This window comes from Tolypothrix campylonemoides VB511288_2 (assembly GCF_045999855.1).
GTDB lineage: Bacteria > Cyanobacteriota > Cyanobacteriia > Cyanobacteriales > Nostocaceae > Scytonema > Scytonema bouteillei_A.
The window spans coordinates 692,058-749,728 of record NZ_JBFPMW010000004.1 but is presented as its reverse complement, the minus strand read 5'-3'; the positions used below and the strand labels follow the sequence as shown (position 1 = coordinate 749,728).

The 57,671-nt window shown below is 42.6% G+C and carries 43 protein-coding genes and 2 pseudogenes (2 of these 45 cut by a window edge); 19 read left to right on the top strand and 26 right to left on the bottom strand.

Translation table 11 applies throughout. The annotated features are described in order from the left end of the window. On the top strand, positions 1-1,178 hold the 3' portion of the coding sequence (locus AB0756_RS15860; protein WP_038075812.1) for an NAD(P)H-quinone oxidoreductase subunit H. Its footprint begins 7 nt before the window's first position; only the last 1,178 of its 1,185 coding nucleotides appear in the window; the start codon falls outside the window, past its left edge; the stop codon is at positions 1,176-1,178. 55 nt (positions 1,179-1,233) lie between these two features. On the opposite strand, the gene AB0756_RS15855 is transcribed toward AB0756_RS15860, so the two are convergent. From AB0756_RS15855 to AB0756_RS15840, 4 genes are all read right to left on the bottom strand, one after another. Beyond that, the gene (locus AB0756_RS15855; protein WP_038075809.1) at positions 1,234-1,695 is read right to left on the bottom strand and encodes a hypothetical protein; all 462 of its coding nucleotides are present in this window, start codon (positions 1,693-1,695) and stop codon (positions 1,234-1,236) included. A 108-nt stretch (positions 1,696-1,803) separates the two neighbouring features. Further along, entirely contained in the window at positions 1,804-2,100 is a 297-nt protein-coding gene (locus AB0756_RS15850) for a hypothetical protein (protein WP_038075803.1), read from the bottom strand. After that, positions 2,097-2,396, bottom strand: coding sequence for a type II toxin-antitoxin system RelE/ParE family toxin (locus AB0756_RS15845; RefSeq protein WP_038075801.1), 300 nt, complete (start codon positions 2,394-2,396; stop codon positions 2,097-2,099). The genes AB0756_RS15850 and AB0756_RS15845 overlap by 4 nt, the downstream gene beginning before the upstream one ends. A gap of 318 nt (positions 2,397-2,714) precedes the next feature. Continuing rightward, complete coding sequence (locus AB0756_RS15840) at positions 2,715-3,140, bottom strand: EamA family transporter (protein WP_038075799.1); 426 nt, start codon at positions 3,138-3,140, stop codon at positions 2,715-2,717. 74 nt (positions 3,141-3,214) lie between these two features. Here AB0756_RS15840 and AB0756_RS15835 point away from each other — a divergent pair, with 74 nt between their 5' ends. Then, on the top strand, positions 3,215-4,420 hold the full coding sequence (locus tag AB0756_RS15835) for a class I SAM-dependent methyltransferase (protein WP_050046175.1): 1,206 nt from the start codon (positions 3,215-3,217) through the stop codon (positions 4,418-4,420). Between the two features lie 281 nt (positions 4,421-4,701). Further along, on the top strand, positions 4,702-5,565 hold the full coding sequence (locus AB0756_RS15830; protein WP_038075793.1) for an NAD(P)-dependent oxidoreductase: 864 nt from the start codon (positions 4,702-4,704) through the stop codon (positions 5,563-5,565). Between the two features lie 3 nt (positions 5,566-5,568). On the opposite strand, the gene AB0756_RS15825 is transcribed toward AB0756_RS15830, so the two are convergent. The 6 genes from AB0756_RS15825 to AB0756_RS15800 all read right to left on the bottom strand — a co-directional run bounded on the left by AB0756_RS15825 (position 5,569) and on the right by AB0756_RS15800 (position 11,582). Beyond that, positions 5,569-5,793, bottom strand: a complete 225-nt coding sequence (locus tag AB0756_RS15825; protein ID WP_137986437.1) for a hypothetical protein — start codon at positions 5,791-5,793, stop codon at positions 5,569-5,571. A 41-nt stretch (positions 5,794-5,834) separates the two neighbouring features. Next, on the bottom strand, positions 5,835-7,985 hold the full coding sequence (locus AB0756_RS15820; protein WP_038076084.1) for a tetratricopeptide repeat protein: 2,151 nt from the start codon (positions 7,983-7,985) through the stop codon (positions 5,835-5,837). A gap of 346 nt (positions 7,986-8,331) precedes the next feature. After that, on the bottom strand, positions 8,332-8,511 hold the full coding sequence (psb34, locus tag AB0756_RS15815; protein WP_038075790.1) for a photosystem II assembly protein Psb34: 180 nt from the start codon (positions 8,509-8,511) through the stop codon (positions 8,332-8,334). 142 nt (positions 8,512-8,653) lie between these two features. Beyond that, positions 8,654-10,630, bottom strand: a complete 1,977-nt coding sequence (gene thiO / locus AB0756_RS15810) for a glycine oxidase ThiO (protein ID WP_038075789.1) — start codon at positions 10,628-10,630, stop codon at positions 8,654-8,656. Positions 10,631-10,813: 183 nt separating this feature from the next. Then, positions 10,814-11,227 (bottom strand): hypothetical protein, encoded by a 414-nt coding sequence (locus tag AB0756_RS15805; RefSeq protein ID WP_038075785.1) that lies wholly within the window; start codon positions 11,225-11,227, stop codon positions 10,814-10,816. 16 nt (positions 11,228-11,243) lie between these two features. After that, the gene (locus AB0756_RS15800) at positions 11,244-11,582 is read right to left on the bottom strand and encodes a 2Fe-2S iron-sulfur cluster-binding protein (RefSeq protein ID WP_038075783.1); all 339 of its coding nucleotides are present in this window, start codon (positions 11,580-11,582) and stop codon (positions 11,244-11,246) included. A 420-nt stretch (positions 11,583-12,002) separates the two neighbouring features. On the opposite strand from AB0756_RS15800, the gene cimA reads away from it, so the two are divergent. Continuing rightward, complete coding sequence (gene cimA / locus AB0756_RS15795) at positions 12,003-13,637, top strand: citramalate synthase (RefSeq protein WP_050046176.1); 1,635 nt, start codon at positions 12,003-12,005, stop codon at positions 13,635-13,637. A gap of 201 nt (positions 13,638-13,838) precedes the next feature. Here cimA and AB0756_RS15790 read toward each other — a convergent pair whose 3' ends face one another. Continuing rightward, complete coding sequence (locus tag AB0756_RS15790; protein ID WP_038110857.1) at positions 13,839-14,084, bottom strand: hypothetical protein; 246 nt, start codon at positions 14,082-14,084, stop codon at positions 13,839-13,841. A 158-nt stretch (positions 14,085-14,242) separates the two neighbouring features. Between AB0756_RS15790 and AB0756_RS15785 the strand changes: the two genes are divergently transcribed. Further along, positions 14,243-16,363 (top strand): NAD(P)/FAD-dependent oxidoreductase, encoded by a 2,121-nt coding sequence (locus AB0756_RS15785; protein WP_038110858.1) that lies wholly within the window; start codon positions 14,243-14,245, stop codon positions 16,361-16,363. 272 nt (positions 16,364-16,635) lie between these two features. Here AB0756_RS15785 and AB0756_RS15780 read toward each other — a convergent pair whose 3' ends face one another. Next, on the bottom strand, positions 16,636-18,069 hold the full coding sequence (locus AB0756_RS15780) for a hypothetical protein (RefSeq protein ID WP_050046177.1): 1,434 nt from the start codon (positions 18,067-18,069) through the stop codon (positions 16,636-16,638). 598 nt (positions 18,070-18,667) lie between these two features. Continuing rightward, complete coding sequence (locus tag AB0756_RS15775) at positions 18,668-20,011, bottom strand: hypothetical protein (protein WP_202048601.1); 1,344 nt, start codon at positions 20,009-20,011, stop codon at positions 18,668-18,670. Positions 20,012-20,436: 425 nt separating this feature from the next. On the opposite strand from AB0756_RS15775, the gene AB0756_RS15770 reads away from it, so the two are divergent. Both AB0756_RS15770 and fmt read left to right on the top strand, forming a co-directional pair. Then, positions 20,437-20,688 (top strand): hypothetical protein, encoded by a 252-nt coding sequence (locus AB0756_RS15770; RefSeq protein ID WP_137986438.1) that lies wholly within the window; start codon positions 20,437-20,439, stop codon positions 20,686-20,688. Between the two features lie 398 nt (positions 20,689-21,086). Next, positions 21,087-22,082, top strand: a complete 996-nt coding sequence (gene fmt / locus AB0756_RS15765; RefSeq protein WP_038077189.1) for a methionyl-tRNA formyltransferase — start codon at positions 21,087-21,089, stop codon at positions 22,080-22,082. Between the two features lie 59 nt (positions 22,083-22,141). Here fmt and AB0756_RS15760 read toward each other — a convergent pair whose 3' ends face one another. Beyond that, a complete protein-coding gene (locus tag AB0756_RS15760; RefSeq protein WP_038077229.1) occupies positions 22,142-22,507 on the bottom strand; it encodes a DUF6464 family protein in 366 nt (121 codons plus the stop codon). 568 nt (positions 22,508-23,075) lie between these two features. Here AB0756_RS15760 and AB0756_RS15755 point away from each other — a divergent pair. The 3 genes from AB0756_RS15755 to glmS all read left to right on the top strand — a co-directional run bounded on the left by AB0756_RS15755 (position 23,076) and on the right by glmS (position 26,703). Continuing rightward, complete coding sequence (locus AB0756_RS15755) at positions 23,076-23,876, top strand: transmembrane domain-containing protein (protein ID WP_050046178.1); 801 nt, start codon at positions 23,076-23,078, stop codon at positions 23,874-23,876. A 476-nt stretch (positions 23,877-24,352) separates the two neighbouring features. Continuing rightward, a complete protein-coding gene (gene psaC, locus AB0756_RS15750; protein ID WP_012411495.1) occupies positions 24,353-24,598 on the top strand; it encodes a photosystem I iron-sulfur center protein PsaC in 246 nt (81 codons plus the stop codon). A gap of 206 nt (positions 24,599-24,804) precedes the next feature. Then, on the top strand, positions 24,805-26,703 hold the full coding sequence (glmS, locus tag AB0756_RS15745; protein ID WP_038077185.1) for a glutamine--fructose-6-phosphate transaminase (isomerizing): 1,899 nt from the start codon (positions 24,805-24,807) through the stop codon (positions 26,701-26,703). Between the two features lie 193 nt (positions 26,704-26,896). Here glmS and AB0756_RS15740 read toward each other — a convergent pair whose 3' ends face one another. After that, positions 26,897-27,103 (bottom strand): type II toxin-antitoxin system HicB family antitoxin, encoded by a 207-nt coding sequence (locus AB0756_RS15740; RefSeq protein ID WP_038077182.1) that lies wholly within the window; start codon positions 27,101-27,103, stop codon positions 26,897-26,899. Continuing rightward, positions 27,103-27,273 (bottom strand): annotated as a pseudogene (locus AB0756_RS15735) (type II toxin-antitoxin system HicA family toxin); the annotation flags it as partial. The gene AB0756_RS15740 and the pseudogene AB0756_RS15735, both read right to left, overlap by 1 nt. A gap of 358 nt (positions 27,274-27,631) precedes the next feature. Between AB0756_RS15735 and AB0756_RS15730 the strand changes: the two are divergent. Beyond that, the gene (locus tag AB0756_RS15730) at positions 27,632-28,051 is read left to right on the top strand and encodes a hypothetical protein (protein WP_038077180.1); all 420 of its coding nucleotides are present in this window, start codon (positions 27,632-27,634) and stop codon (positions 28,049-28,051) included. 2 nt (positions 28,052-28,053) lie between these two features. Beyond that, entirely contained in the window at positions 28,054-28,473 is a 420-nt protein-coding gene (locus tag AB0756_RS15725) for an HNH endonuclease (RefSeq protein ID WP_072040783.1), read from the top strand. Between the two features lie 246 nt (positions 28,474-28,719). Here AB0756_RS15725 and AB0756_RS15720 read toward each other — a convergent pair whose 3' ends face one another. The 3 genes and pseudogenes from AB0756_RS15720 to AB0756_RS15710 form a co-directional block, all read right to left on the bottom strand. Further along, on the bottom strand, positions 28,720-29,058 hold the full coding sequence (locus tag AB0756_RS15720; RefSeq protein WP_038077178.1) for a XisI protein: 339 nt from the start codon (positions 29,056-29,058) through the stop codon (positions 28,720-28,722). Continuing rightward, positions 29,046-29,240, bottom strand: a complete 195-nt coding sequence (locus AB0756_RS15715; protein WP_072040784.1) for an element excision factor XisH family protein — start codon at positions 29,238-29,240, stop codon at positions 29,046-29,048. The genes AB0756_RS15720 and AB0756_RS15715 overlap by 13 nt, the downstream gene beginning before the upstream one ends. Positions 29,241-29,245: 5 nt before the next feature. Next, positions 29,246-29,833 (bottom strand): annotated as a pseudogene (locus tag AB0756_RS15710) (Uma2 family endonuclease). Positions 29,834-30,699: 866 nt separating this feature from the next. On the opposite strand from AB0756_RS15710, the gene AB0756_RS15705 reads away from it, so the two are divergent. The 4 genes from AB0756_RS15705 to AB0756_RS15690 all read left to right on the top strand — a co-directional run bounded on the left by AB0756_RS15705 (position 30,700) and on the right by AB0756_RS15690 (position 40,981). Next, positions 30,700-35,466: a PAS domain S-box protein gene (locus AB0756_RS15705; RefSeq protein ID WP_050046179.1), complete on the top strand. Its 4,767-nt coding sequence runs from the start codon at positions 30,700-30,702 to the stop codon at positions 35,464-35,466. Between the two features lie 5 nt (positions 35,467-35,471). Beyond that, positions 35,472-35,618 (top strand): PIN domain-containing protein, encoded by a 147-nt coding sequence (locus AB0756_RS15700; RefSeq protein WP_408019886.1) that lies wholly within the window; start codon positions 35,472-35,474, stop codon positions 35,616-35,618. A 569-nt stretch (positions 35,619-36,187) separates the two neighbouring features. Next, a complete protein-coding gene (locus AB0756_RS15695; protein ID WP_082051827.1) occupies positions 36,188-38,545 on the top strand; it encodes a GAF domain-containing hybrid sensor histidine kinase/response regulator in 2,358 nt (785 codons plus the stop codon). Positions 38,546-38,563: 18 nt separating this feature from the next. After that, positions 38,564-40,981, top strand: coding sequence for a hybrid sensor histidine kinase/response regulator (locus AB0756_RS15690; RefSeq protein WP_038077174.1), 2,418 nt, complete (start codon positions 38,564-38,566; stop codon positions 40,979-40,981). A 303-nt stretch (positions 40,982-41,284) separates the two neighbouring features. Here the strand turns inward: AB0756_RS15690 and AB0756_RS15685 are convergent, their stop codons facing one another. Next, positions 41,285-42,235, bottom strand: coding sequence for a cyclase family protein (locus AB0756_RS15685; protein ID WP_038077173.1), 951 nt, complete (start codon positions 42,233-42,235; stop codon positions 41,285-41,287). A 101-nt stretch (positions 42,236-42,336) separates the two neighbouring features. Between AB0756_RS15685 and AB0756_RS15680 the strand changes: the two genes are divergently transcribed. Beyond that, positions 42,337-42,534, top strand: coding sequence for a hypothetical protein (locus AB0756_RS15680; protein WP_050046181.1), 198 nt, complete (start codon positions 42,337-42,339; stop codon positions 42,532-42,534). A gap of 424 nt (positions 42,535-42,958) precedes the next feature. On the opposite strand, the gene AB0756_RS15675 is transcribed toward AB0756_RS15680, so the two are convergent. The 5 genes from AB0756_RS15675 to AB0756_RS15655 form a co-directional block, all read right to left on the bottom strand. Further along, the gene (locus tag AB0756_RS15675; RefSeq protein WP_038077171.1) at positions 42,959-44,089 is read right to left on the bottom strand and encodes a hybrid sensor histidine kinase/response regulator; all 1,131 of its coding nucleotides are present in this window, start codon (positions 44,087-44,089) and stop codon (positions 42,959-42,961) included. Between the two features lie 110 nt (positions 44,090-44,199). Then, positions 44,200-47,883: a PAS domain S-box protein gene (locus tag AB0756_RS15670; protein ID WP_050046182.1), complete on the bottom strand. Its 3,684-nt coding sequence runs from the start codon at positions 47,881-47,883 to the stop codon at positions 44,200-44,202. Between the two features lie 9 nt (positions 47,884-47,892). Then, positions 47,893-48,378: a response regulator gene (locus AB0756_RS15665; protein ID WP_050046183.1), complete on the bottom strand. Its 486-nt coding sequence runs from the start codon at positions 48,376-48,378 to the stop codon at positions 47,893-47,895. A 9-nt stretch (positions 48,379-48,387) separates the two neighbouring features. Beyond that, a complete protein-coding gene (locus tag AB0756_RS15660) occupies positions 48,388-50,658 on the bottom strand; it encodes an ATP-binding protein (RefSeq protein WP_408019885.1) in 2,271 nt (756 codons plus the stop codon). 557 nt (positions 50,659-51,215) lie between these two features. After that, a complete protein-coding gene (locus AB0756_RS15655; RefSeq protein WP_038077168.1) occupies positions 51,216-52,943 on the bottom strand; it encodes a glycosyltransferase family 39 protein in 1,728 nt (575 codons plus the stop codon). A gap of 157 nt (positions 52,944-53,100) precedes the next feature. On the opposite strand from AB0756_RS15655, the gene AB0756_RS15650 reads away from it, so the two are divergent. Beyond that, positions 53,101-55,431 carry an ATP-dependent helicase gene (locus tag AB0756_RS15650; RefSeq protein ID WP_137986486.1) on the top strand — a complete coding sequence of 777 codons (2,331 nt, stop codon included), beginning with the start codon at positions 53,101-53,103 and terminating at the stop codon, positions 55,429-55,431. 44 nt (positions 55,432-55,475) lie between these two features. Then, entirely contained in the window at positions 55,476-56,204 is a 729-nt protein-coding gene (locus AB0756_RS15645; RefSeq protein WP_038077167.1) for a hypothetical protein, read from the top strand. Positions 56,205-56,502: 298 nt separating this feature from the next. Here the strand turns inward: AB0756_RS15645 and AB0756_RS15640 are convergent, their stop codons facing one another. Then, positions 56,503-57,671, bottom strand: partial view of a hypothetical protein gene (locus AB0756_RS15640; protein WP_063779533.1) — the 3' portion only. It continues 7 nt past the right edge of the window; the window shows 1,169 of its 1,176 coding nt (coding positions 8-1,176); its start codon lies off the right edge, out of view; the stop codon is at positions 56,503-56,505.

Genomic DNA, 57,671 nt, shown 5'->3' with positions numbered 1-57,671 from the left:
GAATCGAAACCCGCACCGAACCAATGGTGCTAAACATGGGTCCCCACCACCCCTCAATGCATGGGGTACTACGACTGATTGTGACTCTAGATGGCGAGGATGTCGTTGATTGCGAACCAGTCATTGGCTACTTGCACCGGGGAATGGAAAAAATTGCGGAGAACCGCACCAATATTATGTACGTCCCCTATGTCAGTCGGTGGGACTACGCCGCAGGAATGTTTAATGAAGCCGTTACTGTGAACGCCCCAGAAAAACTGGCAGATATTCCCGTTCCCAAACGTGCTAGTTACATCCGCGTTATCATGCTAGAGTTGAACCGCATTGCCAATCACTTGCTGTGGTTCGGTCCCTTCCTTGCTGACGTAGGTGCTCAAACTCCCTTCTTCTATCAATTCCGCGAACGGGAATTGATTTACGACTTGTGGGAAGCTGCTACTGGCTACCGCATGGTCAACAACAACTACTTCCGGATTGGTGGCGTAGCTGTAGATTTACCTTACGGTTGGGTAGACAAGTGCTTGGACTTCTGCGACTACTTCACACCCAAAATTGATGAGTACGAGCGATTGGTAACCAACAACCCCATTTTCCGCCGTCGCGTTGAGGGTATTGGCACTATTACTCGTGAAGAAGCAATCAACTGGGGACTTTCCGGTCCCATGTTACGCGCTTCTGGGGTGAAGTGGGACTTGCGGAAAGTTGACCACTACGAGTGTTACGACGATTTTGACTGGGACGTACAGTGGGAAACAGCAGGTGATTGTTTAGCCCGTTACATGGTACGGATGCGAGAAATGCGCGAATCCGTCAAAATTCTCAGGCAAGCTATTAAAGGGCTTCCTGGGGGTCCCTACGAGAACCTAGAAGCCAAACGCTTGGCAGCCGGTAAAAAATCAGAGTGGGATGGCTTTGATTATCAATACATTAGTAAGAAAATCGCCCCTACTTTTAAAATTCCCAAAGGCGAAATTTACAGCCGTGTCGAAAGTGGTAAAGGTGAATTGGGAATTTACCTGATTGGAGATGATAACGTCTTCCCATGGCGCTGGAAAATTCGCGCTGCTGATTTTAACAACCTGCAAATTCTACCTCATTTGTTAAGAGGTATGAAAGTAGCAGACGTTGTCGTCATTCTCGGTAGTATTGATATCATTATGGGATCTGTAGACCGCTAAGATATTTCAATACCATCTTGGAAAAACCCGGTTTCTTTTAGGAATCGGGTTTTTGCTATCTTGAAGAATAGAGAAGATATAATGTTGAATTTTGATACCAGAGATATTTAGGATAAAATTGATTTGTCGTTATCCATATTGTTGTATTGGGCTGAGGTTTCTTGAGGATAGAATTAGAAGTTTCATCATTTAAGAACTCTCTTGGTTTTAAATCGTAAGCTAGCTTATCTTTAACTCGGTCATAATTTGCTAAATTTTGACTCTTAATTAAATTTTTAAAAAAATCTTCTGGAACCTTTACAGCAATTTCAACGTTTTTATCGGGAGCATCAGCAATAATTTTATACTTTAAATACGAATAGTTATTAGGTAGGGGTAAACCCAACCAATTTCCTATTTCTTTTAAAGGAGGCTTTTGCCCATCTTCATGACTGTAGTTATTACCAAAGTTAAGACATCCAACAAGCAATGCAGAAAGTATTACCAATACTAAAACGCGCCAAGAATTTTTACGCATACTTTTTCTGCCCAATTTTCGGTTGACTTTCCTTTGATTTGTAGTTGCACTTTAGCGCATACACACCAAATACAAATGTAGTATAAGTGTTTTTCCAAACGCGATATCTCATTCAGATGGAGTATTGGCAGCAATGTCAGCTTCTACATCTGCTAGAATTTCTTCAATGGATTTTGTTGTCTTATAGTTCAAACGCTCATCTAAAAACTCCTGAAAAGATTTGCTTTTACGCAGTGCTTCCACTTCAATTGCAAACTCTACATCATCTTTATCTTCTTCTGATAACCGTTTAAGAATAAATGTTTCTCCATCCGAGGAGACAAGCACAACCGATTCAGCTTGGGCAAACTTCAGTAACTCCGATAAACTAATAGTCTCCATTTGTTCTAAATTAATTTGTTTCATAGCTTGACCTCTACCCCTCGAATATAAAGAACATTGTGTTCCTTTTTGCCAACTGCAACCACAATAACAGTGACTACTTCTGCTTCTACATTATAGAAAATTCTAAAACTCTTGAATTTCAACTCCCAAGGTGCAACTGGATTCTCTCGAAGCTTCTTTTTCTTGCGGGTCTCAGTTAATGGCTCGTCAGAAAGGTGAAGAATGATGTACTCCAAAATGGCTTTGCGATCGCTGGCTTTAAAAAACTTTAAATCTTCCTCTGCTTCACTTGAAATCTCTATCTTGTAGCGTGTCATATCTTCTGACTTTTTTGCTTCATCTCACTTTTTGCCAGACACACTCTGACTTTGGATCAATGCTTCCCTAATTCTTACATAAGTATAATTTTGTTGTCTATACTTAGAATATCCCTCTTCTCAAAGTCAAGTTTTGTCTGCTTTTCTTTGCGGCTTTGCTTGCAAAAAAATATTATTTATGCAAGAGGTTGATTATTACAACTCAATAAAATTTTGTTTATGGCAGTCGTAAATGATTTACAAACACCTCTTTCTTGTCTTTCTTGTCTTCCTTGTTTTGCTCTCAAATAGGATTGCTATATCCTTCAGGCTACACCCTTAATCTGTCATAGAACACAGTACGATCGCAACTAAAGCTAGTAAAATACCAAGACTCTGTTTTAAAGACAGAGATTCTTTCAGAATAAAAACCGACAGGAGGATCGTGACTAGAGGATATAACGAAGTTAGAGGTAAAATAATAGAACTTGCTCCTTTAGTAATAGCAATAAAGAAAAGAAATGTTGCCAATGTTCCAGAAACACCTACTAAAACAGCATAAAAAATACCTAGACGATCTACCCTGACTCTGAAGCCATTATTGCTAAACAATACTAAACTGACCATAAGAGCACCTAAAACTTCATTTAGGAGAGCGCTCTTTGGGTCGATGTAGTTAGTGGCTAACTTACTAAAAAACCCCCACAAACCGTATAAGAAAAGTGCAAGTAAAGTATAAATGAGCCAACTATTTATTTGAAACATGGGTGATTCATCAGCACAAATCTATGATAATTTCAACTGAAAGTGACTGTAATTAAACATGATTTTATTATTCTATGCATTCTAATACTGCTTTATGTGATGCGATCGCACACAAAATTGCGACAAGTCCTCAAAACCGCATAACCTTCGCTGAGTATATGGACTTAGCGCTGTATCACCCCACCCATGGTTACTATACGAACAAGGCGATCGATATTGGAAAAGAAGGCGATTTTTTCACGAACGTTCACCTTGGGGCTGATTTTGGCGAACTGCTTGCCATTCAATTTGTGCAAATGTGGGAAATATTACAGCGACCAGTACCATTTTCTTTAGTAGAAATGGGTGCGGGTCAAGGACTTCTAGCTGTAGATATTTTGAAGTACATTCAGCAGGAATATCCAGATTTTTTAAAAGCACTGGATTATATCATCGTTGAGAAGTCTCCAACCCTCAAGCAACAACAACAACAACAACGCCTGCAAGAATTTTCTGTACGTTGGTGCAATCTAGAAGATATACCCAACAACTCTATCTCTGGCTGTTTCTTTTCTAACGAGTTGGTAGATGCTTTCCCAGTTCATCAGTTTGTTTTGGAACAGGGACAATTGTTAGAAGTGTATGTTACGACTCCTCATTTCTCTGCTTCGACTTCCCCCAACCCCTCACCCCCACTCCCCTTTGTAGAAGTCGCAGATACTCCTTCAACTCAGCAACTGGTGGAGTATTTTGAATTGGTCGGTATAAATATCAAAAATGGTTATCCAGATGAGTATCGCAGTGAAGTGAACTTAGCTGCTTTAGATTGGCTGAGTGCAGTCGCGGGTTGCTTGCAGCACGGATATGTCTTAACAATTGACTATGGGTATCCGGCTCACCGTTATTACAACCCAAGGCGATCGCAAGGAACGCTACAGTGTTATTATCAACATCACCGCCACAACAATCCGTATATCAATATTGGGCAACAAGATATCACATCGCACATTGATTTTACTGCTTTGGAAAGGTGGGGCGAACAGTGCGGACTCGATAACATTGGTTTTAGAGAACAAGCATTATTTTTAATGGCATTGGGATTGGGAGAACGAATTGCGAATCTTTCCTATACAAAACTACCAATGTCACAATTGCTACAGCGTAGAGATGCACTCCATCAACTCATAGATCCGTTAGGATTGGGTGGCTTTGGTGTTTTAGTTCAAAGCAAAGGATTGACTGAAGCACAAGCCGCACAGCCGTTGACAGGATTTACCGTACCAGAGGGAATGCAAATCTGAAGATTCCACTGTATTAACACTGTCGTGGAGATACTTGGTCTAACATAGCAGTGATTGCGTAAAAACAGAAAACATTAGGAGGGTAATATTTATGTCTCCCCACGATTTATTAATGTTAGTTGTACTGTTAACCCCAGGTATTTTGCTTTCAGTCATGATTATGGTGACATTTGCAGCAGGGGGTTAGTTGGTAATTGTTAGTGGTTAGTTGTTTTCCACTAACCACTAACCATTCAATTATTCTTATTTAATCTAAACAAACTGATAACGGACGGTGAAAAATGAAGGTAGCATTTCTGGGGACTGGATTGATGGGACTCCCCATGGCTCAAAAGCTTCTAGAAAGAGGAATACAGGTAATTGCCTATAACCGTACCCCAGAAAAGTTAGAACCACTCCAGACAGCAGGTGCTCAAGTTGTAACGCACTCCTATCAAGCAATCAATTCTGCTGATAGTATCATTTTGATGCTAAGTAACGCTGCAGCTATATACAGTGTTTTGCTTTCAGATAGGTCTTGGCGAACCGTAGCAGGACGCAGTGTTATCCAGATGGGAACAATTACTCCCGCAGAAAGTAGAGAAATTAGAGATGCAGTTGTGGCTGCAGGTGGCGAATATATAGAAGCACCCGTTCTTGGTAGTATTCCAGAAGCAAAAGCCGGCAAACTCATCGTTATGGTAGGCGCACTTCAAGAACAATACAATCGCCATTTAGATCTCTTAAAAAGCTTTGGTCCGGAACCGGTACTTGTTGGTTCTGTAGGGAGCGCGGCTGCGCTAAAATTAGCACTTAACCAATTAATTGCTTCTCTAACAACCGCTTTTGCTCTTAGCCTTGGTTTTGTTCAAAGACAAGGTGTAAACGTCGATTTGTTTATGGAAATTGTCCGCGAAAGCGCCCTTTATGCACCTACATTTGATAAAAAATTGCAACGAATGCTAGAGGGAAACTATGACAATCCAAATTTTCCCACAAAACATTTGATGAAGGATACAGAGCTTTTTATTTCCGAGGCAAAATCTGTAGGCTTAAATGTTGCCAGTCTTGAAGGTGTGCGGGAAATTATAGAAAGGGCAATGAAAATGTCGTTTTCTCATGCGGATTACTCTTCGCTATTTTCAGCGATTAATTCTGAAAGCTAATAGCTAATGGCTAATGGCTAATGGTGAGTCCAGTGCTGTAGGCGGGTCTCCAGCCGTAGGGGACTGGCGTACAGCCCTGCGGGCATAGCCTTCGGCATCGCGTAGCGTCTCCGTAAGGAGATACCCGAAGGGCGTATAGCCCTTACGGGCATAGCCCAAAGGCATAGTGGAGCGCGTGCAAAGCACATAGCGTCTCCGCTCCTGAGATAAGGGAGGGCTATTAGCCATTAGCCATTAGCCATTAGCCATTAGCTATTAGCCATTAGCCATTACAACTTTGGCAAAATCTCTGGTAATAGCTGACCGGGAACTTTAGATAAGGCTAAATTTTGTCCTTGTATTCCTAATTCATTATGGAATGCCCTGATAGTCTTAACTACGTATGCAAAGGTTGTTTGATAAGCTTCAGGTTGTTTGCTTAATCCATTTAAAGCTTGTAAATGATTGTCTAATCCTGCTTCTAAATGTTTGGAACGTTCTGCTTTATCTAAACTAAAATACTGATCTGTTGCCAGCTGATAATGGGCTAATCCCAAATTATTATGGGTGGCAAATATATCAAAGCTCAAAGACATACCGCCTAAAGAGTGGGCAAGAGAAAGGGCTTCTTCATACGAAACAACGCACTGTTCTAACAATTTTTGCTTTTCTTCTCTTGGTGTTTGCGCTTGATTTGCCAAATGCCAATAAGCAGTACCTAGATTATTTTGGGTAGCCGCACAAGCAGGGGGAACGTTAGCAGGAGTACGGTACTTCAGTGCTTCACGATACGCCTCTATGGCTGAACGTAAATTTTCTGGTGGCTGTTCGTATTGGGCAATGTTCCAATAGGCAGTACCAATGTTATTTTGAATCATGCCGTACTTGAGCGGTTCTTGTTCTGGGTTGTAGTAAGTTAGCGCTAAGTTGTAGGCTGCGATCGCTTTCTTCAAATGCTCGACGGGTTGGTTGTACTGCGCCAAATGCCAGTAGGCTGTACCCAAATTATTCTGACAAGCAGCATATTTTAGGGGTTCCATTTCTGCTGTTCGGAACTGTAGCGCTTCGCTGTAAGCTAAAACTGCTTGTTGCCAATTTTCTGCTGGATTGGCAAAACGAGCTAAATCGCCGTAAGCTGTACCCAAGTTATTTTGAACGCGAGCATAAGTATCCGGATGTGTTTCTGGAGATATCAGTTTTAAAGCCAGATGGTAAAATTCTATGCCTTGCTCTATGTAAGCTTGTCCCTCTTCTGAATTCGGTGGGGTGCGGTAGAGCATCCAGTAAAGAGTACCCAAGTCGTTTAAAATATCCGGGACTTGAGATGAGCTTTCGTCATGGGTAATGGCTTCTTGGTAAGCTAAAATTGCCACCATCAAATTTTCCAAGGTTGACTGTCCTTGCTCGATTTGGAGGCGATAGAAGTTCCCCAGTCGCTGATAAGCTGCTGCTATTTTAACTCCAGACCCTGCTTGTCCGTGTGCTTCCTCTATTTCTTCTAAGATTTCTCGGACTTGTGAGTTTTGGTTATTGTCTTCTGAAATAGCACTGTTGAGAGTTGCCAGTACCAGTTCTGTTAATTCCTTGCTAATATGAGAGACCCGTTGTGCTTTGGGAGGCTCGGTGCGATCGCTGGCATCAGTGGGTTCATCTTGAAAAGGTATAGCCAATACTTCTGATTTGACACCAGAAGGTTCCTGCGGTTTGTGTCCGCGATTAACTGGGAGTTGTTTTTGGAAATCGTAATCTTCTTTCAGAACTGATTCTTCTAGAAAAGATTGGTCAAGAGCGCCCAAATCGGGATCTTTGGAACTAGAAAACCGTTCTGGAGAACTCTTATTCTGACTCGTAGGCGTGGGTTCTCCAGCAAATACAAACACCCCAGTACGGTAACGCCAAAATTGTGGTGCTGATTGCTGGACAGCATGCAGCCAAGGGCGCGGTAACCACAACAGAAGACTCGATTCAAAATTTGACAGTTGTTGTTCAGACAAACGCAAGTAGTGCAAGAATAGACGCTGTACTGCCACTGATTGTCTGGTAAGCTGCTCAACACCTACTATTTGAAATGCCGGTACTGGTAAAGGTCTTCCGGGGGTGTCTTTAGATGTGCCAACAATAGGCGGTGGATAGCTTGACAGCCATTGATTGATCTGAGCAATAGGATTGGGATCGCTTAAATTTAAGCGTAAAGTTACCAATCGCGGATAAGCTGATGTGCTTGATTCCTGAGTCGAAGACGGCTGATACAGCACTTGACCCACAGGAGAAGCCAAAGTTGAGTGCAAGCGTGCAGCCACTTGATTTCTCAAGTTTAAATCATCACACACCGCCAAAAATATTTGTCGTCGCAAACCTATACTCAGGGCAAGTTTTAGGCGTTGATAAACTTGCCGATTCCAAGCAGAATTATCGTTATGTGTAGTTTCATTCACATTCATGGTGGCTAAAAGAGCCAAATAGCAGTGTATCTACCCTTTTGGGGTTTTGTGAGCAGCTGGTAAATCGAACCATGACTATGACTTTCAAGTAAATGTTGCTTGATTCAGGATAAATTAAGCTTCTACATTCAATCTATTATAGTATATAAATATACATAGCTTTTTCTGTAATCCTCATACACCAGACCAATACAGGCAACGTCCCCACAACAAGGGAATAAAAATTGTATTACCCCTACGCCTACTTTCCACGCCCTAATTTTCAGTACAGAAGACAGGCTCCCTTACCATAAGGAACCTGCCCCAATAAAAAAGTCAACAGGCTTACTAAAAAGTTATTCAATGATTAGCTGAGTGCAGATACAGAAAACGCAACGAAAATCAAGCCACCCACTAAAATCAAACCAACTACTCCCAGGATAACATAGTTTATTTGCTGCTTTTGACTTGGAGGCTCTGCTTGATAAACTTTTGGTTCTCTAGCAAAGTTATTTAACCGACCACCTTCTTCTGTTGTGTAGGGCATGAGTACAATTCCTTATCCTGCATATTCATTTAATGTTACAGAAATGGCATAAATACTCTCTTATTTATGATACAAATCTTTACAGAACTTAGCAAGAATTGGGGATAAGTTCTTGAGTACTTCTCCCTTATCTTCCTTGTCCCTAACCAATTGTTCCAGTTAAAGGAGAACTAGCACTAGCGTAGTTTTTCAAAGGCATTCTGCCAGCAAGATAAGCCAAACGACCTGCAACTGCTGCCAAATTCATAGCCCGTGCCATTGCAGGTGGGTTTTGTGATAAAGCTATAGCACTATTAATTAACAATGCATCTGCGCCCATTTCCATTGCCTGCGCCGCTTCTGAGGGAGCTCCGATCCCGGCGTCTACCACAACTGGTACATTGGCATTTTCAATGATAATTTGAATATTTGCAGTTGTTTTCAATCCCTGTCCCGAACCAATAGGGGATGCTAAAGGCATGACAGTAGCACAGCCCACTTCTTCCAAACGCTGTGCCAAAATCGGGTCAGCGTTAATGTATGGCAATACAGCAAATCCTTCTTTCACCAATTGTTCTGCTGCTTGTAGAGTTCCAATAGGATCGGGTAGCAAATACTTAGAGTCAGGAATGACTTCTAATTTGACAAAATTATTATCTTCCTGTCCTAACAGCTTTGCCATTTCTCGTCCCAAACGTGCGACTCGAATGGCTTCTTCTGCTGTTTTACAACCAGCCGTGTTGGGTAACATCCAAATTTTTGACCAATCGAGTGCTTCAGCTAAACCTTCATGTCCGGGTGCATTTGTCTGTACTCGCCTTACCGCAACAGTGACAATTTGGCAATCACTAGCCACAACACTTTGCTGCATTTCCTCAATCGTCCGGTATTTACCAGTTCCCGTCATCAAGCGAGAATTGAAAGTCTTGCCAGCAATTTGAAGTGGAGTGTCTTGAACAGAGAGGGAGACAGAGGGAGTAGGGGTGTGGGGGGCTGTAGGGAGTGTCAGCATTGAGGTAGTAGATGACTTGGTTTGGAAACGCGAATAGTGAAAGTGAGAAAGTAGGGGGTCTGATTTTTGCTCTAAAATCAAATCTGCCATTAATGCTGCTGTTACCGGTGCTAAAAGAATACCATTTCGGTAATGACCAACAGCAAAGGTGAGGTTTTCACAGGGACTAGTGCCAAGAATAGGTAATTCATCTGAAGTCGCAGGGCGAAATCCCCACCACAGTTCATCGATAGGATAGTGCTGTATTTGAGGGTATAAACGGATTGCTTTTTGTAGGAGAGATTGAATTCCTGCTGGGGTGTTATCGGGAGTGAAGCCAACATCCTCGCTGGTTGCACCAATGATGATGCGCCCGTCTCGTCTCGGAACAATGTAAACTTCTTCCCCAAATAAAACTCTTGTCAAAGGCAAATCCGGCTCATTGTTGGGCACTCGCACGCTCAGCATTTGACCTTTTCGCGGACGCACGGGAAGTGGAAATAATGCATTAGACCAAGCTCCAGTTGCCAAAACATAGTGTTCGGCTTGGAGAACACCTGCATTTGTTTGTACGCCAACAACTCGCCTGTGTTGCTGCTGAATTCCCTCAACGGCAACACCTTCTTTGATTTCAACACCAAGAGATCGGGCTGCTGCTAACAATGCTTGTGCTAAGGCTCGATTATCTACTTGTGCATCTTCAGGATACCACCAGCCACCGATCGCTTCTTCTCCCAAACCTGATTGGTACTGATGTATTGTTTCTCGATCCAGCCAGTAACTTGGGGACGAGGAGGGAAGGATAGGGAGAACAGTTTCTCCCTCTCTCCCTCTCTCCCTCTCTCCCTCTCTCTCCTCTAAAACTGGTGTCAGAATACCGCACGACCAGTAACCAGTATTTAACCCTGTGAAAGTTTCTAGCTTGTGCGTCCAGTTGGAATAGGAGGACAAAGAACGCTGGCATAACTCTAGCATGGCTTTGTGCGAAATTTTCTCAGCACTGGGTGCCAGCATTCCAGCTGCTGCGTGAGTTGCGGCGGTTTGAAAGTTTCGGCTTACGAGTGTAACTTGAGCACCACGCAATTTTAGTTCAATGGCGACTGCCAATCCAATAATGCCGCCACCAATAATTAAAACGTTACTAGTCATTGGTTAAGAGTCAGTAGTCAACAGTCAAGGTTCAACAATCAACAGTCATACAGTTATAGAGTCAAGAGTCAAGAAGTCACGGCTTTTGACAATAGGCTATAGACTGTTGACTAATAACTAATAACCTATAAGCGATCGCTCATATCTCTTTATATCTAGATTTGAATGAATGCCTTGCTCGTATTACCACAAAGCTCTAATGGGTTCGTTTTGCTGATTGGTTTCCTCAGTTGACTGAGTATTTGTTGTCTTCGGTGTATTTTCCGTTCCTTCTTGGACTTGCTCCTCAGTATTATTTTGTTCCTGCTGAACTTGAGCTACGTTACCTCTGTTAGGAGTATCGGTGCTGTCATTAGCACTCTCCGTACTGCTATTACTTGCAGTGTTATTGTTGGTACTGCGAGGAGCAGCATTGTTGTTACCAGAGCTATTGACATTGATATTAGCAGGTAAAACTCTTGATGCTCTGGTTTTTTGTGCTGGTACTAAATTTTGAGCAGTATTTTGACCGCCCATAGGAAAGCTAATTCCTAGTAATGTTCCCAGCAAAATCGCCAAGCCCCCCGCCATAAGGATGAGTGGTGTCCATCTGCCCATGTTGTTTTTCTCCGTTTTATCTTTCTGGTGTCCAAAGTATTTGAGAACAATGTCCCCAAAAACCCTCAAATTTTGTCACTCTCACATCTCCAAGAACCTGGGTTTGGCAAGCCAAACGCAAGTTTTTTGTGGGAGAATGGGGTGGTAGAGAGCGACGGGCTTTATCGCGCCAATTTGTCTGTGATACTTCGCCTTCCACAAGAACTGCACAAGTACCGCAGGTTCCTAGTCCCCGACAGTTTATTACCTTAGCACCGCCATTATGCAGGTCAATACCATTTTGCAGCAATATTTGCCGCAAATTCTCCCCGCGTTGGCACTCAATTTTTTTTCCCTGAGCTTGTACTGTAGGCATTTAATTATAATAAGTGTGCTACCTGTTGGTTGTATTGTAACAATTTATTTCTAATCTAGAAGCAGACTCATATAGTATACTATTGTGCCACTTTCATAGATCCTCTCAACATTGTCCAAAAATTATCTTTTTAAATTAACCGCACTCCATGCAAAGGGCACGCAGGAAAGAGGTAAGGAAAAATTGTTCATCTTTTCAAGTCCGCAGGGAGCCAAGTTGAGTCTGTGGCAAATAAGGGAAAAATGCGTAACTCCTGAAGTTAAGGATCGGGATAAAGGATGAAGGGTGAAGGATAAAGATTTATACTTCCAGAATATGAAAAAAGGAAGTAGAGAATAGAAAAAATCATTAATACCCAACACCCAATGCCCAATCCCTAGTTCCTATTTTCATTGTAAGTTGTCTCTTAATTCTCATCATATGACTGCAAATTCCTCATCACAGCTTTGGATTTACGACACTACATTACGGGACGGCACTCAACGCGAAGGGTTATCAGTTTCTACAGAAGATAAGTTACGCATAGCTCGCAGACTGGATCAACTGGGAATTCCTTTTATAGAAGGTGGTTGGCCTGGTGCAAATCCAAAAGACGTGCAGTTTTTTTGGCACCTTCAAGAAGAACCCCTGAGTCAAGCAGAAATTGTTGCCTTTTGTTTTACTCGGCGTCCCAATAAAATCGCTTCAGAAGACCCAATGATCCAAGCAATTCTGGCGGCTGGAACGCGATGGGTCACTATTGTAGGGAAGTCCTGGGATTTACAAGTGACTGAAGGACTGAAAACAACATTGGCAGAAAATTTAGCAATGATTCAAGACACTATTGACTATCTTCGCAGTCAAGGGCGTCGTGTCATTTATGATGCAGAACATTGGTTTGACGGTTACAAGCACAATCGAGATTACGCCCTACAGACATTAGAAACTGCGATCGCATCTGGTGCTGAGTGGGTAACTCTTTGCGATACCAACGGAGGCGCTTTACCCCATGAAATCACTGGAATTGTCAGAGACGTCATGCAGGCGATCGGGCAAAACCGTTTTCAATCGCCAATTCCAAAGTTAGGTATTCATGCTCACAACGATTCAGATACAGCAGTTGCCAACACAATAGCTGCTGTCATGGCAGGAGCAAGAATGGTACAAGGCACGATCAACGGATACGGAGAACGTTGCGGCAACGCCAATCTCTGTTCTTTAATTCCCAATTTGCAATTAAAATTGGGTTATGAGTGCCTTGAAGATAGTAAAATATCTCACATTACAGAAATCAGTCGCTTTGTCAGCGAAGTCGTGAACCTTGCTCCTGACGAGCATGCACCTTTTGTAGGACGTTCGGCTTTTGCTCACAAAGGCGGTCTTCACGTATCAGCAGTAGAACGAAATCCCCTGACTTACGAACACATAGAACCAGAAAAAATCGGAAATCGTCGCAGGATAGTCATTTCCGAACAAGCAGGAGTGAGTAACGTTTTAGCGAAAGCAAGAACTTTTGGGATCGAACTAGATAAACACAATCCAAAAACCGGGCAAATTCTGCAACGTCTTAAGATTTTAGAACAAGAAGGGTATCAATTTGAAGCAGCAGAAGCCAGTTTTGAGTTGTTAATGCGCGAGGCTTTGGGAAACCGTCAGCCCTTCTTTGAAATTAAAGGCTTTCAAGTTCACTGTGACTTAGTTCAAGGAGAAGAAACAACAAGTGCGCTTGCGACCGTAAAAGTTGCTGTGAGTGGTAGAGATATTCTAGAAGCAGCAGAAGGGAACGGACCCGTTGCTGCATTAGATGCAGCATTACGTAAGGCTTTAGTAAATTTTTACCCGCAAATTGCAGAATTTGAACTGACGGATTACAAAGTGAGAATTTTGAACGGGCATACAGGAACAGCAGCGAAAACCCGAGTTTTAGTGGAATCAGGCAACGGACACCAACGCTGGACTACTGTGGGAGTTTCGACAAATATTTTAGCAGCGTCCTATCAAGCTGTTGTTGAGGGCTTAGAATACGGTTTGTTGCTACATTCTCAAGCTGAGATGGCTCTAATTGCTAATAGCTAATAGCTAATGGCTAATGGCTGATAGCTAATGGCTTTCCTTAGCTATTAGCATTAGGCTTCTCGATGCGAAGCTAGCCCGCACAGGACTATACGGGTTAGCCCTCCCTTGTTTGCCAGTCCCCAGGGCGTGGGAAACCCTCCTGCAGCAATGGTCTTACCATTAGCAATTAGCCATTAGCCATTAGCAATTAGCCATTAGCAATTAGCCATTTTGAGAAAAACTATCCCAAACTTGGGCAACGACTTTGCTCAACCAGCGTCTTTGCTGGATGTCGAGTACGCTATCATCGGCGAGGACTTGGGCGGTTACCTCTTCTAGGGATTGACCCTGGGCGCGAACAATTTTAATGACACCAGCAATTGCTGCAGCAACTAGTTCTTCATCAACAGCGGGCTGCTGTCGCAAGGCAAAGATTTCTTGGGGGCTATCTGGAATGGGATAATTCATGGCGTATGTTTACAGAAAAACAAAATGAATAATAAATATGAGAACCTCTTAAAGTTTCTTTACTGAATTTTGTTCAAGTAATAGGGCGGATCTTACCGTAATTTAGCCTTTTGTTAAATCTGTCTTAATGCAGAAATTTATTGGAGATTCTACGAAAAATGAGAGAGTTACTGTATTTAGAAATCCCTACTCCCGACACAGCTGCTGTTTGCGACTGGTTGCAAACTTATTTTGACCCGGAAATAGGGGAAAAATTGCTGACTCCGGAAGGCTTTCGCTTAAGAACCCCAAATGCTACAACCACTAACGAGATGAGTTCGGAAAAATTACCGACAGAATTGTCTGTATTTGTTTGGTCAGTACAGCGAACAACTTATTTAAAAGCATTCCGTTGGGGAGACAAACCTTTCCCAAAAGAGCAGCAAATTCTTCAGCGTCTCACTGTTGAGATTCGCAGTCGCTTTCCTCACGATTATCCCGAACCACCAAGCGTTGATTTATTAAAAGCATCAATTTTTGAAGCACTTGCACCATATTATCCTCTTACTGTCAAATATTTTCAAAAAATGCCCAATGGGGAGTACGATCTCAAACGCGTTTACTGGTGGGAAAAACAATGGCGAGAAGGTGTACGGAATCCCAAGCAACCACGTCAAGTGGTGTTTTCTCATACTGGCGATTGGGGACAAGGAGGACAAGGAGGACAAGGGGGAATTTTTTCCTCTACCGTGTCTACCCCCTCTCCCCAATATGACCTAATCTACATTGGCGGTGCGCTTGGCGTTATTCATGCGGCTGTGATGGCAAAACTGGGTTATCGAGTGCTGCTGATAGAACGGTTACCTTTTGGACGCATGAATCGCGAATGGAATATATCTCGTGATGAAATTCAAAGTTTGGTTAACTTGGGCTTGCTCACACCTTCAGAAGTGGAAACGTGTATTGCACGGGAATATAAGGACGGATTTAATAAATTTTTTGATGGGAATAATCCCAAACACCTCAAAGCACCGATTTTACATACACCCACAGTCCTTAACATAGGATTGGATTCTGAGACATTACTGCAATTGTGCGGGCAAAAGTTGCGCGTCGCTGGTGGTGAAATTTGGGATGAGACGGAGTTTGTGAAAGCAGATGTATACAATTCACAAATTGTGCTTAGTGTCAAGCATTTACCCAGTCAAACGGATAAGCAGGTCAGTGGGCGGCTACTTGTAGACGCAATGGGAACTGCTTCACCAATCGCATGGCAATTGAATGGAGGTCGTGCCTTTGATAGTGTATGCCCTACAGTAGGAGCAGCGATAGAGAAAGGATTTGAACCCGGAGTGTGGGATTCTCAGTATGGAGATGTTCTTAACAGTCATGGCGATATTTCACGCGGACGACAGTTAATTTGGGAATTGTTTCCTGGAGCAAATGAGGAGCTAACAATTTATTTATTCCATTACCATGAGGTCAATGCTAGAAATCCCGGTTCTTTATTGGAGATGTACGAAGATTTTTTCACCATTCTGCCAGAATACCGCCGTTGCGATATGGATAAACTGGTGTGGAAAAAGCCGACATTTGGTTACATACCGGGACATTTTAGCGTAGGAAGTCGCGATCGCACGGTTGCATATGACCGCTTGATAGCAATAGGAGATGCAGCATCGCTGCAATCCCCCTTAGTTTTCACGGGTTTTGGCTCTCTTGTTCGCAACTTAGAACGACTGACAACCCTTTTAGATGTCGCGCTGAAACACGACTTGCTGCGCGTAAAGCACCTAAATAAAATTCGGGCTTTCCAAAATAATATTGCCGTCACCTGGATGTTTTCCAAAGGAATGATGGTTCCTACCGGGAAATTCTTACCACCCCAAAGAATCAACTCCATGCTCAACAACTTTTTTGGTTTGTTAGCAGATGAACCCTTAGAAGTAGCAGATAACTTCATTAAAGACCGATTTGACTGGTGGACATTTAACCGACTCGCATGGAAAGCCGCAAAAAATAATCCCACGTTACTGCTATGGATTTGGGAACTTGCTGGTGCTAAGGATTTAATCAGGTGGATCGGCAATTATCTCGACTTTGGACGCCATACCCTAGTAAGAGCTTTATTAAAAGGATGGTTCCCCCAGTTGCTGCGTCAAATGAGTCCCTGGTTAGAACCGCGCTATCCAGGATTGTGGTTGCAGCTCCTTGCAATTAATTACGCTCTCACCACAGGTGTAGCACGCACTCAAAGCCAAGCAAGGAAAGTGACATCAGAGTTAATAGCTAATAGCTAATGGCTAATGGCTAATGGCTAATGGCTAATGGCTAATGGCGATCGGTTAATAGTGAAGTCAAGATTAGCCATTAACTATGGAGGTGTAGGCATTTGCCCACCAACATGAGCGTGCGGTATAACTCTACCTCCTAACAGTGAATACAACATTAGCCCTATGCCTTGGGTAACGTGAAGCGTAACGCTATGCCGACAAGAGATATACGCCAGTCCCCAAGGCGTGAGAAAACCATCCACAGGGTAGTCTCACCATTAGCAATTAGCAATTAGCAATTAGCAATTAGCATCCTTATTAAACTTTGGCAATTCAACAGATGATAAAGATTTTCGACCTTTTGGGGGACGGTGTGGATAAATTAGGGGTGAAGGAGAATTGGAGTTAGTAGATTCGTTCATCAATTGCACGTAAGGAACGGGTGTTTCTGGTAATTCGAGAACTGGTGCTTGTTCTGACCAAACGTCCACATAATCGTCTGGTGGGGTATGATTCGGGAGTACTTCAATGACTTCTGATTTTTGTTGTTCTTCTGGTTCTTCTACCAAATGTGTGGCAGTTGTTTCCCAGATAGTCTCTGCTGCAGGAGGAGTATCTTCATTGACTTCTGTAGGCGATGCTGGCTGTACGGGTACAGAATTGGCTGCAAAGAACATTTGGATAACCCCATCCAACTGCCGATCTAAGTCGCTAGAATCTGGTACAGAAACTGTTCCTATTTCCGGTGTGTTAGTTGTTTGTGATGGAGACAGGATTTCTTCTTCCTCTTCATCTAAAATGTCCTGAGGCAATGGTTGATTGGGGGATATACTTTCTCCTTTCTGAACGGGTGATGGAGATTCTTCCCAAGGATTATCATCATCAAATAAATTTTGTTCTCCCGACCAAGGTTTAATTGGTTGTGTGTAGGTAAACAAAGAATTGACCCGCTTGGGAAGTTTTGAGGCTGTACTCCCTGAGTCATTTTCATCAAGAGAGTCGTAGCTCGGAACAGGAGTCTCCAAACACTTTTCTAGGGCGGCTTTAAATTGTAAAGTCTGGCGTTGCTGTCGCATCAGCCGAGTCCGCAGCTCTCGACAAGCGGTTTCTGCTTGTACTAAGTGATGGGATTGTTCGTTATAGTTAGATTGAATAAGAGCGCACTCTCTCTCTAATTGGGCAAGGCGTTGCTGGTTAATATCTAGTTGCGCTTTATAGCTTTCAACTAAACTTTCTTGACGTTGGGCGCTTGCAGTTGCAGTTTCGAGCTGTTGGTATAGGGACTTTATTTGCTCTTGAGCCGCTGCAAGTTCTTGTGCTTGTTGGCTGAGCATTGATTCTGTGACACTAGAGCGTTTTTTTTGCCACTCTACAGCCTTTTCTGACTCATTTAAAGCCATTTTAAGCTGCTGTACTTGGTCGTACAAGTCGTCGTTGCTCAGACGCAGTTCTTCGTTCAAGACCAATAATTTCTTGAACTCGGAATCTATCATCTGCTGTCGATCGCGGTCCGGTTCTGCAACCCAGTCCTCATCAGAAGCACCATCCGATGTAATATCGTTCTCACATTCCTTATCTTGTGCTGGCGCTAGTAGTGGAATGTTTGCGCTTGCTGTAGTTTCACCAGGCAAAACAGAGTAAAACGGGCAACTTGCTCTTTCCGGTTGTGGCGAGTTACTCGATTTTAATGGTTCAACGAAAGCTTCATTTTTAGGGGTATCAGCTTCATTCATCACTATTCTTACCGAAATTCATCGGATGGTTCCTAATCCACTAGCTTAAACTTAAAACCAGAGACAGTGGTAATATTTCACCTACAAATGCTGTCATATCAAAATCTTTTCCATAAGGCAAATTGGATTTTTCTATGATTCAGATACTAGCCATTAGTTAGACGCAGCTTTCCCGTGCTGGTGGTGACAAATTAGTAGAAATTAAAGGATTCTGCTGTCTTGAAAATAGGTTGTAGGGGGTATTGCCCAACCATATCGAACGGTTGGCAATACCCACCTTACAAAAATTGAAATAAGGTAAATCGCAGAGGACAGAAGGTAATATCCCTTTTCCACACTGGGTTGCAAGATTTTTCCATAAATGACTGTCTTGAAGATAGGAAGTAGGGAATTGGGTAGGCACTACCCATTTACACGGATGCGCCTTATTCTAATGCTTGAGTCATATTAATTAACAATTGAGAAGCCCGTTACTATAGTCGTGTCCGGGATTCTTGCTGTGAAATTTATTTAAGTTAACATTGAGTTGCTTTTAGATAGTAAATTTTGACATTAAAAGTGGAGTCACTATATCTAGATTAATTAACTATTTCTTAAACTATCTATAAGCAACTGGAGGATCTCCCCACACTCCTTTCACTTTTTCACCAAAAGTGACCGGTTCATCTGTATTATTGGCTGTTATGGTTGAACCATCATAGGAAACAGCGACCATGGGCCATGTTTCTTCGCCCAATTCGCCTGCACGGAATAACACCTGTTCCGGTTGAACTTTACTCCAACCTAACAAGACCGCAATTTCATGCTTGTGTTCGTTTTGGGAAGGTGTAATGCTCTGAGATTGACCTTTATTGCTATCCCAAATGACTGCGCGGTCTGTCACATCAGATGTATTCATGTAGCCTTCAAACTGACGTGCTAAAAAACGATCGCCTTTCTCCGACCAGCTTACAGGAACCAAAACTCCGATAGTTCCTTGTGTGTCGCTTTCTGTTGTTGATGTGACACTAACTTTTAGTAATGGGTCGTTGAGATTGGAAGTTGAGCTAACCACCCGTAGCTTTTTAGTTTGTCTATCTTCTATAAATAGAACGCTACTAACACGGCTGTTATGCATTTCTGGTTTAACTTCTACTTGTACGCGGCTGTAAGCTGCATATCGTCCATCTGGAGAGATGACAGGTACGCTGCGATAGTAACGCACTCCAGAAGCACCCTTGGAACCAATAGCTTCCTGGGTAGATTGAATCCATTGCCACGGAATGGGATGGGGGCTTCCCACAGGATCTTGTTGTGATTGAGCGCCTTCTGGTGGTTGTTCAACAACAGGAACTGACGTAGCTGGTTTTAATTTACCTATTGAAGGAGCAACTGCAGTTGCTTCTAAAACTTCATTTACCGAAATGTGTCTGGACGTGGTGTCATTGTTTTTGGCTGCTAGGACTTGTACTTTAGCCGCTCTCAAGCGTTGCACCAGGTCTAACTCACTTTTAGACAGGTTTTCGCTCTTGGAATCCTGCGCGATGATTGATGGAGCCAGTTCAACTGCGGTGAGTAACTCTTCATCAGCTTCGGGTATTTCTCTCGACAGAGAATCATTTTCTATCAATGCTTCCCATTCGCCGTGCGATCGTTGCAGTTGGTTAATTGCTGCTAGAGAGGTTGGTGTGGCGAGTGATTTAGAAGCAAAAGTATCTTGAGATATTTTTGTGACATCATCGAAATTCTGTTCGCCTTCAGCAGGGGTTTGATTTGACACAGAATCAGATGAGGCAGAATCGGAGTCTGGCGCTACGGGAGTAAGTTTGGCTGCTTGTGTTTGTTTTGCCAAGGTAGAGTGAGCCGACGCCGCCATTAAGGGCGCAATCAGCATAACAAAAATGACATACTTTTGGAATGGTTGCACGCTCAACCATCCTGACAACAGAGGAAATTTCAGCATTTGTTGACTCTCTAAAGGGCGGTTGCTGTGTGAGGAGGAATGCCTGATACAGCAATCGGGCAGACTATCAATAATAGGTATAACAAGGAACTCCCAATTAAACGAGATTTTTTACTCAAACTTCGCATACTTTTACAAAATTAGAGTATCTTTTTCTACGCTTTGCTGTTACTGGTATTTGGGAGAAACCGCGAACTAGTATTTATACAGACTAACGGGAGGATAGCCCTTTATAGATGCTCGTGATAACACTGAGCACTTCGGAATCAGGCATATCTCAACAAGTAACCGTGTATCAGCAAGACGCAGAACTCGGCTTACTCTCTGTACTTAGTCCGACTGCTGGGAGGGGGATCGCTGTTTACATTTTGATACCACACCAATAGCTACCAGACTCGGTACAAGTATGGCATTAGTTTAAAATTTTGCAAACCGAACTCGTCTCCAAGCCGATTTTGCGATCGCTTCTGATATCTAGCCGAAGGGGAAACACGGGAATCAAACTGCCAAAACTGCATTATTCAGTGATAGCAGTTGCGGAAGAGCACCTCTGGTTTGAAAGGTCGGTTCCAGACTCAGAATTTTTGGAGATTATAGAATTTTGTATAGACATCTTAAGAAATTCATTAGACGTGCTGTTGCTCGTTTCTACATTGTTTTTCACCAGATGTCCGTGAATTGCGTTCGACGAAGACTAGCGCTTTGCATCGTTGCTCGGCGCTTTCTGCGCTTTTACACTATCGTTTGACTCTCCCATCTCTACTGAGAGAGAAAGAGATAAGGTTAATGGCCCCTGCTTTGCGATCGCCAACGAGTTAAACTTAGCTGCGGCAGATGCGTAAAGTGCTAGCTTGTGTTCCAGCGAAATTATTATAACCCTACAAAACCATCTTTTTTTTACAAAAACCAACGAATTTGTCAAATAATAGTGACTATCGCTCGGGGATCGGCGATCGGTTCAAGAGAACGGAAATAAGCCTATCATTACCATTGAGGCAGAAGCTCAAGTCATAAGGCAAAAACGCCTTCTACCCTCTGCCTTCTGTCTGCTTGCCTTCTTCTACCAACGATCGCTATGAAAATTGTTTTCTTTGGAACTCCTGATTTTGCCGTACCGACGCTGGAAACACTGCTGAACCACCCAGACTTTGAAGTCATAGCAGTTGTAACACAGCCCGATAAACGACGCGGACGCGGGAACAAACTGACACCCTCACCAGTAAAAGCAGTTGCGACCTCAGCAAATTTGCCCGTTTGGCAACCCCAAAGGGTGAAGAAAAGTACTGAAACTTTGACCAAACTTCGAGAATCAGATGCTGATGCATTTGTCGTTGTCGCTTACGGGCAAATTCTCTCGCAAAAAATTTTAGATATGCCCAAATTGGGATGCATCAATGTACATGGGTCGATTTTACCAAAATACCGAGGAGCAGCCCCCATTCAATGGTGTTTGTACAATGGTGAGACTGAAACTGGTATCACAACGATGTTGATGGATGCGGGGATGGATACTGGAGCAATGTTACTGACAGCCACTACACCGGTAGGATTATTGGATAATGCCCGAGATTTGGCAAAAAAACTTGCCGTGACGGGTGCAGATTTATTAGTGGAGACTTTGCTAAAGCTCAAACATCAGCAAGGGGAACCAATTCCTCAAGACAATTCTGAAGCTACTTATGCACCAATGATTGCAAAAGACGATTATCATTTGGATTGGTCAAAAAGCGCGATACAGTTACACAATCAAATTAGAGGTTTTTACCCTGACTGTGTTACAACCTTTCGGAATCAACCTCTAAAAATTACTGCCACTGCGCCCCTTGGCTCTACTTATGGATATGAGTTACCACCAGAAATGGAAGCAATACAAAAGAAATTGCCCGATTTGTCGGTAGTATCCGGTAACCCAGGGGAAGTTGTTGGCATTGCCAAGGGAGTCGGAGCGATCGTACAAACTGGAGATGGTTTTTTACTCCTTAGAGAAGTTCAACCTGCTGGCAAACGTCCTCAGTCAGGGTGGGATTTTATTAATGGTACGCGTGTAGTCGTGGGAGAAGTTTTTGGATGAATCATGAATTATAAATGATGAATGCTGAAACCATCAATTCATAATTCATAATTCATAATTCATAATTCATAATTCATTCTTTCGTAGTGGCGACAAGTTTCACAAGGACCTTCTGGTTTAACTGCACAGCGTATCATTTCTGAATGAGCATTGTAGCGGCAAGTGGCATCACCGAGAACCCAACGTCCTCCCACAAAACTTTTTTCATCTGGGCGTGTTGCAGATTGCACGTAAAGAGCAATTTTTTGCAAACGATAGCGCCCCGCCTTTAATTGATAGCGGTGGCGACGCTCTAAGACAGCGTAGGTTTTTCCTTCAAGATCTAGATAATTTCCCGGTTGTGGTGTCCAATCGAGTTGGACATTTCCAATGGTCTGACGTGGATGTGTCAGAATAACCTCGGTTGGTAGAGAATCTGGTTCCATGGTCATTTGTAATGGTATTTACATTAATAGGATGGTAACGTAGGAGACTGTGTGAACTCGTTTAGTTTATGTTATAGTTAACCATTTCCTAATAAATTGTAAAAATTAACTTCGTACAAGTATACATTTACACTCGTTTGTTTTTTCATGTTTTGTGTCTAAAGCGCTGTCCTCATCTTTGTCTCTATATGCAAAAGGAGATACCTCGTCGCTCAAGAACGAGATTGGTCAAGTGAGAGGTACAAACAACATAATGAATGACCTCTTTATATTAGTTTACACTCTGTAAATTTTCTTGATATCTTCTTAGCTTTCCGGCTTCGTCTAGCATACTGTTGGCGAATGATGGATCGGTTCCCTCACCCCTCTCCGGTAGCTCGACAAACGCTAGCGAAGTAGCGCTTCACACCTGCATTCTGTACTAGAGGTATCGGTTCTTTGAGATGAGGAGTACTTCTCAAGAATCTGAAAATGAAGGGGTACGCATTGTAGATAGTTATTGAGGAAATATTTAATACCAATACGATCGCCATTACATCCTCAAAGAGCGATTCTGTTCTATAAATACATGGCAAGTCTACAACAAACTCCTACGAAATTAACACTCGAGTTCCGACCTTGGTTTATTTGGATAATTGGAGGTTTTTCCAGCTTAATATGGCCAGTTCAACTTTTCTTCTTGTTACCCTTAATCAAAACTAGCACCCTAACTTGTACAAGAGTGCAACCGGATCGAGGTGAATGTCAGCTAGTAACCTCATCATTGCTGCAATCGAGCAAGAAAACTATTCCCATGGAGGAATTCCAGGGAGCTAGGGTTGATCAGTCGGATGAGAGTCGCGATCGCAACCAACCGCAACAATTAGTCTTGTTAACGAAACACGGCGAGTTGGCTTTTTGGACTGCTGACACTCAAAAACCTCAAGTTTCAGCTATTGAACTAAAATCAACTGCAGATCGAATCAATGATTTTGTCAAAAACTCTCAAACTTCATCTTTCACAATACAGAAGGGTAACCCCACGCTCGCTTGGGCTGTGACTGGTGTCACTACCTTTAATTTCTTATGGTTAGCTTATTGTTGTGAAATAGTAACTTGTGATTTTGATAAAAGTCGCGGTTCTGTCATTAAGAAAAGACAATGGTTCTTTATCTCAAAAACAGTAGAGCATCAACTCAGAGAGATTGTTGACGTGCAGGTGCAAGAAAAGTTTAATAGAAACGGTAAAAATTATCGAATTAAATTATTACTATCTTCTGGTAAGGATTTACCGCTCACTAACTATTACACAAACTATCTCCGTAAAAGAGAATACATTGAAAAAAAGGCGGATGCGATCGCTCAGTTTCTGGGAAGAAAAAAGTTATAACTTAAGACAGTCAGGATTTTTATTAAATTATTTTAATTTTAATTAAAAATTCTTAAAAAAAAATCATTGAGAAGCCATGGAGTTTTTATTTCTTAGAAAAGTTAATACTTCAGAAGTGGCATATTTAACTCCCCTTTTTTCTTTGTTCTGATTGACTTTTAAGTCATGCATATTTATAATAGCTTACTTTGGCAGGAAAGGAGTGAAGCCGAGAGACTTGGTAAATAAGGACAAATGACCAAAGACCAAAGACAAAAGTCGAAACTCAAAAGCTAGAATTGAGTCTATGTAAAGCATTCAAGTGCTTTATACATCTTCTTTAAAGTCACTCCTAGAGATGGGCAATCTCAAAGTGCTTATTACATTCTTTAAAGTTATGTAGCCTTTTAATTACGAAGGCTAAGACACTGCGGTAAACTAAGCCATGATTATGGATTCTTTTGCACCAAAAATAATAGCAAAGGAGCTTTTTTTCAATGTCTCATACCGTAAAAATCTACGATACCTGCATTGGTTGCACACAGTGTGTCCGCGCTTGTCCCACAGACGTACTAGAAATGGTCCCTTGGGATGGCTGTAAAGCGGCGCAAATTGCCTCATCACCCCGTACAGAGGACTGTGTGGGTTGCAAGCGGTGTGAAACTGCTTGTCCCACTGACTTTTTAAGCATCCGGGTTTACTTGGGTGCTGAAACAACTCGCAGTATGGGTCTAGCTTACTAAATTTGTCTGGAAACTGGTAATAAAGTCTCTAGATAGCAATCAACTTTAGGATCGTTGGGCGTAGGGCATAGAGTATTGGGCATTGTTCAATACCCTATGCCTTATGCCCAATATTATTCTCTGCCCCCTGTTTTTTGCCAAAACGCTACCATTGTGTTAACAACTATACTGGTTGCAATAGTTATATTAAAAAAATGGTGTGAGCAATGTGCGGCATCGTAGGTTATATTGGCACTCAAGCGGCAACAGAAATTTTGCTATCTGGGCTAGAAAAACTGGAGTATCGGGGTTATGATTCTGCGGGAATTGCCACGATATGGGAAGGTGATGTTAATTGTGTGCGGGCAAAAGGTAAGCTTTACAATCTACGTTCTAAGCTAGAACAAGTAGAAACTCCAGCCCAGATTGGTATTGGTCATACTCGTTGGGCGACTCACGGTAAGCCAGAGGAATATAATGCTCATCCCCATATGGATACAGCACTGCGGGTAGCGGTGGTGCAAAATGGCATAGTAGAAAATTACCGGGAATTACGCGAATATTTAAAAACCCAAGGACACCAGTTCCGTTCTGAGACGGATACTGAGGTGATTCCTCATCTCATTGCTCAATTTCTTAAAGAACCTTCTCCCTCTGTTCCCTTCTCCCCCTCTCCTTTCCTTGACGCAATCCGCCAAGCTGTTAATAAATTAGAGGGGGCTTTTGCGATCGCAGCAATTTCCGCCGATTATCCAGACGAGCTGATTGTTGTGCGACAGCAAGCGCCTTTAGTCATTGGTTTTGGGCAAGGGGAATTTTTCTGCGCGTCTGATACGCCAGCAATTATAGCTCATACTCGTGCGGTATTACCGTTAGAAAACGGAGAAATAGCACGTCTCACACCCTTGGGGGTAGAGATTTACAATTTTGCTGGTGAACGGTTAAAAAAACAGCCCCGCCTGATGAACTTGAATCCCACAATGGTGGAAAAGCAGGGATTCAAGCACTTCATGCTCAAGGAAATCTACGAACAACCGGGAGTTGTGAGGGCTTGTTTGGAAGCCTACTTTAACGCTGATTGGAATGCAGGAGATTCGACAAAATCTCCAGTGAACCTTGGTTTACCGACAGAAATTTATGCGGATTTAGAACAAATCCAAATTGTTGCTTGCGGAACCAGTTGGCATGCAGCATTGGTAGGGAAACACTTACTAGAACAAGTAGCGGGTATTCCCACGAACGTACATTACGCCTCGGAATATCGTTACGCACCATCACCGCTGACAGCAAATACTTTAACAATTGGTGTTACCCAATCAGGAGAAACGGCTGATACCCTAGCAGCTTTAGCAATGGAAAAAGAACGCCGCCAGGGTAAAGAAGCGAAGTATCAAGCCCGATTGTTGGGAATTACCAATCGTCCGGAAAGCACTTTGGGTCATATGGTCCCTCAAATTATCAATACTCTTGCAGGAATTGAAATTGGGGTAGCGGCGACAAAAACTTTTATTGCTCAATTGATGGCATTTTACGCTTTGGCATTGGATTTGGCATATCTCCGTCAGGCAATTTCCCCAACAGAGTTACAGGAAATTATTGATGGTTTGCGGCAAATTCCCGGAGAAATTGAAGCAAATTTGGAAAAACAAGAGGATTATATCGGGCAATTGGCTCATAATTTTGCCGAGACTAAAGATTTTATCTTTTTGGGAAGGGGGATTAATTTTCCTATTGCTTTGGAAGGGGCGTTGAAGTTAAAAGAAATCAGTTACATTCATGCAGAGGGATATCCTGCAGGCGAAATGAAGCACGGACCCATTGCTTTGTTGGATGCAAAAGTGCCTGTAGTTGCGATCGCAATGCCTGGTAGTGTTTACGAAAAAGTGATTTCTAACTCCCAAGAAGCGAAAGCCCGCGATTCTCGTTTAATTGGCGTGACACCAGTGAATGATGGAGAAGCCGGAGAAATTTTTAATGATATTCTCCCTGTTTCTCATGTTAATGAATTGCTGTCTCCAATACTTACGGTCATTCCCTTACAATTGCTGGCTTATCACATCGCAGCACTTCGCGGTTTGGATGTGGATCAGCCCAGAAATTTGGCAAAATCAGTGACTGTGGAGTAGGACGCAGGTAGGGGCGTGGCGGCTGTGTAGAGAGATAAAAAAGTTGGAAAAAAAATAAAAAAGTTGGAAAATATCTCCTAAGGCTAGATACGCAAGATAGCTTCAGGAGACTTTATCATAGCTAGGAGCAAGCAAGACTGAAAATAAGCTAAGTAGTTCGAGCGTTACCAAAAGGGAGGATGAGACCAGAACTTTAAGCTAGCTCTAGTGTAGAAGGCTCTGGTAAAGGCTTACCGATTTGCTTATAAGCGTACACCAGATCGTCTAAAACTTCCTTAGCGTTCTCAAGTGCTTCTTCATAAGTTTCCCCGTGTGTCTGAGCATATTTACCCCATTCAGGCAAACTCGCAACATACACCCGATCGTTCTCAGACCATTGAATCAAAATGCTATATTTCATTATTCATCCCCTTGCTCTGACTGCTTTAGTTCTTCTAGTGCTGCTGTTACATCTTTTTCTTGGTAAGGTTTTGCATCTTTGCCATCTTTGCCAGACAGAACTACAGGATTTCGCAAAAGTGGATGAATCCAGTAGGAATGACTACCTTTACCCCTTTTAGGTAACAGTGTAAATCCTGCTTTCTACAACATCTGTTTCAATTCTCTAACTTTTTTAGGCAGATTATGGAATATAACAAAGCAACCAGAACGATTGCACACCAATCAGAGAGCAACTTTCAGATTTGACGGAATCGGATTCAAACAATGACGATGGCTCAGAAGGGCGATCGCCCAGATTTTTCCAAGCATCAGGCGATCGCCTTTTAGACCATTAGATGTGACTGAGATATTTTACTGTTGATGGTAACTTTCATGACATACAAAGCGATCGCACAACTAGTCAAATCTAGTTATTGTGCCTGACAATAACAAAGAAACATCAACGCTAATATTGAAAGTATAAACAACTCGCGACATTCAGCAACTAATGGCAACGCAAAAAGTCACGGTTGAACTTCCACAAGCCATTTTTCAACAATTGGCTCGTATCGCCTCGGCAACCCAACAACCCTTGGAAGTCCTGGCTGCTCAAAGCATTGCCAGTAACTTACCCCCAACACCTGACAATGCGCCAGTAGAAATTCAGGCAGAACTTTTGCAAATGCAAACGTGGGATAGTCAAGAATTGTTAGTGCTTGCTCAAAGTCAAACGGATCTAGAACAGCAACAACGCCATATAGAATTATTAGAGAAGAATCAAAATGGCGAAATTACCCCTAGCGAACGTCAAGAACTGAGCCAGTTAAGGATAGCAGCCGATCGCTTGATGTTACAAAAAGCTTATGCTTGGTCAGTTCTCCGTTGGCGAGGACACAGAGTACCTGCTTTAAATGAATTACCCGAATAATCATGGCTATCCCTGACAAAATTCGTTCTGAAGTTTTAGCAAGGGCAGGGTTTCGCTGTGAGTATTGCAAAACTTATTCTCGTTTAGTTGGTATGCCTTTGGTAATGGAGCATATCTTGCCTAAAGCTGCTGGAGGTAAAGATGAATCTGACAATTTAGCAGCTTCCTGTTATCGCTGTAATGAATTTAAAGGTGCAAAAACTCATGCAATTGACCCACAAACAAGTCAGTTAGTGCCGTTATTTAATCCAAGGCAACAATTTTGGCAAGAGCATTTTAGCTGGGTAAATGGTGGAACTCATATTGCTGGTCTCACACCCACAGGTCGGGCAACTGTAATTGCTTTGCGACTAAATAATGAGTACATAACTGAGGCGAGAGTATTGTGGATTGAGAGTAATTGGCATCCTCCCTCCAGATAAGTCTTAAGATGAATTGTTGAAAAAGTTACAGTTTGTTCTCAAAACTTAGTAATTCATCACAATTAAAGTACACCAGTCAGGACGATCGTTGGTCATTTATCTTTGGACATTTGTAGGAGTTTAAGCGTGTTTATCAACTTTTACGTAGCTCTATTTTTTTCTACCTAACTTAACTAGAAAACAGTGCTCTAAAGAAAGCTATTTGCAACCAAGTAGCACTTTTGTTGCAATTAAATTGCTATCTCCTCAAATTGCGGTAGCATATTTAGTATAAGGTCTAAGTTCCGGAGGATGGAATCCAATAACAATATCTGGTATGGGAATTCCAGCAGCAATTAGCTCGTTAGCAATGCCGTCTTCAGTTCCATCTCGTTGAATCCAAATTTTGTCGTCAAAAATGTCAATGTGAATCAGACATCCATGAACTCTAGTATCGTCTTCCCACCCCATCGTTATTAACAAATAGCTATTGCGATCGCTGCTAACTATCAGTTTATACTGCAAGTTTCCATAAGCATAGGGAATTTGCATATACTCTGTCAGTATGCGCTGAATTATTTTGCGATAGTCATCTAATCTATCCATTGAGCGATCGTCTCCTTTTGCGGGTCAAATATCAGTAAGTGAAGGGAATTTTTTTTGATAACAAGGCTACCAATGGGTTCTGAAAAAATCTCCCGATACGTTGCTTTGCGAATTGCTAGATATAGTTGCCTTCCCGGTTCTGTTTCTTCCATTATATTTTGATAAAGAATGTATTGATCCAAAGCTTTTATTCATCCACCTTATCTTTACCAAAAACCTCAGAAACTTTTAGATTAAGTTGTTGTCGAAATCCGGGGGATAGCAGTAAATCATTATTGCTAAAATTACCTACTTCTATATAAGAATCTCCTCTAAGTTCTAAGATTAAAATAGTGTGAGTTTGGGGATTGACTATCCAATATTCGGGAATGCGGCAATCTTGATATTGTATTCTTTTGGCGATGGAGTCTCTCTCTCTTTGGATATCTCCAGGACTAACTATTTCAATTACTAATAGAGGGGGTAACATGGAAAGACAAATGGTGTTACGCTTTGATAGTTGTTGAATATGTTCTTCTCGGATAATGGTGAGGTCTGGATAGCGGTTTTTGGGTTCACCTCTGACTTATAATTCTAGTCCTTGTCCTCTGACTCTGTCAGTTCCTAGCATTAAGGCAAAAGCCAAAAAAAGCCGATTAGCAATTTGAATATTTAAGCCAGATTCTGGAGGCATTTCGATCAATTCTCCATTAAAGAGTTCATAAAGTTTTTCTGAATCATCGTTGTATTGGAGATACTCGGCAAAACTTGCAAATCGAGGTTTAACGTTTAACATCAGATTGACTCCATGAACGATTCCCAATCAAGCTAATGCCCAGGAAAGACCGTAATTTAAAAACTAGATACTCTTCCCATATTACCATTTGGGGAGCGAACCCCCGCACGGAGCTGCTCTCCGCAACGCACTGTCTCCCCAATAGCAAACTTCGGAGGGTTTCCCCCCAACCCCACTTCGTGGGGACCCCAAAGCCCCCCGTTGTTCGCGTAGCGTCTCGGTAAGGAGATAGCGCCTGCCGTCGGTGAATTCCATTTTGAGGGCAATTGGCACTCTTTGGGATGCTCCTACCATTTGTTGCAATAATGGTGAGTTTAAGTTAAGTAGGCGCGAATCAATAAAGTTATGTTAAACAAATCCAGAAAGGAAAGACAAATTATTCAACCATTAATAAAAGCTCGTGGAATAAATATTTTTTAGAAAGGTAAGTAAGTCAGTACAATGAAAGTTGACTAGTCAGAATCGTCATTTGTCATTGCTCAAGTGTCATTTGTAAGGTTTTGAGCCAAAGTGCTGAAGTGGTAACGATAAAATAATGGTTTAAGGTGATAAAATTATACGACTTTGTTTGCGATCCTACAGCATTTGTGGAGTCACAAAAAAGTCGTATAGCAATCCTATCTGATTTGTGAAAACATTTAATTATTGTAGTGCGGGCATTGCCCATTACATAAAAGCTTTTGTGCGGTATAGACCTACCTACGTGTATTTTAAAAATCAAATAGGAATCCTGTAGAATTCATAAAAAAGTTGTAGAATTTTCCTATAGGTGTACACACAAGCATCTACAGGAGTTTTTTATGCCTAAAAGCAAGCAAGATTGGACGCAAGCCAATCTGTTATCTATGTAATTTTGGATCTTAAGTATGTCAACTTATCGGACTGTTCTTGTGATTGCTGACTCTAACAAGAACGATAACAACTATAAGCAGCAATTACAGCAGGATCGGAATGTTGCATACAAAGTTCTCACAAAGCAGTACCACATCCCGATTCTGCCACTGTCTCAATTACAGCAGATTGATGGCATTCTCCTAGAAATTCAATTTCCCCATGCCAAGAGCATCAATCTGCTTCGTCAACTGAAGGAACAAATGGGCGATCGCTGCCCGCCGATCGTCGTAATTGGCAGTGGAGACACGAAGACTGCCGTCCATGCGTTCAAGAATGGAGCGGCAGATTATCTGGTCAGAGATCGGATAACTCCTGACGATTTGCGTCTGGCGATGCGGAGTGCTATCGAAAATGCGGAGTTACAACGGAAACTGCAACGCAGCCAGGAGCAGTTTCAAACATCGGTTGAGAATATGCTAGACTGCTTTGGCATCTTCTCAGCCATGCGAAATGAGTCAGGGCAAATTTTAGACTTTCGCATTGATTATCTCAATGGGGCGGCGTGTGAAAACAACCGTATGCCCAAAGAGATGCAGATCGGTCGAGGCTTATGTGAAATGCTGCCGGGACATCGCGAATTGGGTCTGTTTGACGAGTATTGTCAATTGGTTGAAACGGGAGAACCCTTAATCAAAGACTCGCTAATCTACGAGGACACCTATGGAGGTGAGCAGCGGTTAGGGCGGGTGTTTGATATTCGGGCGACCAAGTTGAATGATGGCTTTGTTGCCTCCTGGCGTGATGTCACCGATCGCAAGCGGTTGGAGTTAGAGTTGAGCCAGACGATAGCAGACCTACAACAGCAGCAGAATTACTTACAGCGGCTGATTGACACGGCTCCAATCGGCATTGGCATTGGCAGCGCAGACGGTAAGGTGAAGGTGATTAACAACGCCATGCTGCACCTGTACGGGCTAACGCGGGAAGAGTTTGAGCAACAGGAGATAAACTGGCGTAGCTTCATCCCGCCGGAGTACTCCGAACAAACAGACCGGGCGATGGCACAGATACAGGAGCAGGGCTTTGCTCCACCTGTGGAAAAGGAACTGCTCCGCCGTGATGGAACGCGCCTCCCAATCTGGATTAGCAGCACGCAGTGGATAGATGGCACTGGTGAACACGTCGCATTCGCTATCGATTTAAGCCAGCAAAAACAAGCGGAAGCCGCCATTCAACAACTCAACCAGGAGTTAACCAATCGGGTATCCGAAGTGCAAACGCTGTTGGACATGATTCCGGTAGGGATTGCGATCGCTACCGATTCAGCGTGTACTCAAATGCAAAGCAATGCCTACCTTCGGCACTTGCTCGGTGTCGAGCCTGGTAAAAATATCTCGAAGAGTGCGCCAGCCAGTGAGCAACCGACCTATCGAACCTTCCAAGATGGACAGGAAATCCCCCCTGAGAATTTGCCGATGCAAGTAGCTGGCTGCTTGGGTGTAGAAGTGCGCGATGTAGAGTTTGACATTCTGCTACCCGACGGCAGACTGCGCCAGCTTCTATGCAATGCAACTCCCCTAAGGAGCGATCGCAATCAAGTCAGGAGTGTCATCGGAGCTTTTTTAGATATCACAGACCGGAATCAAGATGCTGCCGCTCTCAAAGCCAGCCAACAGCGGTACCGAGAGTTAGCCGAAGCTATGCCCCAAATGATTTGGACGGCTGATGCAACCGGAATTGTTAACTATCGGAATCAACGCTGGTACGAATACACGGGGTTGAGTGAAGCGGAGTCGATAGGCATGGCGAGAGCTAACGCAGTTCACCCCGATGAACGCGATCGCGTCTTGATAAAATGGCACGAGGCGATCGCGAATGGAGAATCATTTGAAATTGAATGCCGCTTTCGCCGTTGGGATGGCGAGTATCAGTGGTTTATCTGCCGAGCTGTACCAACGCGAGATAATCAGGAACAGATTACAGGCTGGATTGGCACGATTACGAATATCGATAACCAGAAGCAATTAGAAGCAAGGCTGTTGAATGAAATTATTAACCATCAGCAAACCGAAATTGCCCTGCAACAAAACCAGGAACGGCTTGACCTGGCAATGGCAGCCGCTCAGATGGGTAGTTGGGATTGGGACATTCAGACGGGTAAGGTCAACTGGTCTACTAATTTAGAACGCCTGTTTGGCATGGCTCCCGGTAGTTTTGATGGGCAGTATGAAACCGTCAGGGCAATGATTCATCCCGACGATCTGCCTTGGATTGAGCAAGCTATTCATTGCGCTCAGTATGAACGGGAAGACTACAACATTGAGTTCCGCTTTATTAAGCCCGATGGAACAATGCGCTGGGCATTGGGTCTGGGACGCGTGTTCTATGACACCATCGGCAATCCAGTCAAGATGACTGGGGTAAATATGGATATTTCCGAGCGCAAACAGGTAGAAGCCGCCCTACAAGCCAGCGAAAAACGATTCCGTGACATGGCGGATAACGCTCCTGTCATGATTTGGGTAACCGATCCTACAGGTTACTGTACCTATCTCAATCAGAGTTGGTACGACTTCACCGCTCGAACCGAGGAGACCGGTCTGGGATTTGGCTGGCTCGATGCGTTACATCCCCAAGACCGTGAATCTTCCAAACATATTTTTTTGAGGGCAAATGAACGCCGTGAAGCGTTTCGATTGGAATATCGGTTGCGCCGCCAAGACGGTGTATATTGCTGGGCGATCGATGCGGCCAATCCCTGGTTTGGGGAAGATGGCGAGTTCAGAGGTTATATCGGTTCTGTGATTGATATTAGCGATCGCAAACAAGCTGAGGAAGCCTTGCGTGTTTCTGAAGAACGTTATCGCACTTTGTTTGAATCGATGAATGAAGGCTTTTGCGTTGCTGAAGTGCTGTTTGACGAGCAGAACACGCCAATCGATTACCGTTTGTTAGAAATCAACTCAGTTTTTGAGAAACACTCCGGTCTGAAAGACGCACAAGGCAAAACTGCCCGCGAACTGCACCCACAACTGGAACAGTACTGGATCGATCTCTATGGCAATGTTGTGCTGACCGGGGAACCCGTTCGCTATGAAAACTACTCCGAAGCATTGAATCGGTGGTTCGGTGTTTCTTCTTTTCGGATTGGAGCGCCAGAAAGTCGAAAAGTTGCCATTTTGTTTGAGGATATTAGCGATCGCAAACAAGTAGAAGCCGCCCTGCATGAAAGTGAGAACCGCTTGCGTCTGGCAATGGCGTCAGCCGAACTCGGAACGTGGGATTTTAACCCCATCACCAAAGTCTTGAAGTGGGACGAGCGGTGCAAAGCGATGTTTGGGCTACCACCTAGTGCTGAAATTACCTGGGACGTTTTCCTAGCAGGGTTGCATCCAGAGGATCGCGATCGCACTCATCAAGTTGTGCTGCGATCGTTCAATCCCGAAAGCGGCGGCGATTACGATATTGAGTACCGCACTGTGGGACTTGAAGATGGCATCGAACGATGGGTTGCAGCGAAGGGAAAAGCATTGTTCAACTCAGATGGAGTTGTGGTTCGCTTTATCGGTACCGTTCTCAACATTACAGAAAAAAAGCGGGCTGAGGCAGAGCGGGAACAATTGCTGCAACGCGAACAAGCTGCCAGAGCCGAAGCCGAACGCGCTAATCGGATTAAGGATGAATTTTTGGCGGTGCTGTCCCATGAATTGAGATCGCCGCTAAACCCAATTCTAGGCTGGACAAAGCTCCTGCAATCTCGCAAGTTGGACGAGGCTAAAACGGCTGAAGCCCTAGCCACAATCGAGCGGAATGTCAGATTACAGACACAACTCATTGATGACTTGCTCGATGTTGCCAAGATTCTACGTGGCAAACTCAGCTTGAATATGGCTTCTGTCAATCTATCCTTTGCGATTGAAGCGGCGATCGAAACCGTCAAAGTTGCTGCCGTTGCAAAGTCCATCACCCTGCATACCGTATTGCCCAACATCGGGCAAGTGTTTGGTGATACCGCTCGCCTGCAGCAAATTGTCTGGAACCTGTTGTCCAATGCGATTAAATTCACGCCTAACGGGGGACGGATAGACATTGTATTGGAGCGGATTGGCGATCGGGCACAACTTACCGTGAAAGACACGGGAATTGGCATCAGCTCGGACTTTCTGCCCCACATCTTTGAATCGTTTCGGCAAGAGGATGCTTCGATTACGCGCAAGTATGGAGGATTGGGGCTGGGCTTGGCAATTGTGCGTCAATTGGTTGAGGCTCACGGTGGCACGATCGCGGCTGGTAGTCCTGGTGAAGGATTAGGAGCAGCGTTTACCATCGAGTTCCCGTTGCTGAATATTGAACCAAAAATGCAGCAGCTAGACGAATTGCCCCAACCAGAACTCGATCTGACAGGAATTCGAGTCCTTGCCGTTGATGATGAACCGGATGCCCGCGAACTATTAACTGTATTACTTACCCAATATGGAGCAGAGGTTTTGATGGTTGCCTCTACCACAGAGGTACTGGCAAATTTAGCAACCTTTCAACCCGATGTGTTAGTTAGCGATATTGGAATGCCCGAAGTTGACGGCTACACTTTGATCCAACAGGTTCGTAGTTTGCCTCCCGAACAAGGGGGACAGATTCCTGCGATCGCATTGACAGCTTTTGCCAGAGAAACAGATCGCCAGCAAGCCATAGCTAGCGGTTATCAAGGGCACGTCACAAAGCCACTTGAGCCAGAACGGTTAGTTCAAGCTGTAGTCATACTTACACACAGTAACTCATTTGTAGAAACACATTACTAATGCAAATGCAAACGTGGGATAGTCAAGAATGTGCATATGATGTACCGATCGCAGCAACAGCACTAACTTATAATCACATTCTTGTAACATCTAACGAGAGAGAATTTCAAAGAGTACCTAGTTTGCAAATCGAGAATTGGCGTTCTTCTTAAATTATGCTCAAGCACAAGAAAGGGTAATTGGTGGGCGATCGCACATTGGTTAGCGGAATATGGAAGCTCGCCTACTCCCTTCGCGCTCGAAGATTTCTTAATTAAATGAACCGCAGAGGCGCAGAGGACACAGAGGAAAGAGGAGAAGAAGATCGGTAGTCTTATGGCGGAAAGGGAGTAACTTGCTTACCCAATATTGGGGAGATAGGTACAGCAAATTTCAACCTGGTGAAGTATAAAAATTACCCCCCTCTTTCCCTCCTTACCAAGGGGGGAAAGAGGGGGGTGTACCTCATGAGACGTATAATACCATTTCACCAAATGATTGCTACTGGAATTCCGCCAGTCCCCCCAAACATCCTAAGTGTTAATACTTATAAATGTGAGTATTTACTTTCAATAAGTTTACTTAAAATGACGTAATTTGAAGTTAAATTACGTCACTAGTGCATGGGCAATAAACTTGAAAGAAATTAGGTGTTATTGCCACACGTCAAACAGGAGGAGCGCTTGTGATTGATGCGGTGAAGACGGCTAAACCGGAAGATTGTCTGGCGGGCGGTGGGGAGATGGGAGCGCTGATGCGATCGCTTGATTGGTCAAAAACTCCCTTGGGTCCGGTCAGTAGTTGGCCCCAGAGCTTGCGTACTGCCGTGAGTATCCTCTTAGCCTCGCGCTTCCCCATGCTCATTCATTGGGGTCCGGAATTAGTCCAGTTTTACAACGACGGCTTCCGTCCCATCCTCGGTGACCTCAAGCATCCCGGAGCACTGGGACAGCCTGCGTATCCTTGGTGGACAGAAATCTGGGACGTTCTCACTCCCATGTTCGAGCGAGTCTTAGCAGGTGAAGGCACCTGGTACGAAAACCAGTTAATCCTCCCAAACCGCAATGGGTATATCGAGGAGACTTACTTCACCTTCTCCCACAGCCCCATCCGCGACGAGTCGGGTCGTGTAGCTGGCATTTTCCAGGCAGTTACCGAAACCACAGAACGAGTCATAGATGAACGACGCTTGCGGACGCTTCACGATCTGGTGACAAACACTGCTACGGCGCAACTGACAGAAGAAGCTTGTCGAATTGCCACAGAGACTTTAAGCCAGAATGCTGCGGATATTCCCTTTGCTCTACTTTACCTGTTGGATGAGAATGGGGCACAGGCGCGTTTAGCAGGAACAACCGGGCTCGAAGCGGGTACACCAGCCAGTCCTCTCGCCATTGATCTTAATACTCACGAGGAACCGGGAATGTGGCCTTTAGCAAGAGTCGCACGCACCGGACAAATCGAACAAGCAGACAATTTGGTGGCGCAATTTGGTTCCTTACCAGGTGGTCCTTGGCCGGAATCCCCTTCTACAGCCCTCGTTCTGCCCGTAGCACAGCCCGGTGTGACGCTACCTGCGGGTCTTTTAGTCGTTGGTATTAGCCCCCGCCGTGCGTTAAACGACACCTATCGCAGATTTTTAAGCTTGGTTGCAGGTCAGATAGCAACAGCGATCGCCAACACCCGCGCCCTAGAGATGGAACGCAAACGGGCTGAAGCGCTAGCAGAACTCGACCGAGCCAAAAGCCAGTTTTTGGCTAACATGAGTCACGAACTCCGCACTCCACTCAATGGGATTTTGGGTTATGCTCAAATCCTTAAAAAAGGTAAAACAATTACAGAACATCAAAAGAACGGTCTGAGCATTATTTATCAATGCGGCGAACACCTCCTCAACCTAATTAATGATGTTTTAGATATCTCAAAAATTGAAGCTAGGAAAATGGAACTTTATGCCAAAAATTTTCATTTTCCTGAATTTTTAGAAGGGATTGCGGAAATTTGTCGCATCCGTGCCGAACAAAAAGGTATAGAGTTAATTTACGAAACTCTCACCCCTATACCTAAAGCTATCCGAGCAGATGAAAAGCGTTTGCGGCAAATTTTAATTAACTTACTTGGAAATGCAGTTAAATTTACAGAACAAGGTTATGTTACTTTCAAAGTCGGCTATCATCAGGAAAGGTTTCGATTTCAAGTAGAAGATACAGGGATTGGTATTGCTCCGGAAAAATTAGAAGAAATCTTTTTACCATTTCAACAAGTAGGCGAGAAGAGTCGCGAGACTGAAGGCACGGGATTGGGATTGACAATTAGCCGTCAACTCGTTGAATTAATGGGTGGTGAATTGAAGGTAGAAAGTACACTAGGAAAAGGAAGTATTTTTTGGTTGGATTTAGATTTACCTGAAGTTGAATGGACTGATGTTTCTTATATAGAGGAAAACAATATCATTGGTTTTAAAGGCTCAAAGCGAAAAGTTTTGGTCGTAGATGATAAGTGGGCAAATCGTTCTGTGTTGGTCAATATGCTAGAGCCTTTAGGGTTTGAAGTTTTAGAAGCAACAGACGGCTTGGATAGTTTAAACAAAGCCTGTCAGTTCAAGCCAGATATCATTTTTATGGATTTGGTAATGCCTGTCATGGATGGATTTGAAGCTACCCGTCGCCTTAGGATGATGCCAGAGTTGGAAGGAGTTGTGGTCATTGCCATCTCAGCGAGTGTTTTTGATTTCGACCACCAACAAAGTCGCGAAGTCGGTTGCGACAGTTTCCTTCCCAAACCAGTCCGCGAAGCAGAGCTTCTAGAAAAACTACAAATATACTTGGGGTTGGAATGGGTTTATGAAGAAAACTCATACAGGCATACCACTAATGCACCCGTGACCGCTCAAGACCCTCTTGTGATTCCACCGACACAAGAAGTTTCTGCTTTACTCGATCTGGCGATGAGGGGAGACCTCAAAGGCATTATTCAAGAAACCACAAGACTTGAGGAGTTGAATCGGCAATGGGTACCGTTTGCCATACATCTGCGTCAACTGGCGAAAGGTTTTAAAGGAAAACAAATTCGAGAATTTTTAAAAAATCTTAAGGTTTAAAAATATTAAGAGGTTTCAATGAGTTTTAATAATACTGAAAAAGGTGTCATCTTGATTGTCGATGATACGCCTAATAATTTACAAATGTTGTTTGATTTTTTAGAAGATTCTGGTTTTAAAGTGGTGGTGGCGGAAGATGGCGAAAGTGCTCTTGAAATGGCAGAATATGCCCCTCCAGACCTGATTTTGTTAGATGTACTGATGCCGGGAATGGATGGTTTTGAAACTTGCCGTCGTTTGAAAAGCAATCAAAGCACTCAAGAGATTCCTATCATTTTCTTGACTGCAATCACCGATAAAGTAGATAAAGTTAAAGGATTGAAACTTGGGGCAGTAGATTACATCACCAAGCCTTTAGAGCATGAAGAAGTTTTAGCTCGTGTCAATATCCACATGCGCTTGCAAAACCTAACGAAAAGACTTACGGAGCAAAATCAACTTCTGGAAGTGGAGATTTTGGAGCGCAAGCGGATAGAGGCAGAACTCCGACGTCAAACAGATGAATTAACCGAGTGGAAAAACCGCTATGAAGCACTCATTCAGGCAAGCGGTCAGATACTCTACGACTGGAACCCTCATACTCATGAAGTCACTTATGGGGGCAACATAGAGCAGATATTAGGCTATACCTTAGATGAGATATCAGGAGATTTGAACGACTGGCAAGATCTCGTTCATCCCGAAGATAAAAACTTATTCGAGCGAGAAATTAATCACGTTGTATCTACAAAAAAGCCTTTATATCTGGTATTTCGCGTCCGTCGTAAAGATGGCACTTACATCACAGTTGAGGATAAAGGGTACTTTGTTTTAGACAGTGCGGGCAATATTGCTCGTATGGTTGGCTTTATTGTTGATATTACCGAGCGCAAACAAGCAGAAGAAGAGCGCGAGCAAGCAGAACAGAAAATCCACGAACAAGCAAAGCTGCTTGATATTACGACAGATGCGATTCTCGTGCGAAACTTAGATAACCAAATCCAATTGTTAGACAACCCAATTCGATTTTGGAACAAAGGAGCTGAACGTTTGTACGGATGGAAAGCAACAGAAGCGATCGGTAAAAACGCTAACGAGCTCATATACAAACACAAAACCATGAATCAACTTCAAGATATTCAAACAAGTTTGGCTGAGTGTGGTTCGTGGCAAGGTGAGTTATATCAACTGACCAAGGAAGGTAAGGAAATAATTGTTGCGAGCCGTTGGACTTTAGTCCGCAACGAATATGGGCAACCAATATCTATTCTGACAGTAAACACTGACATGACCGAGAAAAAACAACTTGAAGCACAGTTTCTCCGAGTTCAGCGTCTAGAGAGTATCGGTACTTTGGCAAGCGGTATTGCTCATGACCTCAACAATACTTTCACACCAATGCTACTGAGCGTTCAACTTTTAGAAAGAAAACTTTTGGATGAACACTCTCAGCAGTGGCTTTCGATTGTTAAAACAAATATCAAACGTGGGGCAAATTTAGTCAAACAAGTCCTGTCATTTGCACGCGGTATTGACGGTGAGCGTACATCCTTACAAATAGAGCCGATCGTTTCAGAAATTGAGCATATTATTAAACAGACATTTCCCAAAAGCATTGAAGTTCGCACCAATGCAACAGCACAAAACCTTTGGGCGATCGCAAGCAATGCAACTCAATTGCACCAAGTCTTAATGAATCTTTGCATTAATGCTCGTGATGCTATGCCTAATGGTGGTATTCTCGAAATTTCTGCCAAAAATATTTGGATTGATGGTCGTTATGCCCGAATGAATATTGAGGCTAAGGAGGGTTTATACGTTGTCATTACAGTATCCGATACAGGATGTGGAATGGAAAGGGAAATTCTTGAGCGAATTTTTGAACCATTTTTTACAACAAAAGAAGTAGGCAAAGGTACGGGTCTTGGTCTTTCAACTGTTATGGGTATTGTGAAAAGTCACGGCGGTTTTATTAACGTTTTTAGTGAGGTTGGAAAGGGAACCGAATTTCAAGTGTACTTGCCTGCAATGTTAACTAATCAAACAGATGTTTGTGTCACCCCTCATGATGAATTTTCGGTTGCGTTTGGACAGTTGATCCTCTTAGTTGATGATGAAGATGCCATTTGTGAGGTGACTAAAACTGTACTGGAAAGCTATGGATATCAGGTTTTAATTGCCAAGGATGGGATTGAAGCACTGACACTATATACGCAACATCAGCAAGAAATTAGTGTTGTGTTAATTGATATGATGATGCCATCTATGGATGGTTCAACTACGATTGGAGTGTTAAAAAAAATTAATCCACAGGTTAAAATTATCGGTGTCAGCGGGTTGGTTTGGTTTTCTCAGATGGCTCAAATCTTTGGTAACAGCATCACAACGTTTTTATCAAAGCCTTACACGTCAGATGAATTGTTGAAAAAGTTACAGTTTGTTCTCAAAACTCACTAGTACATAAAGGCAGAAGTCTGGAGGCAGTCGAGATGAAAAAATTTCATTGCCAACCATGAAACAGCTATCTTTACACAGCTGCCATCTGCCTTTTTCAAGGCATATCATGTCCGGTTAAAGACTTATCACTAAGGCAGATGGGGCGACAGGGAGATAGGGGGCTGGTTTTTCCGTGTTTGCACAGATCGTTCGATAGTAAGAATAACACCGTGCAAGCCCTCAATTTTGACTATTGCCCCGCGCATAATTGTTTAAAAATCCGATACGGTTCTCCCTGTATCACGACAATGACCGCGACTTAACTTATGACCGAGTCGGTTTGAGAACGCCATTAACATCGCGCTGAAGCCGATAGGGTTGTTTTGGCAAAGGAGCGCCAGGAGCTTCAGCGATCGATACACCATAAGACCAGTTAGATGGACAAATAGCAATATAACGAGCAAATCCCCCCGTACCTCCCTCTGGTTTGGCAAAACCGATAGCAACCAGAGCACCAGTTTCCGGTACGCGATCGAGATTGGCAACTCCTTCGGCTTGAGTATAGTGATTGCGTAGCAACCAAGCTTCCCCTTCTAAAGTTGGTGTTGTGTCCGTATCTAAAGGTTCGTGACCGTGAAATAAAATTTTGCGCTTTAAGTGCAAAAATTTGAGAGCATCCAAAGTGATTCCAGGAAAGGGCTTTTGATTGAATCGTGCAACATCAGACCACTTTTTATACCAGTCGGAACGAATCATCACCACTGAACCTTCTGGGATGGTGCCGTGTTTTTTTTCCCAAGCAAGAATATCCCCAACAGTTGCATGATAACCCGGTTCTACTTCCACTTTTTTATGGATATCAATGACAACCAACGGTCTAACGGCATAGGTAGGGGGGAGATCGCTGATAGTTGCACCGTACTCGTTCCAGTGAGCAGGGGGGTCAAGTTGCGTTCCATATTGGTCAGTAGGAAATTCGTATGCAGTCGCAATAAACCCATGCGTTTTATAAGTATACTCTTGTCCCGTTTGAATGTAGTTTGGTATGTCTGTTCCAGCTACAGTTGGTTTAAACTGAGCTTTCTTAAAGCCAGACCATACAGGGATAGTTGGATTAAATGCATGAGTGAGATCGACATATTTCGCAGTCTTTAAGGTATTGTTATAGATGTTCCAAAGCGTTGGTGTTTGAGATTTAGCTTGATGAATTGGAACAGATATTAAAGACACAAGGACAGCAACGATAGCAAAAATAGTTACAAATGTTTTTTTCATCGTCTTTTTATTGTTTTCACATAACCAACATTATGTAACAATCGTTTAATGAAATGATATAATATGGGAATTGTTCGCAAAGAATCTCTATCAAGTCAACGTTGTACGCTGTTGCTTATCGGGTGGTAGAACGTTCTGAACAACCGAGTTTGGATATTTGGTACGAAAGTTTTAACAGCGGTGATTTACTGCCAACCTTACCGCTTTGGTTAAGTGGGTGGTTTTGCTTACTTGTTGATTTAAATACAACTTACGATCGCACTTGTTGCAAACAAAGAATTCTCTTCAATCGAGTATGAAAGTTTCTAAAATACAGCAGATTTCAACTTGGTGAGGTACAAAAATTACCCCCCTCTGTCCCCCCTTACTAAGGGGGGATGAAAGGGGGGTGTACCTCATTCAGATGCAAAGCGCTGTATTTAGAAATTACAATATTTTTTCAGTTAACAAAACGCTCAATTTTCTTTATAAAAGTTAGCAGTTTTTCATACTTTAATTAAATAAAATGAGTCTTGTATTAAGAGGTAGCTCTTGTAGGGTGTGAATCCTACTTGCTCGTGTCATGCAAATAAAAGCAAGTTTTTAAAGAAATTTAAATTTTGTTATATTATTCCAATTTGAAAAAAGAATGCGACAGATAGTTGGTTACCCTCAAGACCGGGCAAAGCTTTCTCAATCCAAAATCTAAAATCCATGCTTGGTATTAAGCGTGCGTAGTTCAGCTTATTCGCGATCTTTGTCCTTAACGGGTAGCTTAACGACAAAAGTCGTACCCTGACCGACAATACTTTTAAAATTAATTGAACCTTCGTGCATATCCACACACTGCTTCACAATTGCCAATCCCAATCCCGTACCGGGAATTTTACCTACATTAAGAGCTCGTTGGAATGGTTCAAATAGGTTTGCATGCGCTTCTGGTGGAATTCCAATTCCTTCGTCCCGTACCTCAAAACAAATATTATCGTCTTCCCAGTACAAAATGAGCGATACTTCACCACCTTGTGGGGAGTATTTAATAGCGTTGGAAAGCAGATTATTCAGTAAGTGCCAGAGGAGTTTTTCATCAAGATAAGCAGTTCTTTGGTTACCTGTGACTAAAAACTTTATGGTATACTCGTTTCCTACTGTCATTTGCAAAGCTTCTACTTGTTCCCTGCAAAAGGAAATCAAATCCATAGGAACGGGTTCGTAGTGAATTTTTCCTGTTTCAGCTTGCCCTAATGTTAATATATCTTCTAACAAATACATTAAGTCTTCTGTAGCAGATTGAATGCGATTGAGTTGGTTTTCTTTGCTTTCTTGCGTCATTTTGTCGCCATAGTGTTTGAGTATTTCTGCACCAAGCCTAATTGTTGTTAGGGGATTGCGAAACTCATGGGCTGCCATATAAAGGTACTGAGATTTCTGTTGGGATTGAGACTGAGCAACGTGCTTATCTGTTTGAGCAGTAGACAATGCCTTTTGTACCTCAAATTCTGCTTGATGACGGGATATAGCAATCTCGATAGTCGTAGATAATATTCTTTCATCAAAGGGTTTTAAAATATAGCCAAAGGGTTGGGTGGCTTTCACTCTTTCTAAAGTAGCTCGATCTGCATTGGCAGTTAGATAGACAACAGGTACGTTAAAACGGGATTGGATTTGTTCGGAAGCTTCTACTCCATCGATTTCTCCAGCCAGTCGAATATCCATTAATACTAAATCGGGTTGCAGTGATTCGACCATTACAATAGCTTCTTCTCCTGTTGCAACCATAGTCGGTACAATATATCCCAAATACTCTAGTGTTTCTCTAAGATCGTCAGCAACAAGTTGTTCATCTTCAACAATTAGGATTTTGATAGAATTCATAGATTTTAGGGTTAGTGGTTAGTTGTTGGTTATTAGTGGTTAGCTGTTGGTTGTGAGTTGTTGGTTGTTAGTATAAATTACTAACAACCAACAACTAACTACCAATCAAATTAAGTTTTTAATATTGGAGAAAAAGTGATATGGAAAGCAGTGCCATTATTGCGCTCTAGAGTGAGAGTACCCTTGAGTTGCCTTGTTAAGTTATGCACGATCCTTAAACCTAAAGAATTGGTGTTACTCCAATCTAAGGACTCTGGAATACCAATACCACTATCACTAACTGTTAATGTAATGGTATTGTCTGTAGCAGATACCAAACAAATGGCAATTTCGCCACGTCTTCCTTTGGGAAAAGCATATTTGAGAGAGTTGGAAACCAGCTCGTTAATGAGTAGACCGCAAGGTATAGCAGTATCAAGGTTGAGCTTAATACCACCAGTTTCTATTGTGACTGCGATCGCTTTTTGACTGATACCATAGCATCGGAATAGGTTGTCTGTTAAACTCCGAATGTATTCCCCAAAATCAATTTGTGAAATTTCTGGTGATTGGTAAAGATGTTCGTGAATGAGTGCCATGGATTGCACTCGATTTTGGGATTCTTGGAATAACATCATGGTGGATTCATCCCGAGCGCGTCTCGATTGCATTCGCAGCAAGCTAGAAATAATTTGCAAATTATTTTTAACTCGGTGGTGAATTTCTTTTAACAAAGTTTCTTTTTCTTCTAGCGAATGTTCTAGTTGATCTACTGCTTGCTTGCGATCGCTAATATCTGTCACTCGTACTAAATTTCTCACAGTCCCCGCAATGCTGATTTGCTTAACAGCTAAATTTCCCCAAAATGAGTTGTTTTTAAGAGTTTTATATTCAATTTCTCGACTCCAAAATCCTTTTGTTTTAACTTCTTCTGTTAATTTTTCTAATTCTTCAAATGTCAGTGGATAGTGTTGTAATGTCCGGTCATTATCGTTAATCAGTTCTTCTTTACTAGATGCTTCAAACAAATTAATAGCACGACGATTGCAATCAATGATTCGGCGCGTATCCTCATCCACAAGAAAAATAGCATCAGCCGATTCATTGAAGATGGCTTCTCGGAGATCGCGACTGCGAAGAAGTTCTAACTCTGCTTGTTTGCGTTCTCTTAGGGCGGCTTGTCGCTCGCTAATATCTTGGCAAATACCTATACCACCAATAATATTTCCCTGTATATCCCTAACTACAGCAGTCGAAAGGCCGATATCAATTAACGATCCATCTTTTCGTTGACGCTGAGTTTCGATTTGGGTTAATCCCTGACCTGCAAAAGTTTGGCTTGCCAATTCACCAAATTTTTCCCGTTCCTTATCGGGTACAATTGGTAAAGACTTGCCAATGACTTCTTGTGCCTCCCAACCAAACAAACGCTCGCTCATGGGATTCCAAAGAACAATTTTGCCATGAATATCAACAAAATCAATCCCGACTGGCGCTGACTGAATAATTGCTTGCAATAAAGCATTGGTTTCTCGCATTTCCATCTCAGTTTGTTTGAGCAACGTGATGTCACGACTCATTAACAACACAGAAGATAAATCTCCATGAGAATTTCGCTCAGGCACCATTCGAGCTTGGTAGTGCTTCAAACCATTTAAACCATCAAGGCTAAACTCAATAAAATGCTCTTGGCCGGTTTCAAAAACTTGCTTGACTCCAAATTCTATCTGAGTGACTGTCTCCTCGGGAAATCCAAGTTCTTTAGTCGTTTTTCCAATAAATGCTTGCCTGAGCAAACCTGATGCTGCTTCTACAGCAGGATTGATATATAAATAACGGTAATTATGCTCAATTCGAGCTATAATATCAGGGGCATTTTCAAGCAAAGCCAAAAATTCCTGTTGGCGACGTTGGAGCTCTGTTTCCGTTCGTTTGCGTTCGGTAATGTCTTCGGCAAGACCGACGATACGTTGAATTGCACCTGCTGAATCTCGAACCTTGAAGCTTTGAGTGCGAATCCAACGAGTCTCTCCATCATCTCGAATAATACGATATTCTTGCTTAAATCCTTCAATATACTTATGCTCATCAAACGATTGCATAACTGTGTCTTTGTCTTCAGGATGGACAAGATTTAACCAAGACAAAGAGTTTTCATACATACTTGAGCAAGATCTGCCCCAAATTTCTTCATATGCTGGGCTAATATAAATTGTTTCGCTCAGATCGTGGTTATATATGAAGAAAACTTCGCCAATATTCTCGGCTAGTTGGCGAAACTTCTCTTCACTTCGCCGCAATTCATCTTCTACCCTTTGGCGTTCAGCTATTTCGCTTCTAAGGTTTATATTGGCTTGTGCTAAGTCATTGGTCCGTTGATGAACTCTTGCTTCTAATTCTTCATTGAGATCGCACAAAGCTTCCTCTGCTTGCTTGCGTTCTGTAATATCTCGCCCTTCAGGAAGTAACAAAACGACTTCTCCCATCTCGTTAAATATGGGTTTGATGGAAAAATCTATAGTCCTTTCAATACCTTGTGCATTGGGTAATGTCACTTCATATCGCACAAAATTGCCAACAGATGCTAGAGCGATCGCTCTTTGCAAACCTTTATAAACGCTAGGTAATGTCTTATTGCAAGATAATTCCCAAAAAGGTTGCCCTTTGAGATCCTCACGTTTAGCACCAAAAAATTCCAAAGATGCTTGGTTGAGTTCTAAGATTGCTCCTTTTGGAGTTAACAACCCAATCAATTGAAAAGTTTGTTCAAAAATTGCACGGAATTTCCGCTCGCTTTGCTGTAATTCTGCGGTTCGTTCTAGGACTTTAGCTTCTAGTTTTGCGTTGAGGCTTTGCAAGTTTTCGTAAAGTTCTGCCTGTTGAATTGCGATCGCTAACTGTACTGAGAGCTGCTCTAGCAAATCCATTTCCGATTGTTGCCATTGACGGGGATTTCCGCACTGATGGGCGATGAGCAAACCCCAAACGGGAGGTTCATTTCTGAGCAAACATCGATCGGCTTCTACAAGTTGAGTCCCTGAAAAAATTGGGACATAGAGATTGGCTCGAACTTGATAGTGTTCTAAAAGTTCTACATGACAATCAGATAATGCAGCTTGGCGTGTATCGTTAACTGCACCAGAATGACTGCGGTGATAACTTCCTCTTACACCCTGAAAACAACTATCTTCAACCCTGACATTCAAGCAACTTTTCCAACCAGTTACAACGGATTCTGCTACGATAGTGCCGCTCTTGTCGGGATGAAACTGGTAAACTATCACTCGGTCTGCTTTCAGAAAATCGCGAATTTCTTCTACTGCGGTATTGAGAACTATTTCCAAACTCAAGGATAAACGAATGCGGAGAGCAATTGCAGCAATCAATCGTTGCTGTTCTTGCTGTAAGTCCACTTGCTGCATGAGACGCACCCGTTCCATGACAGTATAGCTAGCACGGTAGAAAGTATCATCAGTGAGTTTTCCCTTAACTAGATAATCCTGTGCGCCACTTTTCATCGCCTGCACGGCAATGCTTTCATCACCTTGCCCTGTTAACATAATGACAGGCAAATAATTTCTATCAGTGGAAAGTTTTAATTCCTCAAGAAATTCCACCCCAGTTGCATCCGGTAGCATAAAGTCTACTAATATCAGATCGGGAATCCAAGACTTACAAATCTCAATTGCTTCCGCTGCTGATTCAAATTCCACAATTTTACACGTATAGCGTTTGTCGCGCTCTAGGAAGCGACGGTAAACTATGCGGTCTTCTTCACAATCGTCAATGATAAAAATGGTGCGTTGGCTATCCATATGTCATGTTTATTGCTGTATGGTATTGGGAAGAACAACGGTATCAAACCAGTAGTCCAAAAAATTCCGAATAGTTTTTCTCAAAGCTTCCACACCAATTGGTTTAAGCATATAGCAATTCACACCGTACTGATAGCAAGCTTCAATATCTTTGGGGCTAGAAGACGTAGTCAGTGCAATCACGGGAATACTTTTGAGCAAACGATCCTGTTTGATTTGTGCGATCGCTTCTCGTCCATCTGTTCCCGGTAAATTTAGATCTATCAAGATAAGTGCAGGACGGGGCGATAGAGTGGAATTGGCATACTCTCCTTGGCGGTACAGATAATCTAATGCATCATCACCATCACAAGTGCGATATACCGAGCAGACACAAGAAGCTTCTCGAAGCGCACGGGTGAATGCTGTAAAGTCCTCATCGCTATCTTCGACCACCAAAATGACGTAGTTATGGTAGGAGGTATTGAGAGATAATTGAGCAAATGATTTTTCCATAATTTCTGTTCACTTTGGCAACGTAAAGTAGAAAGTACTGCCTTGACTTTCAGCAGACTCAACCCAGATCTTTCCATTGTGTCGTTCGATGATTTTCTTAACAATAGTTAACCCTGCCCCTGTTCCCCCGCCATACTTACCGGGAGCATGCAATCGTTTGAAAATCCGAAAGATAGTTTCTAGATGTTTTTCACGAATGCCAATGCCATTATCCTTTACATAAAATGTCCATACGGGGAAGGTTTGTTCGTTAACCGAATCTAAATGCCCAATCTCTACCCATTTTTCAGGGCTTTCATTATATTTAAAGCCATTCCCAATCAAATTGATTAAGACTTCTTCCAGTAAAATGCGATCGCCCTTAATGACAGGCAAAGGTTTGGGAATTCGGATATTAATATTACTATTCCCCAAACTCATGCAAAATATTTCATTGACATTTTGTACCAATTCATTAAAGTCAATTAACTCCACGTTCAATTCTTGTCGTCCCAAACGGGAAAAGTGGAGTAGAGCATTAATCAAATCCTCCATCCGCTTTGTTAACCGCACCAACGTTTCTAATTTTGAGACACCAGGTTCATCTAAAATCTTGGCATAGTCTTCTAGTAAAAAGGTGGAGTAATTGTGAATACCTCGCAAAGGTTCTTTAAGATCGTGAGAAGCAATGTAGGAAAAAGCATCTAACTCATGATTGCTGCGTTCTAACTCCAAGTTAATTGCTGCCAATTCATCAGCTTTACGAAGTACAATCCCTACAATTGCACTTCTCAACTCAATTGCTCCATCAATGTCATAAGATTGCCAAGGTAAAGATGTTCCGTTGACCTGTTCCTGCCACAACTCAAAGGACTTACGCGGGCACAGAGTTATACTGCCATCAGGTGCTATTGTATTCACTGGTTGGGGATTTCCTGCCCAATTCACATATTGCAATCTTTCCGGGCGGAACCACAAAACATAATGATTGCGAATCCTAGCTATAGAAAGAGCTAACAATCCACTAGCTACCTCTTTAAAGTCTATTGCCTTTGGATAAAACTTGGATAAGGAATCAGTCACAAAAAGGTAATTCTGAAACTTGTCATCCAACCAAGAAATCAGCTCGTGAATAGCTGCTTCACTTGGAGTTTTACCAACAAGCGTCAAATGACCATCTGTACAGACTACAGCCCCTTCAGCATTAACAAGCTGTAGCAAACTAGCTCTGTCTTGGAATAGAGCCTCAGCAAAATCTTGTGATTGAGCCACTGTATCGATAAACTTAGTTTGGGCGAACTTTAACTGCAATTTGTATTCTAAATTTTCATTTTCTTCTTTAGAAGCGAGTTCTAAAGACATGACCTTTCCCAAAAACTCGCAAGCTGTTCTAATTTCATAGGAGACAAATCGCGGCGTTTGATGGTGACATGCGATTAAACCCCATAATTTCCCATCTTTTACAAGTGAAATTGACATGCTCGCCCCAACCCCCATATTTTTCAAATACTGGATATGGCAGGTGGAAACGCTTCTCAACACGCTATAGGTTAAATCGAGGTCGAGAGAATTTTGAATTTTGGAGACAATAGTTACAGGTTGGTAGTTGACATCTGCAATGAGCCGCAGGGGATTAAGGGTATACAAATATCTTGCATGGGAAGGTATATCAAGATCTGGGTATCGCAAGCCGAGGTATGATTCTATCTGTTCCGATTTATCTTCAGCAATCACTTCTCCACAACTGTTCTCATCAAACCGATAAACCATAACTCGGTCAAAACCTGTCATTCTCCTGATTTCTTTAACAATCACAGCGCTCAGCTCGCTCAGGTTTGAAACTTGTTGCATCTGAGTCAGTGCGTTTCGTGTCAGAGAGTAAAAATTAGAGAACCCAGTGCTCCCTTCACAACTACAGGGTTCTAACTCTAGAATCAAATAGTTTTGTGGCGAGCGATGAATAACTCCATTAAACAAGCAGGTCTTCCCATGACTGAAAACAGAAAGTTTCAAAGGATTAATATTTTCAAAGTTCTCTTGAAGACATCCTTCAATTGCAGCTATTTGTTCTTGTTTTACAAGTATGGATAAATACTGTCCTAAATACTCTTCTGCTGGCAATCCTAGCAATTTTTCCGTATTATTACTAATGTGCAGAATTTCCAAATCTGGTTCTGATAATACTAAAAAAAGACCGTGAGGCTGAATGGAACCGGGGCTATGAATTAGTTCACACTCATAATTCTCTAACTGAATATTCTGAACGGAAACAAAGCTTTGTACATTCATTGATATTTTCATTTTTTATAAATGGTAATTAGTGTAATAAAACCTGTTGAAAAAGATAATTTTTTCTAAAAATTATTCTTAGTATGTATTTTTTTTAAAAGGCTAATTTTAGTATACTTTTTTTAAAAAAATCCTAAATTTTCTTTACCTATCTTAAACATATTTTTTTTAAGTATTACTTTTGCCCTCAAATATTCTTAATCTTATAATTAATTACCTAATTATAGTATTTTATATTACACTATAGACCAGTATAAGTATAGAAAAATTAAACCTTTTTTAGAACAGGGTTTCTACTTAGCTATTGTTGACCTTTAAGTATAATAACCGTACATTTACTAAAATATTCAGTATTTTCTATTGAAGGGATATTGACCTTGACGATCGCAGGAAGGCACTTATACTCAAGGAAAGAAAAAGTTTTCCTTCCCTGCTAGCTGTGCTGTCTTTAATTTTCTCATGTTGACCGAGAGGGAGAGGGGTGGAAAGGAAGGGTTGCGCGTTTTCTGTGTATTAATGCGTCCCCCAATCTCCGCGTCTCTTCCTTAAAGACGGGCGGTAATCGGTCACTATCGATCGCAACGATATAACTGATAGGGAATACCAATACGGTAATGCTCTTTAGAATCAATATTGCAACTGATTTGAGGGGAAATTGCTACTTGAGTTGGATAATCTACCCGTTTCCGCCCAGGACCAATAATCCATAGATTAAGCTTATTGACGTCTAGTGCGGGAAGTTGAGACAGTTTTTGCCAAACAGAGGAAAAGTCGGGTGATTGCTTGAAAAATGCAAAATAGGATTTAGGGCATTGAGCATCGGGTATTGAGCATTGAGGTGAAGTTCTCATGTTTTGAGTTCTTATCGGTTCAAGTGCTAAAGCAAAGCTCAACCCTAAGGCAATATCTTGATAATTTCTATATGCCATAACAACCATGAGAGAACTAGAAGGATCTTGATTCATATTCTTTGCAACTTGCTCTGGTTGAAAAGGTTTTTGAAAAACGAAGTTGGAAACAACGAAAACACTACAAATAATACCGACAAAAAAACAAATTAAGAGCGGAGAAACAATCATGTATTTTTTTTTACTTCTTATTCTTTGTTCATATTTCTCTTTTTGAGAAAGACTTGCAGCTAGTAAAGCGCACCACCCAGGATAGTAAACAAAACTATACCTTGGAACGTTGGTAATATCTTTTCCCAAGAAATAGGCAATGGCAAAAAATTCTAACAACACGCAACCAGAAAAAGCGAACAGAACTAATGTGCTTGTTTGCACTGATGGTACAGACAACAGTCGTTTAAAACCGAGTAAGAGTTGCCAACTTATCCAAAAGGTGAAAGACACCATGAGCAACCCAGATATCAATACAATTGGGAGGGGCTGATTTTCGACTGGTAAAGCAATGAGCATTAATACCCAGTTGAGGAGAGTTTGAAACAGAGGAGCTATATTTTGAGGAGGTGCTATCCAGTCAGTTTCAGAACGATTGAAATGAGAAAACACGATCGCCAACCAGGGCAAGAAACTCAACACAACTCCACTGGAATAGAGAAAGATAGCCACCCACGTTTGATATTGATTGGCTATTTTTGTCCTTTGCCAATACATTAACAAAAGCAGCGTTACAATTTGGGCGATAAAGGCAAGAGCAAAAAAGTAATGCACGTAAAGACCGATAGCATTCACAATTGCCCACCCAGCCCAAACAAAGAACCGCACTGTTTGATGCTTTTCTATATCTTGTTGAATTTTTACCAGTCCCAGTAAAGCTAAAGTGATGAGAAACATGGGCAAGGTGTAGTGCCGTGCTTCTTGGGAAAGGTAGACAGCAAAGGGAGAAACAGCCATCAATGCAGCTGCGACTAATCCAGCCAACGGAGAGAAAGCGACACGATTGACATAATATATTGCGACAATAGCACCAACACCAAATAAGGCGGATGGCGATCGCAACTTTGCTACCCACTCTTCTCCTAATGGAGCCAGCCAACCCAACCAAGTATACATTCCACAGAAAAAAAGTGGTGGATGAGTGGACTCGGTAGCGACAGTTTTGGTAATTTCAAAACAACTCTGCCCCGGTTGAAAGGCAAACATTGTTGGCAAATTTTGAAGCGGAAAGGCCTTATCTAAAGGAAAATTGCCGTAATTCTTCCCCAAGCTAAAGATAGCAGTGATAACTTCATCCATCCATAGGGGTTTTAAATCCAAATGCCAAAAGCGCAAGAAAGTCCCCAAGAATATTACTGCAATCAAACACAGATAATGTAGGAATTTACGATTTACCATAAATATTAAGGGCTAATAGCTAATGGCTAATTGCTAATTGTTTCTGCTATTAGCCATTAGCTATTAGCAATTAGCCATCTCAAATTCTAGTTAGTAGGACATTCAATTGACAGATACTGTGCCTCAAGATTCTAACTTTATAGAAGTATATGCTGAAATGCCCGTGTCTTCCCTGCGGGATACAGCCATCACGCGTATCCGCAACAGTCTTCGTCCCGGACAGCAACAAATGGCAGACTGGAGATCGGGTCCGTTGGCAATTTCAGCAGTTCCTGGAGCTGGTAAATCAACAGGGATGGCAGCTGCAGCTGCCATTGCAATTGCACGTCAGTACGAACGTTCTGCGGAATTACGCAAAAAATCGCGCAGTCAACTGATTGTTGTTACCTTTACTCGCTCGGCGGCAGCAAACATTAAAGCTAAAATCCGGGAATACTTACGTAAAGATTTATCTTTACCCCAGACAGGCTTTGTTGTGCATACACTCCACGGTCTTGCACTCAACATTGCCACCCGCTACCCCGATTTGTCAGGGTTGCAGTTAGAAAACGTGACTTTAATCACTCCAAACCAAAGTCACCGTTTTATCCGTACTGCTGTAGAACAATGGATTTCCAACCATCCGGGCCAGTATTCTCGCTTAATAGAAGGTACGCAATTTGACGGAGAAGAAACAGAAAGACTGCGGCGTCAATCCGTATTGCGGACAGAAGTGCTACCGGATTTAGCAATGACTGCAATTCATGAAGCAAAAAGTTCCGGTTTGTTGCCAGAAGATTTACACGAGTTAAGCAACAAGACAAAAGATGAGTATGGAATTTTAAGCATTGCTGCTGGGTTATACGACCAATATCAAAATTTGATGCGTTCTCGTGACTTTATTGATTATGATGATATGATTTTAGCCGCCTTGCGGGTTTTAGAAAACGAAAGCGCCCGCAAGATAGAGCAAAATCAAGTTTTTGCAGTTTTTGAAGATGAAGCCCAAGATTCTAGCCCCTTGCAAACGGAACTTTTAACAATTCTTGCAGCTGACCCCAACAATCCCAATCAACCACCAAACCTGATCCGTGTTGGCGATCCCAACCAAGCCATTAACTCTACGTTTACCCCAGCCGATCCGATTTATTTTCGGCAATTCTGTGAGGAGTGCAGCTTGCAAGAACGACTTGCAACGATGGATCGAGCCGGTCGCAGTACCAGAATTATTATTGAAGCTGCTAATTTTGTTCTGCAATGGGTGAACCGTTATTCGTCAGTTGATAATGACAAAGGACAATTGACAGCTGACAAAAGACAATTACCCTTTCGCCATCAAATCATTCACCCAGTTAACCCTGACGATCCTCAAGCAAATGCCAATCCGGAACGCATCGGAAAGGGACTAGAAATTCATACTCCTCGCGACATCCATCATACAGTTGAGTTGTTGTCTGACAGAATTGTCGATCTCTTTTCCCAAGATCCAACGCATGGGAGTGCAGCCATTTTAGTTCGAGAAAACCGTCAGGGACGGTGGTTGGCTGAAGCATTGGCTCCTATCTGCAAACTCTATAAAATTACACTTTATGATGTTGGCGAACAGGAACGCCGTTCTCACGTACCTGTGGAAATTCTAGCCCTGCTGCAATTTTGCGATCGCCCCCATTCTCCAGACTACCTGAAAGCAGCCCTAGAAGTATTTGTCCAAAGGCGACTGATTGAAACACAAGACTTAAATGCTCTTGCAACTTTACCCGAAGAATTTTTGTATCCCGGTCCTTTAGCAGCACCCCAATCAGAAACCGTACAAAAAGCTGCACGGTTGTGCCGCAGTTTACTTCGGGCGCGGTTGGAACTGCCTTTGTATCATCTGATTTCTTTTTTTGCTCTAGCACTGAATTACGACCAAGCAGAACTCGCAACTGCTGACAAATTAGCAGAAAGAATTAACCAACAAATTGCAGGTCATGCTTCCATGGGTATGATGCTAAACGCACTCAGTGAAATCGTTAGTTCCGAACGATTTGAACCTGTGGAAACAGAAGATTCAGAAGCTCGCTACACCCGTCGCGGTCAACTGACAATCATTACCATGCACAAAGCCAAGGGCTTGGATTGGGACTACGTGTTTATACCTTTTCTCCATGAAAATTTAATTCCAGGTAGATTTTGGGTTCCGCCTCAAAGCCAGTTTTTAGGAGATTTTACCCTCTCGGAAGTGGCTCGCGCTCAAATTCGTGCGGCTCTCCACGATGAATCTACTTTACCTGATGTTACCACGGCTTGGGAACAAGCCAAACACCTAAAAACTGCCGAGGAGTACCGCTTGCTCTATGTTGCCATGACACGGGCAAAGCGATTGTTATGGATGTCTGCGTCAAAAAAAGCACCCTTTACTTGGAGTAAACCAGAAAATTTACAAGACCAAGCACCTTGTCCCGTGTTTGCGCCATTGAAACGTCAATTTCGCGATTGCGTTATACCAATGGCAACAATACCTAAGTAAAATCGTCTGAAAAACAAACAGTTTAAAACATTCACTTTTACAATATGAAATCTCTAAATCACTTTTATCGTGTCCTTCAAGTTCCTAAGGGTGCTGTTTTAACGCTCTTGTTAACCAGTTTGCTCTTTTGGGGGAATGTGGGCCATTCTACGGCAAACGCTACCGCACAACAAGTCAGTAGCGATCGCAAAGTCGCCCAGCTCGCTCAAAATACCAACCAGCAATCCAACGTTCTACCGAAACGAATTGCAAACATTATCTTGCGCGATGCTTCCAAGCGTTCTAACATAGCAATACGCAATCTACAGGTAACAAAAGCAACAGCAAAAACGTTTAGCAATCCGTGCATATTTAAGTTTGGTGAGGTTTGCACTAGAGAATTTAAACCCGTTGAGGGTTGGGAAGTTAACGTACAACTCAAGAACGATTCCTGGACTTATCATGTCGATAAATCTGGTTCGCAAGTTGTTTTAGATCCTAAAGTCAGTGCATCTCAACCCACTGCAATGCCAAAAGCGTTAGAAAATCCGATCTTGCGTGATGCTTCACGGCGTTCCAAAATACCAGTTGCTCAATTAAAAATTACCCAAGCCACTCAAAAAACCTTTGGCAATCCCTGTGAATTTAAGTTTGGAGAAATTTGTACAAAGGAATTCAATCCTATCAAAGGCTGGGAAGCAGTTGTAGCGGTTGGTTCCCAATCTTGGACTTACCATATCAATGAATCTGGTTCGGAAGTTGTTTTAGATCCTAAAGTCGCTATTAGTCCTTAATCATCAGTAAGAGAAAATTCCTATACTGCTATTTCCCAATCTTCTAACCGTAATTTAGGAACACGGCTAAACTCACGGGTGTTATGAGTCACTAAAATTAGATGATTGGCGATCGCAACTGCGGCGATTTTGTTGGTCATTAGGTCCAGAAATAGCCTAGTACATGAAGGCAGAAGTACGCCCGCTACTAGGGCAGAAGGCGCAAACGCTTGTTACTAAATCTTTTCTCTCAATTCTAATGGTATATTTAATTTCCGCGCCCATCGTACTAGTTATTTAGGAGCGATCGCCATTCAACTTACAACTGAGTCAAAAAAGCGTCTAATCCTGACGAACTCACCACCTCTCCTAACAAAATACCCCTTCGCCGCACCTGATAAATCCCCTCTCTGAGTTCTTTAAAATCAACAATCAAACCCGCCTTTTTAGCCTCAGATAGTTTTTTCACCTCAATTGGCATCAATCCCCTGACTCGCTTTTTCTCAATTGGTGTTAGTACGTCCCATGCTTGTTGCTTGCAATCTTCATGAACGAGCAAAGCTTCCCTGATTGGCTCCCAACTACTGGCATTCTGAAAAGTTTCAATCAACAACTCAACGGGAGATGGGGAGCCACACTCTGTTTCGGATTCAACGACAGCGCTATACTCCCCGTCATCCTCCACAGGCTCGTCCTTTTCTGGGTCTGGCTCGAATGTCCAAGCGCCCTCTATGTGTTCCTCAAACTCCTTAGTAGCAATATCTGTGTTCGGTTCATCAAGCCAAACATTGCTTGAATTCGTTTCCCAATCCTTTGATGTTTCTCGATCGCAAGTTGGTTCAAAGCTTTCCACCAACATCAACCGTCCTTCTTTGTAAGCTTGTCTCAGCGCTATGGCTTCGGCAACAATGCGCTGTGCTGTCAACCCCTCGTCATCCATCATCTTTTGTAAAGCCGTCCCAGTTCTTTCGTCAGTCTCTTGGATCGGTGGAATTTGGCAGTACCGCCCTCCGTTTTTTGTCCGCCGCCAGATGCTGGGTAATTCTTGCTTTGGTTCCTTGGGTTGTCGCTGCTTAACAATCAAGTCTCGAACAGCAGATTGGTTAATTTCGGTTAAAGTTTGCAGCAGGTCAATGACGCTTTGGTACTTTTTGGGATTGTTTGCCAGTTGGAATATTGTTGCTGGCTCAATTTGAGTTAAGTCTCGATCTGAAAACTGTTTGAATGCTGCAGCTACTTTTAAGTACTTCCGGTCTTCATTCTTCCAACCCCGGCAATTCAGTAACTGTCTGTACTCCCTTTTGGATAACTGCTCCTTCTGTTGGGCAAGCCATAAAGCATGGTTGAGGATGTGTGAAGTAGATTGAGCTAATCCTTCAAAAGAATCGCTACCTGTTTGGAGTGCTGTAGTCGCGCCCTGAGCTTTAACGTATTTTTCAAACTCTTGTTGAGCAATAACTTGTTCGTTTGTTGCAACAGCTTGTAGTT

Excerpts from the sequence above, each read along its gene's own strand:
- AB0756_RS15720 (WP_038077178.1), bottom strand. The coding sequence starts at position 29,058 with ATGGATAGATTAGATGACTATCGCAAAATAATTCAGCGCATACTGACA.
- AB0756_RS15835 (WP_050046175.1), top strand. The coding sequence starts at position 3,215 with ATGCATTCTAATACTGCTTTATGTGATGCGATCGCACACAAAATTGCG.
- AB0756_RS15830 (WP_038075793.1), top strand. The coding sequence starts at position 4,702 with ATGAAGGTAGCATTTCTGGGGACTGGATTGATGGGACTCCCCATGGCT.
- AB0756_RS15850 (WP_038075803.1), bottom strand. The coding sequence starts at position 2,100 with ATGAAACAAATTAATTTAGAACAAATGGAGACTATTAGTTTATCGGAG.
- AB0756_RS15650 (WP_137986486.1), top strand. The coding sequence starts at position 53,101 with ATGCCCGTGTCTTCCCTGCGGGATACAGCCATCACGCGTATCCGCAAC.
- AB0756_RS15695 (WP_082051827.1), top strand. The coding sequence starts at position 36,188 with ATGGGAGCGCTGATGCGATCGCTTGATTGGTCAAAAACTCCCTTGGGT.
- AB0756_RS15740 (WP_038077182.1), bottom strand. The coding sequence starts at position 27,103 with ATGAAATATAGCATTTTGATTCAATGGTCTGAGAACGATCGGGTGTAT.
- AB0756_RS15685 (WP_038077173.1), bottom strand. The coding sequence starts at position 42,235 with ATGAAAAAAACATTTGTAACTATTTTTGCTATCGTTGCTGTCCTTGTG.
- thiO (WP_038075789.1), bottom strand. The coding sequence starts at position 10,630 with ATGACTAGTAACGTTTTAATTATTGGTGGCGGCATTATTGGATTGGCA.
- AB0756_RS15690 (WP_038077174.1), top strand. The coding sequence starts at position 38,564 with ATGAGTTTTAATAATACTGAAAAAGGTGTCATCTTGATTGTCGATGAT.
- AB0756_RS15785 (WP_038110858.1), top strand. The coding sequence starts at position 14,243 with ATGAGAGAGTTACTGTATTTAGAAATCCCTACTCCCGACACAGCTGCT.
- AB0756_RS15700 (WP_408019886.1), top strand. The coding sequence starts at position 35,472 with ATGCAAACGTGGGATAGTCAAGAATGTGCATATGATGTACCGATCGCA.
- AB0756_RS15820 (WP_038076084.1), bottom strand. The coding sequence starts at position 7,985 with ATGAATGTGAATGAAACTACACATAACGATAATTCTGCTTGGAATCGG.
- AB0756_RS15655 (WP_038077168.1), bottom strand. The coding sequence starts at position 52,943 with ATGGTAAATCGTAAATTCCTACATTATCTGTGTTTGATTGCAGTAATA.
- cimA (WP_050046176.1), top strand. The coding sequence starts at position 12,003 with ATGACTGCAAATTCCTCATCACAGCTTTGGATTTACGACACTACATTA.
- AB0756_RS15730 (WP_038077180.1), top strand. The coding sequence starts at position 27,632 with ATGGCAACGCAAAAAGTCACGGTTGAACTTCCACAAGCCATTTTTCAA.
- AB0756_RS15840 (WP_038075799.1), bottom strand. The coding sequence starts at position 3,140 with ATGTTTCAAATAAATAGTTGGCTCATTTATACTTTACTTGCACTTTTC.
- AB0756_RS15775 (WP_202048601.1), bottom strand. The coding sequence starts at position 20,011 with ATGCTGAAATTTCCTCTGTTGTCAGGATGGTTGAGCGTGCAACCATTC.
- AB0756_RS15660 (WP_408019885.1), bottom strand. The coding sequence starts at position 50,658 with ATGAAAATATCAATGAATGTACAAAGCTTTGTTTCCGTTCAGAATATT.
- AB0756_RS15790 (WP_038110857.1), bottom strand. The coding sequence starts at position 14,084 with ATGAATTATCCCATTCCAGATAGCCCCCAAGAAATCTTTGCCTTGCGA.
- AB0756_RS15705 (WP_050046179.1), top strand. The coding sequence starts at position 30,700 with ATGTCAACTTATCGGACTGTTCTTGTGATTGCTGACTCTAACAAGAAC.
- AB0756_RS15800 (WP_038075783.1), bottom strand. The coding sequence starts at position 11,582 with ATGCCTACAGTACAAGCTCAGGGAAAAAAAATTGAGTGCCAACGCGGG.
- glmS (WP_038077185.1), top strand. The coding sequence starts at position 24,805 with ATGTGCGGCATCGTAGGTTATATTGGCACTCAAGCGGCAACAGAAATT.
- AB0756_RS15805 (WP_038075785.1), bottom strand. The coding sequence starts at position 11,227 with ATGGGCAGATGGACACCACTCATCCTTATGGCGGGGGGCTTGGCGATT.
- AB0756_RS15755 (WP_050046178.1), top strand. The coding sequence starts at position 23,076 with ATGGCAAGTCTACAACAAACTCCTACGAAATTAACACTCGAGTTCCGA.
- AB0756_RS15845 (WP_038075801.1), bottom strand. The coding sequence starts at position 2,396 with ATGACACGCTACAAGATAGAGATTTCAAGTGAAGCAGAGGAAGATTTA.
- AB0756_RS15675 (WP_038077171.1), bottom strand. The coding sequence starts at position 44,089 with ATGAATTCTATCAAAATCCTAATTGTTGAAGATGAACAACTTGTTGCT.
- AB0756_RS15670 (WP_050046182.1), bottom strand. The coding sequence starts at position 47,883 with ATGGATAGCCAACGCACCATTTTTATCATTGACGATTGTGAAGAAGAC.
- AB0756_RS15665 (WP_050046183.1), bottom strand. The coding sequence starts at position 48,378 with ATGGAAAAATCATTTGCTCAATTATCTCTCAATACCTCCTACCATAAC.
- AB0756_RS15725 (WP_072040783.1), top strand. The coding sequence starts at position 28,054 with ATGGCTATCCCTGACAAAATTCGTTCTGAAGTTTTAGCAAGGGCAGGG.
- AB0756_RS15855 (WP_038075809.1), bottom strand. The coding sequence starts at position 1,695 with ATGCGTAAAAATTCTTGGCGCGTTTTAGTATTGGTAATACTTTCTGCA.
- psaC (WP_012411495.1), top strand. The coding sequence starts at position 24,353 with ATGTCTCATACCGTAAAAATCTACGATACCTGCATTGGTTGCACACAG.
- AB0756_RS15780 (WP_050046177.1), bottom strand. The coding sequence starts at position 18,069 with ATGAATGAAGCTGATACCCCTAAAAATGAAGCTTTCGTTGAACCATTA.
- AB0756_RS15825 (WP_137986437.1), bottom strand. The coding sequence starts at position 5,793 with ATGGCTAATAGCCCTCCCTTATCTCAGGAGCGGAGACGCTATGTGCTT.
- AB0756_RS15760 (WP_038077229.1), bottom strand. The coding sequence starts at position 22,507 with ATGGAACCAGATTCTCTACCAACCGAGGTTATTCTGACACATCCACGT.
- psb34 (WP_038075790.1), bottom strand. The coding sequence starts at position 8,511 with ATGCCCTACACAACAGAAGAAGGTGGTCGGTTAAATAACTTTGCTAGA.
- AB0756_RS15645 (WP_038077167.1), top strand. The coding sequence starts at position 55,476 with ATGAAATCTCTAAATCACTTTTATCGTGTCCTTCAAGTTCCTAAGGGT.
- fmt (WP_038077189.1), top strand. The coding sequence starts at position 21,087 with ATGAAAATTGTTTTCTTTGGAACTCCTGATTTTGCCGTACCGACGCTG.